The sequence below is a fragment of the Cytobacillus spartinae genome, from assembly GCF_042865285.1.
GTDB lineage: Bacteria > Bacillota > Bacilli > Bacillales > Cytobacillaceae > Robertmurraya_A > Robertmurraya_A spartinae.
The window spans coordinates 57,672-115,342 of the sequence record NZ_JBIACK010000005.1 but is presented as its reverse complement, the minus strand read 5'-3'; the positions used below and the strand labels follow the sequence as shown (position 1 = coordinate 115,342).

At 36.8% G+C, this 57,671-nt stretch carries 58 protein-coding genes, 1 pseudogene and 1 riboswitch (2 of these 60 cut by a window edge); of the genes and pseudogenes, 16 read left to right on the top strand and 43 right to left on the bottom strand.

The features are described 5' to 3' along the window. Both ACFYKX_RS12430 and ACFYKX_RS12425 read left to right on the top strand, forming a co-directional pair. Window positions 1–836, top strand: the 3' portion of a protein-coding gene (locus ACFYKX_RS12430; RefSeq protein ID WP_389361370.1) for an FAD-dependent oxidoreductase. It extends 691 nt beyond the left edge of the window; 836 of the gene's 1,527 nt are visible here — the last part of the coding sequence; its start codon lies off the left edge, out of view; the stop codon is at window positions 834–836. 439 nt (window positions 837–1,275) lie between these two features. Then, window positions 1,276–1,743: a hypothetical protein gene (locus ACFYKX_RS12425; RefSeq protein ID WP_389361369.1), complete on the top strand. Its 468-nt coding sequence runs from the start codon at window positions 1,276–1,278 to the stop codon at window positions 1,741–1,743. A gap of 107 nt (window positions 1,744–1,850) precedes the next feature. Here the strand turns inward: ACFYKX_RS12425 and phnE (ACFYKX_RS12420) are convergent, their stop codons facing one another. From phnE (ACFYKX_RS12420) to ACFYKX_RS12405, 4 genes are all read right to left on the bottom strand, one after another. Then, window positions 1,851–2,657 (bottom strand): phosphonate ABC transporter, permease protein PhnE, encoded by an 807-nt coding sequence (gene phnE / locus ACFYKX_RS12420; RefSeq protein ID WP_389361368.1) that lies wholly within the window; start codon window positions 2,655–2,657, stop codon window positions 1,851–1,853. After that, entirely contained in the window at window positions 2,654–3,448 is a 795-nt protein-coding gene (gene phnE / locus ACFYKX_RS12415) for a phosphonate ABC transporter, permease protein PhnE (RefSeq protein WP_389361367.1), read from the bottom strand. The genes phnE (ACFYKX_RS12420) and phnE (ACFYKX_RS12415) overlap by 4 nt, the downstream gene beginning before the upstream one ends. Continuing rightward, window positions 3,445–4,215, bottom strand: a complete 771-nt coding sequence (phnC, locus tag ACFYKX_RS12410; RefSeq protein WP_389361366.1) for a phosphonate ABC transporter ATP-binding protein — start codon at window positions 4,213–4,215, stop codon at window positions 3,445–3,447. The genes phnE (ACFYKX_RS12415) and phnC overlap by 4 nt, the downstream gene beginning before the upstream one ends. Window positions 4,216–4,457: 242 nt before the next feature. After that, entirely contained in the window at window positions 4,458–5,396 is a 939-nt protein-coding gene (locus tag ACFYKX_RS12405; RefSeq protein ID WP_389361365.1) for a phosphate/phosphite/phosphonate ABC transporter substrate-binding protein, read from the bottom strand. Window positions 5,397–5,676: 280 nt separating this feature from the next. Between ACFYKX_RS12405 and ACFYKX_RS12400 the strand changes: the two genes are divergently transcribed. After that, entirely contained in the window at window positions 5,677–7,263 is a 1,587-nt protein-coding gene (locus ACFYKX_RS12400; protein ID WP_389361364.1) for a bifunctional metallophosphatase/5'-nucleotidase, read from the top strand. Window positions 7,264–7,320: 57 nt separating this feature from the next. Here the strand turns inward: ACFYKX_RS12400 and ACFYKX_RS12395 are convergent, their stop codons facing one another. From ACFYKX_RS12395 to ACFYKX_RS12330, 14 genes are all read right to left on the bottom strand, one after another. Then, window positions 7,321–8,274 carry a DUF4097 family beta strand repeat-containing protein gene (locus ACFYKX_RS12395; RefSeq protein ID WP_389361363.1) on the bottom strand — a complete coding sequence of 318 codons (954 nt, stop codon included), beginning with the start codon at window positions 8,272–8,274 and terminating at the stop codon, window positions 7,321–7,323. Next, window positions 8,271–8,828 (bottom strand): DUF1700 domain-containing protein, encoded by a 558-nt coding sequence (locus ACFYKX_RS12390; protein WP_389361362.1) that lies wholly within the window; start codon window positions 8,826–8,828, stop codon window positions 8,271–8,273. Before ACFYKX_RS12390 ends, ACFYKX_RS12395 begins: the two co-directional genes overlap by 4 nt. Further along, entirely contained in the window at window positions 8,825–9,145 is a 321-nt protein-coding gene (locus ACFYKX_RS12385) for a PadR family transcriptional regulator (RefSeq protein ID WP_389361361.1), read from the bottom strand. The genes ACFYKX_RS12390 and ACFYKX_RS12385 overlap by 4 nt, the downstream gene beginning before the upstream one ends. A 225-nt stretch (window positions 9,146–9,370) precedes the next feature. Continuing rightward, on the bottom strand, window positions 9,371–10,249 hold the full coding sequence (locus tag ACFYKX_RS12380) for an amidase (protein WP_389361360.1): 879 nt from the start codon (window positions 10,247–10,249) through the stop codon (window positions 9,371–9,373). Window positions 10,250–10,288: 39 nt separating this feature from the next. Next, window positions 10,289–10,374, bottom strand: a riboswitch (cyclic di-GMP riboswitch). Window positions 10,375–10,464: 90 nt separating this feature from the next. After that, window positions 10,465–10,596 carry a hypothetical protein gene (locus tag ACFYKX_RS12375; RefSeq protein ID WP_389361359.1) on the bottom strand — a complete coding sequence of 44 codons (132 nt, stop codon included), beginning with the start codon at window positions 10,594–10,596 and terminating at the stop codon, window positions 10,465–10,467. A gap of 57 nt (window positions 10,597–10,653) precedes the next feature. Continuing rightward, window positions 10,654–12,135: an amidase family protein gene (locus ACFYKX_RS12370; RefSeq protein ID WP_389361358.1), complete on the bottom strand. Its 1,482-nt coding sequence runs from the start codon at window positions 12,133–12,135 to the stop codon at window positions 10,654–10,656. A gap of 165 nt (window positions 12,136–12,300) precedes the next feature. Further along, complete coding sequence (locus ACFYKX_RS12365; protein WP_389361357.1) at window positions 12,301–13,443, bottom strand: DEAD/DEAH box helicase; 1,143 nt, start codon at window positions 13,441–13,443, stop codon at window positions 12,301–12,303. Window positions 13,444–13,597: 154 nt separating this feature from the next. Further along, window positions 13,598–14,806 carry a Ger(x)C family spore germination protein gene (locus tag ACFYKX_RS12360; protein ID WP_389361356.1) on the bottom strand — a complete coding sequence of 403 codons (1,209 nt, stop codon included), beginning with the start codon at window positions 14,804–14,806 and terminating at the stop codon, window positions 13,598–13,600. Then, complete coding sequence (locus tag ACFYKX_RS12355) at window positions 14,803–16,395, bottom strand: spore germination protein (RefSeq protein WP_389361355.1); 1,593 nt, start codon at window positions 16,393–16,395, stop codon at window positions 14,803–14,805. Before ACFYKX_RS12355 ends, ACFYKX_RS12360 begins: the two co-directional genes overlap by 4 nt. Next, on the bottom strand, window positions 16,392–17,507 hold the full coding sequence (locus tag ACFYKX_RS12350; RefSeq protein WP_389361354.1) for a GerAB/ArcD/ProY family transporter: 1,116 nt from the start codon (window positions 17,505–17,507) through the stop codon (window positions 16,392–16,394). The genes ACFYKX_RS12355 and ACFYKX_RS12350 overlap by 4 nt, the downstream gene beginning before the upstream one ends. Then, window positions 17,497–17,733: a hypothetical protein gene (locus ACFYKX_RS12345; protein ID WP_389361353.1), complete on the bottom strand. Its 237-nt coding sequence runs from the start codon at window positions 17,731–17,733 to the stop codon at window positions 17,497–17,499. Before ACFYKX_RS12345 ends, ACFYKX_RS12350 begins: the two co-directional genes overlap by 11 nt. A 39-nt stretch (window positions 17,734–17,772) precedes the next feature. Further along, a complete protein-coding gene (gene ilvA / locus ACFYKX_RS12340) occupies window positions 17,773–18,978 on the bottom strand; it encodes a threonine ammonia-lyase (protein WP_389361352.1) in 1,206 nt (401 codons plus the stop codon). A 193-nt stretch (window positions 18,979–19,171) separates the two neighbouring features. Continuing rightward, window positions 19,172–20,482, bottom strand: coding sequence for a protoglobin domain-containing protein (locus ACFYKX_RS12335; protein ID WP_389361351.1), 1,311 nt, complete (start codon window positions 20,480–20,482; stop codon window positions 19,172–19,174). Between the two features lie 151 nt (window positions 20,483–20,633). Then, entirely contained in the window at window positions 20,634–21,908 is a 1,275-nt protein-coding gene (locus tag ACFYKX_RS12330) for an MFS transporter (protein ID WP_389361350.1), read from the bottom strand. 118 nt (window positions 21,909–22,026) lie between these two features. On the opposite strand from ACFYKX_RS12330, the gene ACFYKX_RS12325 reads away from it, so the two are divergent. After that, entirely contained in the window at window positions 22,027–22,845 is an 819-nt protein-coding gene (locus tag ACFYKX_RS12325) for an AraC family transcriptional regulator (RefSeq protein WP_389361349.1), read from the top strand. 92 nt (window positions 22,846–22,937) lie between these two features. Here the strand turns inward: ACFYKX_RS12325 and ACFYKX_RS12320 are convergent, their stop codons facing one another. The 4 genes from ACFYKX_RS12320 to ACFYKX_RS12305 form a co-directional block, all read right to left on the bottom strand. Continuing rightward, complete coding sequence (locus ACFYKX_RS12320) at window positions 22,938–23,099, bottom strand: DUF1540 domain-containing protein (protein WP_389361348.1); 162 nt, start codon at window positions 23,097–23,099, stop codon at window positions 22,938–22,940. A gap of 163 nt (window positions 23,100–23,262) precedes the next feature. Beyond that, window positions 23,263–23,706: a threonine/serine exporter family protein gene (locus ACFYKX_RS12315; RefSeq protein WP_389361347.1), complete on the bottom strand. Its 444-nt coding sequence runs from the start codon at window positions 23,704–23,706 to the stop codon at window positions 23,263–23,265. 283 nt (window positions 23,707–23,989) lie between these two features. Continuing rightward, complete coding sequence (locus ACFYKX_RS12310) at window positions 23,990–24,751, bottom strand: threonine/serine exporter family protein (RefSeq protein ID WP_389361346.1); 762 nt, start codon at window positions 24,749–24,751, stop codon at window positions 23,990–23,992. A 174-nt stretch (window positions 24,752–24,925) separates the two neighbouring features. After that, a complete protein-coding gene (locus ACFYKX_RS12305) occupies window positions 24,926–25,675 on the bottom strand; it encodes an alpha/beta hydrolase (protein WP_389361345.1) in 750 nt (249 codons plus the stop codon). Window positions 25,676–25,824: 149 nt separating this feature from the next. On the opposite strand from ACFYKX_RS12305, the gene ACFYKX_RS12300 reads away from it, so the two are divergent. The 3 genes from ACFYKX_RS12300 (at window position 25,825) to ACFYKX_RS12290 (ending at window position 27,892) form a co-directional block, all read left to right on the top strand. Continuing rightward, window positions 25,825–26,667 carry an HAD family hydrolase gene (locus ACFYKX_RS12300; protein ID WP_389361344.1) on the top strand — a complete coding sequence of 281 codons (843 nt, stop codon included), beginning with the start codon at window positions 25,825–25,827 and terminating at the stop codon, window positions 26,665–26,667. 268 nt (window positions 26,668–26,935) lie between these two features. After that, entirely contained in the window at window positions 26,936–27,139 is a 204-nt protein-coding gene (locus tag ACFYKX_RS12295) for a hypothetical protein (RefSeq protein WP_389361343.1), read from the top strand. A gap of 27 nt (window positions 27,140–27,166) precedes the next feature. After that, complete coding sequence (locus ACFYKX_RS12290) at window positions 27,167–27,892, top strand: nuclease-related domain-containing protein (RefSeq protein WP_389361515.1); 726 nt, start codon at window positions 27,167–27,169, stop codon at window positions 27,890–27,892. 69 nt (window positions 27,893–27,961) lie between these two features. On the opposite strand, the gene ACFYKX_RS12285 is transcribed toward ACFYKX_RS12290, so the two are convergent. The 3 genes from ACFYKX_RS12285 to ACFYKX_RS12275 form a co-directional block, all read right to left on the bottom strand. Beyond that, a complete protein-coding gene (locus ACFYKX_RS12285) occupies window positions 27,962–28,723 on the bottom strand; it encodes a class I SAM-dependent methyltransferase (RefSeq protein ID WP_389361342.1) in 762 nt (253 codons plus the stop codon). A 168-nt stretch (window positions 28,724–28,891) separates the two neighbouring features. After that, window positions 28,892–31,018, bottom strand: a complete 2,127-nt coding sequence (recQ, locus tag ACFYKX_RS12280) for a DNA helicase RecQ (RefSeq protein WP_389361341.1) — start codon at window positions 31,016–31,018, stop codon at window positions 28,892–28,894. 4 nt (window positions 31,019–31,022) lie between these two features. Next, entirely contained in the window at window positions 31,023–31,817 is a 795-nt protein-coding gene (locus ACFYKX_RS12275) for an HAD family hydrolase (protein WP_389361340.1), read from the bottom strand. Between the two features lie 372 nt (window positions 31,818–32,189). On the opposite strand from ACFYKX_RS12275, the gene ACFYKX_RS12270 reads away from it, so the two are divergent. Both ACFYKX_RS12270 and ACFYKX_RS12265 read left to right on the top strand, forming a co-directional pair. Beyond that, window positions 32,190–33,419 (top strand): MFS transporter, encoded by a 1,230-nt coding sequence (locus tag ACFYKX_RS12270; protein WP_389361339.1) that lies wholly within the window; start codon window positions 32,190–32,192, stop codon window positions 33,417–33,419. Window positions 33,420–33,435: 16 nt separating this feature from the next. After that, window positions 33,436–34,392, top strand: a complete 957-nt coding sequence (locus ACFYKX_RS12265; protein WP_389361338.1) for a D-2-hydroxyacid dehydrogenase — start codon at window positions 33,436–33,438, stop codon at window positions 34,390–34,392. Between the two features lie 37 nt (window positions 34,393–34,429). Here ACFYKX_RS12265 and ACFYKX_RS12260 read toward each other — a convergent pair. The 9 genes and pseudogenes from ACFYKX_RS12260 to ACFYKX_RS12220 all read right to left on the bottom strand — a co-directional run bounded on the left by ACFYKX_RS12260 (window position 34,430) and on the right by ACFYKX_RS12220 (window position 42,381). Continuing rightward, window positions 34,430–35,358, bottom strand: a pseudogene (locus ACFYKX_RS12260) (aldo/keto reductase). Between the two features lie 92 nt (window positions 35,359–35,450). Next, window positions 35,451–36,173: an amino acid ABC transporter ATP-binding protein gene (locus ACFYKX_RS12255; protein WP_389361337.1), complete on the bottom strand. Its 723-nt coding sequence runs from the start codon at window positions 36,171–36,173 to the stop codon at window positions 35,451–35,453. After that, a complete protein-coding gene (locus ACFYKX_RS12250) occupies window positions 36,170–36,826 on the bottom strand; it encodes an amino acid ABC transporter permease (RefSeq protein ID WP_389361335.1) in 657 nt (218 codons plus the stop codon). Before ACFYKX_RS12250 ends, ACFYKX_RS12255 begins: the two co-directional genes overlap by 4 nt. Before the next feature lie 108 nt (window positions 36,827–36,934). Then, window positions 36,935–37,741, bottom strand: a complete 807-nt coding sequence (locus tag ACFYKX_RS12245) for a basic amino acid ABC transporter substrate-binding protein (protein WP_389361333.1) — start codon at window positions 37,739–37,741, stop codon at window positions 36,935–36,937. 339 nt (window positions 37,742–38,080) lie between these two features. Beyond that, a complete protein-coding gene (locus ACFYKX_RS12240) occupies window positions 38,081–38,311 on the bottom strand; it encodes an excisionase family DNA-binding protein (RefSeq protein ID WP_389361331.1) in 231 nt (76 codons plus the stop codon). Between the two features lie 32 nt (window positions 38,312–38,343). After that, the gene (locus tag ACFYKX_RS12235; RefSeq protein ID WP_389361329.1) at window positions 38,344–38,967 is read right to left on the bottom strand and encodes a TetR/AcrR family transcriptional regulator; all 624 of its coding nucleotides are present in this window, start codon (window positions 38,965–38,967) and stop codon (window positions 38,344–38,346) included. Window positions 38,968–39,007: 40 nt separating this feature from the next. Continuing rightward, window positions 39,008–40,042, bottom strand: a complete 1,035-nt coding sequence (locus tag ACFYKX_RS12230; protein ID WP_389361327.1) for an alpha/beta fold hydrolase — start codon at window positions 40,040–40,042, stop codon at window positions 39,008–39,010. An 18-nt stretch (window positions 40,043–40,060) separates the two neighbouring features. Further along, a complete protein-coding gene (locus tag ACFYKX_RS12225; RefSeq protein ID WP_389361325.1) occupies window positions 40,061–41,071 on the bottom strand; it encodes a serine hydrolase domain-containing protein in 1,011 nt (336 codons plus the stop codon). A gap of 260 nt (window positions 41,072–41,331) precedes the next feature. Next, window positions 41,332–42,381 carry an NAD(P)/FAD-dependent oxidoreductase gene (locus tag ACFYKX_RS12220; protein ID WP_389361323.1) on the bottom strand — a complete coding sequence of 350 codons (1,050 nt, stop codon included), beginning with the start codon at window positions 42,379–42,381 and terminating at the stop codon, window positions 41,332–41,334. A 236-nt stretch (window positions 42,382–42,617) separates the two neighbouring features. Here ACFYKX_RS12220 and ACFYKX_RS12215 point away from each other — a divergent pair, with 236 nt between their 5' ends. From ACFYKX_RS12215 to ACFYKX_RS12205, 3 genes are all read left to right on the top strand, one after another. Beyond that, a complete protein-coding gene (locus ACFYKX_RS12215; protein WP_389361321.1) occupies window positions 42,618–43,949 on the top strand; it encodes a UDP-glucose dehydrogenase family protein in 1,332 nt (443 codons plus the stop codon). A gap of 17 nt (window positions 43,950–43,966) precedes the next feature. Further along, window positions 43,967–44,491: a phosphatase PAP2 family protein gene (locus ACFYKX_RS12210; protein ID WP_389361319.1), complete on the top strand. Its 525-nt coding sequence runs from the start codon at window positions 43,967–43,969 to the stop codon at window positions 44,489–44,491. An 84-nt stretch (window positions 44,492–44,575) separates the two neighbouring features. Next, window positions 44,576–45,718: a glycosyltransferase family 4 protein gene (locus ACFYKX_RS12205; protein WP_389361318.1), complete on the top strand. Its 1,143-nt coding sequence runs from the start codon at window positions 44,576–44,578 to the stop codon at window positions 45,716–45,718. A 15-nt stretch (window positions 45,719–45,733) separates the two neighbouring features. Here ACFYKX_RS12205 and ACFYKX_RS12200 read toward each other — a convergent pair whose 3' ends face one another. Together ACFYKX_RS12200 and ACFYKX_RS12195 are read right to left on the bottom strand one after the other, a co-directional pair. Further along, on the bottom strand, window positions 45,734–46,834 hold the full coding sequence (locus ACFYKX_RS12200; protein WP_389361316.1) for a threonine aldolase family protein: 1,101 nt from the start codon (window positions 46,832–46,834) through the stop codon (window positions 45,734–45,736). 14 nt (window positions 46,835–46,848) lie between these two features. Then, window positions 46,849–47,448 carry a methyltransferase gene (locus ACFYKX_RS12195; protein WP_389361314.1) on the bottom strand — a complete coding sequence of 200 codons (600 nt, stop codon included), beginning with the start codon at window positions 47,446–47,448 and terminating at the stop codon, window positions 46,849–46,851. A 101-nt stretch (window positions 47,449–47,549) separates the two neighbouring features. Here ACFYKX_RS12195 and ACFYKX_RS12190 point away from each other — a divergent pair, with 101 nt between their 5' ends. Then, on the top strand, window positions 47,550–48,404 hold the full coding sequence (locus ACFYKX_RS12190) for a phosphotransferase family protein (protein WP_389361312.1): 855 nt from the start codon (window positions 47,550–47,552) through the stop codon (window positions 48,402–48,404). 162 nt (window positions 48,405–48,566) lie between these two features. On the opposite strand, the gene nagE is transcribed toward ACFYKX_RS12190, so the two are convergent. The 5 genes from nagE to ACFYKX_RS12165 all read right to left on the bottom strand — a co-directional run bounded on the left by nagE (window position 48,567) and on the right by ACFYKX_RS12165 (window position 53,520). Next, on the bottom strand, window positions 48,567–50,009 hold the full coding sequence (nagE, locus tag ACFYKX_RS12185; protein ID WP_389361310.1) for an N-acetylglucosamine-specific PTS transporter subunit IIBC: 1,443 nt from the start codon (window positions 50,007–50,009) through the stop codon (window positions 48,567–48,569). 127 nt (window positions 50,010–50,136) lie between these two features. Beyond that, a complete protein-coding gene (locus ACFYKX_RS12180) occupies window positions 50,137–50,955 on the bottom strand; it encodes a PRD domain-containing protein (RefSeq protein WP_389361308.1) in 819 nt (272 codons plus the stop codon). Between the two features lie 25 nt (window positions 50,956–50,980). Beyond that, the gene (locus tag ACFYKX_RS12175; protein WP_389361306.1) at window positions 50,981–51,469 is read right to left on the bottom strand and encodes a PTS sugar transporter subunit IIA; all 489 of its coding nucleotides are present in this window, start codon (window positions 51,467–51,469) and stop codon (window positions 50,981–50,983) included. 283 nt (window positions 51,470–51,752) lie between these two features. Continuing rightward, window positions 51,753–52,766: an alpha/beta fold hydrolase gene (locus ACFYKX_RS12170; RefSeq protein WP_389361304.1), complete on the bottom strand. Its 1,014-nt coding sequence runs from the start codon at window positions 52,764–52,766 to the stop codon at window positions 51,753–51,755. 142 nt (window positions 52,767–52,908) lie between these two features. Next, a complete protein-coding gene (locus tag ACFYKX_RS12165) occupies window positions 52,909–53,520 on the bottom strand; it encodes a flavodoxin family protein (RefSeq protein WP_389361302.1) in 612 nt (203 codons plus the stop codon). A gap of 192 nt (window positions 53,521–53,712) precedes the next feature. Here ACFYKX_RS12165 and ACFYKX_RS12160 point away from each other — a divergent pair, with 192 nt between their 5' ends. The 3 genes from ACFYKX_RS12160 to ACFYKX_RS12150 are packed head-to-tail and all read left to right on the top strand — an operon-like array spanning window position 53,713 to window position 56,259. Further along, window positions 53,713–54,687, top strand: coding sequence for an ABC transporter ATP-binding protein (locus tag ACFYKX_RS12160; protein WP_389361300.1), 975 nt, complete (start codon window positions 53,713–53,715; stop codon window positions 54,685–54,687). Then, complete coding sequence (locus ACFYKX_RS12155; RefSeq protein ID WP_389361299.1) at window positions 54,688–55,338, top strand: ABC transporter permease; 651 nt, start codon at window positions 54,688–54,690, stop codon at window positions 55,336–55,338. A gap of 6 nt (window positions 55,339–55,344) precedes the next feature. After that, window positions 55,345–56,259: a glycine betaine ABC transporter substrate-binding protein gene (locus ACFYKX_RS12150; protein WP_389361297.1), complete on the top strand. Its 915-nt coding sequence runs from the start codon at window positions 55,345–55,347 to the stop codon at window positions 56,257–56,259. 140 nt (window positions 56,260–56,399) lie between these two features. Here the strand turns inward: ACFYKX_RS12150 and ACFYKX_RS12145 are convergent, their stop codons facing one another. After that, a complete protein-coding gene (locus ACFYKX_RS12145) occupies window positions 56,400–57,377 on the bottom strand; it encodes a zinc-dependent alcohol dehydrogenase family protein (protein ID WP_389361295.1) in 978 nt (325 codons plus the stop codon). A 62-nt stretch (window positions 57,378–57,439) separates the two neighbouring features. Continuing rightward, window positions 57,440–57,671, bottom strand: partial view of an NAD(P)H-dependent oxidoreductase gene (locus ACFYKX_RS12140; RefSeq protein WP_389361293.1) — the 3' portion only. 437 nt of this gene lie beyond the right edge of the window; the window shows 232 of its 669 coding nt (coding positions 438–669); its start codon lies beyond the right edge, outside the window — the gene reads right to left on this strand; its stop codon occupies window positions 57,440–57,442.

The window sequence follows — 57,671 nt, the reverse complement described above, 5'->3', positions numbered from 1 at the left end:
CCGCTTCACACTTCCCATTCTGCGATAAAAAAGGACTATATTTTGCAAGAATGTATGTTGAAAGATCCTACATACTAGGGATTACAACAGATAAGGAATATCCAGGTGGAATGTACATAAGTTCAGACAGTCCAACAAGATCACTTAGATCAACTCCCTTAGAAAATGGCGAACGATTAATTTTAGTATCAGGGGAAGGTCATAAAACCGGTCAAGGAATCGATACGATGAAACATTATACGGCCCTTGAACAATATGCTCAGGATATCTTCGGGATCAAAGAATATAAGTATCGCTGGTCTGCTCAGGATATGTATACGCTTGATAAGGTTCCTTATATCGGTCCGATTACTGAAAATCAACGTAATGTTTCGATTGCTACAGGCTATCATAAATGGGGCATGACAAATGGAACAGCTGCTGCCCTATTACTAGCAGATGATGTCCTTGAGAGGGATAATAAATATCGAGAGTTGTATCACCCGTCACGTTTCCACGCTGACCCGGATGTTAAGAAGTTTCTCAGTATCAATGCAGATGTAGCAAAGCATTTTGTTAAAGGGAAGCTTGAATTTATACCGAAAGAGCCGAGTGATCTTCAAAATGATGAGGGTGCTGTTGTGATGGTACACGGTCAGCGATGTGGCGCCTACAAAGATCAAGACGGTCAGCTTCACGTGGTTGATTCTACCTGTACTCACCTTGGCTGTGAGGTTGAGTGGAATCACGGAGATCGGACATGGGATTGTCCTTGCCATGGGTCAAGATTCTCCTATAAAGGAGAGGTAGTCGACGGACCGGCTGTTAATCCTCTTAAAAAAGTAGATCTTGATTAAGAGATTTGTGGTTTACTTGTGAAAAAGCTGCTCGGATACAAAGTTGTGCACAAGTTTTAGATTCTTTGAAATTTTTATAATCTAAAAAACTGTGCATAAGTCAACAAATGAATGATTTAAAGAAGATTTTGTGTATAACAACAGGAATATGTGTATAAACCAATTAAACTCTCTATCGATTTAGTTCGAGGGGAGTTTTTTCTTTGGGGATAACTAATATTGGACTGATAAGTTTATACTAACTTCTCGTATGATCACCTTTAGCACGTCATCTATCCACAAACACCGCCTCCCTCATACACTTGGTCTTCAGGCTGTTTGTTTGGTCAGGAACTCTTTTAGATTTGTGACCATTTTTCACTATCATGGTATCTTTGTCCATACTCTCTCTATTTAAATGAATATGATGTAAGTATAAATAGCAAAGGAGGTGAGAAGATTGGGAAATAATTTACCTTGTTGTCCAGATCTACAACCACCAGCTAGTTTTTTTGATGTTACATGTATCGAAGGTAGAGAGGGATTCGATGAAGAATATCGTGTTGCACTGATCAGTGTAGAAAACCCAACTGATGATACAACTGAAGTAACTTACCAGGTTTGTAGATGTGCAGGCGATATTAGCCATGTAACTTTTGAAGTTTGTGGAGCAGGCCCAACACCGATTGCGATGGGAGAATCTCCTAACGTCCTACCACCTAATACTGAACCTGATAACTTACCGTATACTTCAGCAAAGTTTGAGTGGACGTTTGGTGACGATGATTGTGCAGAATTAGTTTTAACATACGACACAGCATTTCAATTCGAAGAAGGTGTAACTTTTAGAGAAATTGAAGTTTCTATCTTCCAAGCCGGAGAACTATTTACAAGTACAATCCTAGGTCCATGTTTCGGTGAAGCATAATGGACTAAGACAGGTATATCTTCTATATTGAAATGGGACAATCCTATCGATAAGTAGAAAAAAGGACATTACAAAAAATGTAATGTCCTTTTCTAGTTTTATCAATATTATACAATTCTCTTACGAATCGCACCCGAGATAATATCAATAATGGTTACCATTACGATAATTCCAAGGAGGATAACCCCAACTCGGTCCCAGTCCCTTGAACTAAGTGCAAATATTAACGGTGTACCAATACCACCCGCTCCAATAATCCCAAGGATTGAAGCAGAACGTATGTTAATTTCAAAACGGTACAATGTATACGATAAGAAACCTGGCAATACTTGTGGGATAACTGCAAACCATAGTACTTGCAGACGACTAGCTCCTGTTGCTGTAAGAGCTTCTGTTGGACCAAGATCCATGTTCTCAATTTCTTCTGAGAACAATTTACCTAGCATCCCAATTGAACCTAATCCTAATGCTAATACCCCTGCAAAAGAACCAGGACCTACTGCTTTAATGAACAAAATAGCCATTACAATATCAGGGAATGTACGTATAAAGCCAAGCATGAATTTACCTGAACTTGGAATGGCTCTCCCTTTGCTCATATTATTAGCTGCCCAAAAGGCAAATGGAATACATAGGATTGCAGAAATAAATGTACCTAGTATGGCAATTGCTAATGTATCTAACAAACCTCTTAATAAGTCTTCTCCTTCAGGCATGTACACATAACCCCAGTCAGGATTAAACATTCCAGAGAAGATCGCTTTAGATATTTGAGCTGCAGTTTCCTTGATTTCTGGTACGTCTGTACCCGCAAAAGCCCATATATAGATAAGTGCTAATGTGATATAAATACTCCAAAGGCGAACACGATTTTTCTTCGGCTTAACGATATTTTTTCTAGTTGTTTGGCTCATAATAACTTCTCCCGTAATTTAGTACTGATGTAGTCTATTAATAACACCACAACTAAGGTAAATAGGATAATTGTGCTTGTTTTATCATACTCAAGGAATCCAAGTGTACGGTCGTAATAAAGTCCGATACCACCGGCTCCAACTAGACCTAATACAGCAGCCCCACGGACATTTACTTCAAATGTATAAAGTACATAAGAAGCGTAATGAGCCAATACTTGTGGAATTACACCAAAAACAATCCATTGAATTTTATTCGCACCTACTGAGGTCATAGCTTCTAATGGGCCTGGATCAATCGCTTCTATCGCCTCGTAAGTTAACTTAGCTACTAGCCCAATAGAAAAGATCGTTAAAGCTAAGATACCTGGTAACGGTCCTAGTCCAAAAATCGAAACGAAAATAGCTGCTAAAAGAAGGTCAGGTACCGTACGTACTAGATTTAATATAAAACGCGCTGGCTGGTAGATCCATGAATTTTGAAAGATATTGCTAGCTGCAAAAATAGCAACTGGTATCGCAATAATGGCCCCAAAAGTCGTACCAATTACAGCCATTCGAATGGTCTCAAGCATCGCTGCAGTAATATTGTCAAAATACGCCCAGTTAGGTGGGAACATCTGATATAGGAGATCCAGCATATTCGGTAAACCGATAATTAGTTCCCCCATTGTGGCATCCGTTTGAATGGCACTTCCCCAAAGCAGTAATAAAATCAAAGTACCAGTAAGGTAATGCTTTACCTTACTAGGAGGTTGAGGTATAGCCTTTTTTTCAGGTTGACTCATCATAGATCCTCTCCTAAAAGTTCATCAGCCTGAATAGGACGTCCGTAGATTTCAGAGAACTTCTCATCGGTTGCTTCTTCTACAGGTCCATCAAAAACAACCTCTCCAGCACGTAAACCAATAATTCTAGTAGCATATTCTCTAGCTAGATCAATGAAATGCAGGTTCACTATCGTTGTAATCCCTAAATCTTGATTAATTCTTTGTAAGTCGTCCATTACTTGCTTAGTAGTAAGGGGGTCTAACGAAGCCACTGGCTCGTCTGCTAAAATAATTTTAGCTTCTTGTGCTAATGCACGCGCAATCGATACACGCTGCTGTTGTCCACCTGATAATTCATCCGCACGTGAGTAAGCTTTTTCGATGATGTTTACGCGATCTAATGCATCTAAAGCAAGCTCTATATCTTCTTTAGGGAATAAGCCTAATACTGTTCTAAGTGTTGAATGGTATCCCACTCTTCCTGAAAGAACATTCCTTAGCACCGATGAACGTTTAACTAGATTAAAGCTCTGGAAAATCATACCGATATCACGGCGAATTCTTCTTAACTCTGCTCCATTAGCTTTAGTGATTGATTTTCCATCGATCACGATTTCCCCTTCACTAATTTCATGAAGTCTATTTACAGAGCGTAGAAGTGTGGACTTTCCTGCACCAGATAGACCAACAATAACTACAAACTCACCTTTTTCAATTGTTAAATTAATGTTATTTAAACCTTTAACACCGTTTGGGTATGTCTTTGAGACATTCTTAAATTCAATCACTTAAATACCAACTTTCCGTATTTTTTCATGGTAGGGTTTCTTACTATTTTCTCAAAAAACGATGGTATTCTATTCATTCGGCTTAATAGCTTGGCCAAAATGTTAGTTATAGATATGATACTCAGCTATATCTTTTAAATATTTTCAGAAAACTGTGTGAAGTCGCCTATACGTAAAAAAAGCCAAGCCAGTTGAACTGCTTTAACTGGCTGGCATTTTGTAAAGTCTAACTATATTTAAGACTATTCAGTTCTTACTTTTTCACCATACTCACGAACGATATCAAATACTTTATCTTCTGATGGAGTATAACCTTCATGAGAGTAGATTTCTTTAACAATTGCACGTCCTTCTTCATCTTGACCGATTGCTACGAATGCATCTTGAATTTTCTTAACCCAATCAGCATCCATGTCAGAACGAACAGAAATTGTGTCATTTGGAATACCTTCTGTGAAGTGAATTACTTTAGTATCTTCAAAAACAGTTGGGTAATCACCTTTAACGATGTTACGAGCATCTTGGAATACAACCCCAGCATCCACGTCACCATTTAATACAGAGATAACAGCTTGGTCATGACCTTTAACAGTAACACCTTCAACATCTTCAATTGGATCAATACCAGCATCCATTAAAGAAGCTGCAGGCCAAACATATCCAGCAGATGAAGTTACATCTTGGAATGCAATCTTTTTACCTTTTAAGTCTTCAATGCTGTTAATTCCAGAGTCAGCTTTAACAACAAACATTGATTTGTAGAAGTCTACTAATTCTTCAGTTGGAGCACCAGTCTCATCATCTACACCATAACGTTGTGCTTGAAGAATTACATTAGCAGCACCTTTGTCATGAGCTAAAACATATGCAGTTGGAGGTAAGAAACCAACGTCTACTTTTTTAGAAGCCATTGCTTCGATAATTGTATTGTAGTTAGTTGAAACGCTTACTTCTACAGGAATTCCAAGTTCAGCACTTAGTAAATCCTCTAACGGCTTTGCTTTTGCTTCTAAAGTATCAGCATTTTGAGAAGGAACGAATTGAACAGTTAATGTTTCAGGAACATAACCTTCTTTTCCACCTTCTGCATTAGAACCTTCTTCATTGTTTGCTCCGCATGCAGCCAAAACACCTGTAGCTAGAGCCAAAGACATACCGATTGTTGCTAACTTTTTAAACATCAGTAAACCTCCAAAATTTGTTTTATAGGTATTATTTGTTATTACGAAATGAATTATATCACAAACTTTTCAGTTTAAAGTAAATTTTTTGTAAAAAAATTAATAAAATTGTCACATTTTGTTTTAAGGGTATTGTAAGCTGTATAATATCTATAAAAATGCTCTTTTATAGTGCATTTGTCTTAAAAAGCATTACAAATCTTGTAAATTTCTCTATGAAATAAAGCGATATTATATTAAAAGGAATAAAGAGTCTTTTTTAACTGGAGGAAGTGTCTGAATGGTTGATAACAAAGAAATGTGTGAATTAGTCATTCTTGAAACGAGTGATGTTCACGGGAATGTTCTACCTATTAATTATGGAAATAATTTAGAAATGCATAAAGGTCTGGCTAAACTGGCTCATCTAATTAATCTTGAAAAAGAGAAGCATCCTTATTCATTATTAATTGATAATGGAGATGTTATTCAAGGAACTCCGCTTACTTATCATTATGCAAAGTTTCTTAGTGATCAAAGAAACCCTATCATATCGATCTTAAATGAGCTCAACTTTGACGCTGCAGTGATAGGAAACCACGAGTTTAACTATGGGCTAGAACTATTAGAAAGATCAGTAAAGGAATCTTTATTCCCTTGGCTATCTGCTAACATCCTAAATGAAAAAACGAAAGAACCGTTATTTGGTAAACCTTATCTAATCAGGGAGTTTGATAATGGACTTCGAGTTGCTATATTAGGTCTAACTACACACTATATTCCTAACTGGGAAAACCCGAATCATATAAAAGGGATCGTCTTTGAAGACGCATTAGAATCAGCTAAGCGATGGGTAAACCATTTACGAGAAAATGAGAACTATGATTTATTAGTTATTTCCTATCACGGAGGATTCGAAAGAGATATTAAGACTGGAGAGCCGACTGAAACATTAACCGGAGAAAATCAAGGCTATCAAATGTGCATGGATGTAGAAGGAATCGACATTTTATTAACTGGACATCAGCACCGGACACTTGCGGATGAAATAAATGGTGTCACAATTTTACAACCAAGTTTTAACGGGCATATGCTAGGCAAAGTTAAGGTCCAATTTGAGCAAAAAGATGGCAAGTGGATGGTGAACAAGAAATCACCACAATTAATAGATGTTTCTGATACAACATTAGTAGATGAAAAGGTTGTAGGAATTATTGAGGATTATGAAGTGAAAACTCAAGAATGGTTAGACCAGCCAATGGGCGCTATTATTGGTGATATGACGATTACGGATGTTATGGAAATCCGCTTAAAAGATCACCCAATGATTGAGTTTATTAATAAAGTTCAAATGGATGCAGGAGACGTAGAGATTTCAAATACCGCTCTATTCCATAATGAATCGCCTGGATTCCCAAATGATGTTACGATGAGAGACATCGTCTCCAATTATATCTACCCTAACACGTTAAAGGTGATTAGAATCACTGGACAAGATATGAAGGATGCGCTTGAAAAATGTGCCACGTATTTTAAGTTAGATGAAAACAATGAGATATCAGTTAATCCAGAGTTTATCGAACCAAAACCTCAGCATTACAATTATGATATGTGGGAAGGAATCCAGTACGAATTAGACATACGTAAACCTTCTGGACAAAGAGTTGTAAAGCTTGAGCGTAATGGCGTACCGATAGAATTAAATGGAGAATACGACGTTGTCATGAACAACTATCGCGCAGGTGGTGGAGGGGATTACCACATGTATAAAGATAAACCTGTTATTAAAGATATCCAAATCGATATGACAGAATTAATTGCTGACTATATTTTAAAAAGAAAAACAATTGAAGCTACATGTAACGATAACTGGAAGGTTATATTTTAAATAAAAGGATCCTCTCATCTTCCAGAGGATCCTTTTCGTTATTAATAGTAGTGTTTCTTAACGGAGGTTAAAATCCCCTGAGTTTGTGTTAACCGTTAACTCATACTCTCCAGAACCAATCTCTCCAACAATTTTATTTTCTGATTTCTCTTCATACTTTACATTTTTAAAATCAATTTCACCTTTTCCAGAGCTCCCATTAAATCTAATAGCTAATGAATCTGGTTCGTTATTAAACTCAACATCTACATCTCCACTTGATGCCCTAGCATCAATATGACCTGTAACTTCATCATTATCAATCATAATACTACCTGAAGATGCCTCTATTTCTAGTTCACCAATAGCATTCGTTAAGTTGATATCACCAGATGATGTGTTAAAAATAGATTTTTTCGCGGTTTGATTATCAACAATTAAGTCGCCACTATTTGCCTTTAATTCGAACTTTTCAGCACGGTTGTTATTTGAATGGATTTCACCGCTCGAAGCCATCATCGTAAAATCATTGTCTGACACTATATCATCTGCAAAAATACTACCTGAATTCGTCTCTAACATAATCTCTTTTGCTTTATGATCAGCTATTTCAATATCTCCAGAAGATGCACTTATTCTAATAGACTCATATAATTTTTCAGGTAATCTTATTTCTAAGTTGGTATCTACAATAAGTACCCCTATATTAAACTTAATTTGGTCTTCTCCTGCTATTGAAATCTTAAGAGAATCCCCTTTCTCCTTTACATCCAGTTTAATTTCATCTTCATATTTCCTACTTATTTTCCCATTAAGATTAATCGTAATATCACTGTCATTTGTTGAAATCACCTTTAAGTCAGTTGCAGATATATCAACCTCAATATGATCAATATTCTTTCCATTTACTACTTCTGTATCTTCTAAGCTGTATGTGTCAAATGAAAAGCCACCGGAAGCACTTACTGATACAATGGTTCCTGCAATCCCAATGATTAATAGTGTTAATAATCCGTATACTAATTTTTTCATGCCGCTTTTTCTCCTTTAATGATTCTAATATTAAATCTTATATACTTAAGAACTAGGTTGTAGAAAAACTTTCCTACATAAATCATTCCGATACTCATTAACATCCCTAAACTAAACAACGTTATGGAAGCAAAGATATTTACTGCGAAACTTTCATAACTAAATCCCCACATTGAAGACGTAATCAGTACCACTGGTGAAATCGTTAATACTAGTGCCACAGCACATAAAGCCACATATGCACCAAATAGCCCTGCAATCGGTCCGACTATAAAAACTAAATTAAAGAAACTAACACTGATTGTTGCAAGAATGGCACGAAATATATTGGGTACGGATTGCTCCTTTTCCGCTTTTACAATTCTATATTCCGCTAGCAAATCTCTTGCAATTACATGTGGATCTCCGAGCTCAGCCATAAGTTCGTTTTCATTTTTTCCATTCGCAAGCCCAATTTGAAAATGTTCTTCATAGTCATACATCATTTCTCTTCTATCATGTTCCGGTACTTTCTGTAATAAAGTCTCCAGCTTAATTAAAAATTCATTTCTCATTTCCCCATACCCTCCTCAATAAATTCATTTACTGCATTTGAAAACTGCATCCATTCTTTGATTAACTCATTCATATACAAGCTACCTTTATCTGAAAGCGAATAATATTTCCTCGGTGGCCCTTCGGTTGACTCAGCCAAATACGTAGTTAAGTAATCTTCCTTTGTCAGCCGTCGTAGTAATGGATAAAGGGTCCCTTCTGCGACTGTAATTTTATTCGATATATTTTGAGCTAGCTCATAACCATATTGATCCTTTTTAGATATTAAAATGAGTACACATAATTCCAGCACACCCTTTTTAAATTGAACATTCAAGTAATCACCTTCCTACTGTCTTAAACTCACTACTGATTAAAGTACAGTAGTTGAACAACATTTGTTAGTAATTATTACCACATTTAGTATAATATAACACACTACTGAATAATGCAAGGTACTGATTAATATTTTTTTATAAAAATTTACATTTATGGGTAAACTCTACCTAAATTCCTTACAAAAGAAAAAGATTCCACCAAAACATTGGTGAAATCTCATTTATTAATACTCCATCCTCATCCAGCTTTGTAGATGGTGAATAGCATAAGTCACGTTACCATTATAGTTTGCCTGAACTTGTTTCAATTGTTTGAACATGTATGCTTCTCCCTCTTCATGAAAAGAAACATAGTCCGCTTCCTCTGATTTACCTGTTTCGACACCAATTATAATCGGTTTTCCTATTTTTTGAGCTAATTGTACTTCAAACTTTATTAACTCAATGATCCCATTTGGGCCTTCTACTCGATCCCGATATGCCATTAAAGTGGCTGAATCGGCTTTTCGAATAACCCAACTAGCAAGATCCCCTTTTCCATACTTATTTTGAAATTTAATCTCGTCAAACCAAAATGGAATATCTATCCCTATAGGTAACCCTAAACGATTGGATTGTTTTTTCGCTTCTATAAGTAGAGTTTGGTATTGCATAACCGCATTCGCTTGATTCCTGTTCCATTGTTCATGTAAATATGGTTCAACATCTATATGCACACCCGAAAATTTTTCATTTGGGACCGCCTGTTGCTGATAGGTTCTTAACCAGCCAAACATGTTATCCATCTTGCCTTTTGATTTTCCCCAATCAGGAGCACCGTCCAAAGCATGTATTTCAATATTATGGCTCCTTGCTTGGCGAATGAAATGTTCATATGTTTCAAATGGTATATCTTGATTAATTTGTAAAAACACTGTGTTAACATGCTTTGTTATTAAAAACTTTAAGACTTCATCCTTATTTGTGTGAATTGCTTCGGTATCCCAGAGCCAAGTGGAAACGGGGACAAATTCATTCGCATGCACTGTTTTCGGATTTTGAGGGTATTCCATTGTAAGAAACCCCAATGCAACCATCACCCACATCATTACTAGTCTTTTCATATTTACTTCCTCCCTTGAGTGCCGACACCCTAAAAGGAGTCTGGCAGCCTGGCAACCATACGAATTTTACGCTTAGGCCCATAGCTTTGCGTCCTTGCTTTTCAACAAGTTTGCCCTTATCAGTTTATAACGTTACTATAACGTTTAATTTTGAATTTGAATACCATTCGGTTGAAAACGTAACAAAACCTCCCTAATTTGGGAGGTTTCTATCATTATTCGTTTATTGGACGATTCGGTTTTAGTTCTTCTTTAGGAGTAAACTCAACTAGCTCTGAGCTAGTTTTGCCTCTTTTTTTATTATTATTTCGCTGAGCATTGCCATTTCCTAACTTTTGTCTACCCAACTACCACCATCTCCTTTTAAAATCATTCAATGGTAGTATGACTTTATTGTGTTGTCCTTATTCTAGATTAAGGTTGGGTGCTTTTCTTACTTTCGTCCCCTGCTCATAACTATAACCTAGCTTTATAAGAGTAGGTTCTGTGTAAGCTGTACTTGTGAAAGTAATTCCAACTGGCTCTCCCTCTTGTGTATACCCTGCTGGAACTGTGATGGAAGGATAACCAGCTTTTGCAGGAATACCCGCGCCAAAATTATTCGGGAAAACAATAGCATCTAATTGATGCTCTTTTAGTACAGAATCGATTCCTTGCTCAGTTGATAAGTGGATATCCTTTTCTAGTGCAGATATATATTGTTCCTCAGTTAATGTTCCTGAAGTTTTTTCCGCTTCTTCAAGGATCTTTTGTCCATATTTTAACGTTTTTTCACTGTGTTCATTATTAAACTCAATCACATCAGCTAGTGAACGAACTCTTGAGTCGACAGGAAGACCTTGTAAATAGGCGTTTAAATCCGATTTAAATTCATACGTTAAAACATCATAGCTCCACTTTGCCTTTGTTGATGGGATCACAATGTTTTCGACTACTTCTGCCCCTAGTTCTTTAAGCTTTTCAACAGCTTCATTCATTACTTTAAGCTTATCCTTGGATAGATAGTCGAAATATACCTCTCTACATATTCCGATACGGGCACCTTTTAGCCCATCTTCTTGTAGGTACTCAGTAAAATCAGCTCCTACAAGTGTGGTATTAGTACGTGTGATAGGATCCTTATCGTCGAGCTCTGTCAGTGCATTTAAAAGGTATGCAGCGTCTTTAACTGTTCTTGTCATCGGTCCTGCAGTATCTTGACTATGTGCAATCGGAATGATTCCTCTTCGACTGATTAATCCTACAGTAGGTTTGATCCCAACAAGAGAATTTTGGCTTGCAGGGCTTAGAATGGAACCTGATGTTTCTGTTCCAACTGCTACTGCCGCAAAGTTAGCTGCGATGGATGCCCCGGATCCTGCACTAGAACCACCAACATCAAATTTACCTGGACCATAGGGATTTAAAACCTGGCCACCTCTTGAACTATAGCCACTTGGCATTCCTTCCGTCATGAAGTTTGCCCATTCCGTCATATTCGTTTTCCCCAGGATTATAGCACCTGCTTCTCTTAAAGAAGCTGCTACTTGTGAATCTTCTGTAGCATAAGAGTTTTCTAAAGCTAATGATCCTGCACTTGTATGCATTTTATCACTTGTGTCGATATTGTCTTTTATTAGTACTGGAATTCCATGTAGCGGACCGCGTGGACCTTTTTGTTTACGTTCTGAATCTAAAGCTGCAGCTATATGTAAAGCTTCAGGGTTTACCTCTAATACTGAATTTACCGCAACTCCCTGCTTGTCATACGTACTAATTCGATATAGGTACATGAGGACTAACTCTTTTGAAGTTAATTCTCCATTATTCAATTTTTCCTGCATATCATCAATAGTAGCTTCTACAAGCCACTCATCATGTAATTGTTTCAAACGAGGATTTTCCATTTATTTTAGTCCTTTCGGGTATATTTTTCGGGTGTCTAAATAATACGGTATAGTTCTATTTATAAAATATTCTATCTATTTCGTCAACTTAATTGGATTATGAAAAATCCTCCAAAAAAAAAGACTACGCTCACCACTAACATGAACATAGCCTCATCAACTAATTTATTTTTCTGCCTTCACACCATCCGCAACTTGACCTTTATAAAATACTTTCTTCTCAACCTCTACATTTAATTCTTTACAGAACTTCTTTAATTCCCGTTCCTCTCGTTCTGTGACAATAGCCATAACCGTGCCTTCTGCTCCAAACCTTCCTGTTCTTCCAGAACGGTGGACATACTGCTCTATATCTTTCGGGAAATCAAAATGGACGACATGGGTAATCCCTTTAACATCTAAGCCTCTCGCAGCAACATCTGTAGCAAGTAGCATATTTGTTTTTCCTGTTCGGAAGTCCTTAAGGGCATTCTTACGTTTGTCTTTATTTAAGTCACTATGAAGAATCGCCGTTTTTATATCCTTGAAAGTAAGTTTTTCTGAAATAACGGTTAAGTTTCCAATATCCCTGACAAACACTAATACTTTAGCATCTTCTAGCCTTGCTATTTTTTCAAGTAACTTTATTTTATCTCTTGGTTCTGCACTAAAATAGATGTGATCAACGTTTCCTGATTGGATCGTTTCATCCTTTTTAATCCTTATGATCTCTGCGTCTCTAGTTAAATCTTTAGCAAGCTTTTCTGTATGTTCCGGAAGAGTTGCTGAAAAAAGAACTACCTGACGATCCGCCAATGACGACTTAACAATATGGTCTACTGTTGACAGGTGCTCACTCGTTAAAAGTTGGTCCCCCTCATCGAGAACAATTGTTTTCACTTCATGCATTTTGATTTTCTTTTGTTTAATTAACTCTAATGTTCTCCCTGGTGTTCCGAGGATGACGTGTGGGTTCTTTTTTAATTTTTCCAACTGTCTTTTCACGTTTGCACCACCAATAAAGGATGCAGCTCGAATGCCACTACCCTCACTCCAAGTTTGGACCTCCTGAAGAATTTGCATGACTAATTCTTGTGAAGAAGCCAAAATCACCACTTGGATAGACTTTTTTTCCGGATCAATTCCATTTAGGACCGGTAATAAATAAGCTAAAGTCTTCCCTGTTCCAGTCGGTGATTCAGCAATAACATCCTTTCCCTCTACTATAGCCGGAATAGCAGAAGCTTGTACCGTTGTTAATTGTTGAAAGCCTGCTTTTTCCCACGCAGCATTTACAAATGGCTTCATATTCATTAAAATATCGCTCATTATTTTCTCCTTTAATATGTAGACTCCTCTAAACCTTTCCTACGGCCTAGTTCTACTTCGTTCTTGAATGTCACAAATTGTTGTAATTACTATATTACCTTATTAAAAGGATTCATGGTTTATCAAGCTTTTGTTTGAAATAATTTTTCCACATCTATTCAACCGCTGGTTCGCTTACTAAGAAACTCTTACTTTTAATTCCACTTCTAATGAGGTGGTACTTTACATCAACTTCAAAATTTGCCCGTGAAAACTCTTCGTTCCACTTACCCTCTACCTCTTTATATTTTTTATAGTGCTGTCTATTCATGACCTCTCCAAATCCAAAGATGTCTAAACCAAAATCCTTTTGCACTTTATTTAATGTACCTTCAATTTCATTCTTCACATGGGCGTTAATTAATTTCTCCATTTCTTTAAAAGAGTCTAACTTAGTTAAATCATTCGCACAATGACTTCCTGCTAAAGATGTCTCACCATCAATTTTAACACTCAATATCGGTTGATTATTTTGATAGCGAGCATGTAGCTTTGTTGATGAAGTGTTAACACGAACATTGAAATATTTAGGCTCATCCTTTGTTGACTCTTTACAAGGGACGCTTAAACTGGTTTGATCTAAATCCTGTGTCCACACAAAGTTTCTTGTATCTTTTAACGATAAGTACCCTTTTAATCGATCTCCCTCGAACAAAGCTATCCCTTCCATTGTAACCAATGCATCTACACTGAGAGATTTATTGTTCTCTACTTTTTCTCCTTTTTCTGCATCCCCTTTTACACTAATGGCACTTGCTACAGGTGACCTTCCCTTAGAAGTCATAGAGGAAATGAAATCTGTTAATCGAACCCTAGGGTCTCCTCCCCATTCATCTCCAAATGATTCAATTTGTTTGTGTATTTTAAGAGATGGAACCTTTTGGAGTGGGTAGGTAATCCTTGTAAAGTCCGCTGCTTTCATCCCTTTGGTAATCAATATATTGAAATCGTTTCGAAACTCTCCACTTCTTTCTAAAAAGTCTAGAAATCCGACAACTCCCTCTTTAGCTATTTCCTCACTAATAAACAGCACCCTTGTATGTGAGAATATTAGTTTTCTTGTCATACCGACGTTCATTTTATCCGTTAACTCAGATATGGTATCCCCTTCTAAAGAAAAGGTTGTAACTGGTGCATCATCTCCACCCTTTTGCTTTGAAAATTGTGTAGGATTGACCGCTTCAACTGTTAACATATACTTCTGGTCTTCCCCCCGATCAACCGCTAAACCCGTCACGATGGAAACATCGTTCATCTCTATTCGGTCCCAACATCCCGTTAAACACAATGTGATAATCATTAGTAAAGGATAGATTCTATTCATGTCGTATTATCACCACTTTTACTAGTCGGTGGAGAAGGAGTATAATTTCCGCTTTTTTTAACAGGTGCTTTTGAATATAAATAAGATGGGCGACTTTTATTTGCCCATATAGGGAGTCTAACAAATACATCATCGTGATCACTAGGAAAAAATGGAGCTACCGGAGCCAGATAAGGAACTCCGAATGACCTTAGACTTACCAAATGAATAACCATTAAAATGAGGAAAGTTAGAACCCCGTATAACCCAAGAATGGAAGACATTAATATCAGAATAAAACGCAGTAACCTAGTTGTGATGGAGAAGTTATAAATTGGCGAAACAAAACTAGCAATCGCCGTGAACGCCACGACAATAACAAGAACATTCGAGACGAGTCCAGCTTCAACTGCTGCTTGACCAATAACTAAAGCTCCGACAATGGAGACCGTTTGTCCTACAGCACGAGGCATTCTAATCCCCGCCTCTCTTAATACCTCAAAGGTTAGCTCCATTAAAATAATCTCGATTACGGCTGGAAAGGGCACCCCTTCTCTTTGCGCTTGAATACTGATTAATAGCTGAGTAGGCAATAGCTCATGGTGGAAAGTGGATACTGCTACATATAAAGAAGGCAGCAATAAAGCAACCATAAATGACACATAACGAATCATTCTAATGAAGCTAGCCATTAGGAACGGTTGATAATAATCCTCTGTTGCCTGAAAGAAATCAATTAACAAGCTAGGTACCGATAAAACAAACGGGCTCCCGTCCACTATGATAGCAACTTTTCCTTCTAATAAATGTGCGGATATGCTATCTGGTCTTTCTGTATTGAATAGAAGTGGAAAGGGCGTAATACTTTTATCAGTAATAAATTCTTCTATATTTCCTGAATCTAATATAGCACTTGCATCAATTTTTTTGACACGAATTCTTACTTCATCTAATATATCTTGGTTTGTTATGTTATCTATAAAACCGATTGCAACCGTTGTTTTTGAATCTCGTCCAACTTGAAGCTTCTCAAATTTTATATGTGGATTTTTAATTCTTCTTCTAATCAGACTAATGTTTGTATTTAAATCTTCTACAAATCCATCCTTTGGACCCCTAATGATTGTCTGAGTACTAGGCTCCGTAATGGATCGATTCTCAGTCCTTCCAATTTCCAATGACAATGCTTGTTGAATTCCATCAATAAGGATAACAGCATGCCCATTCAATACATGCCAAATCACTTTATGAAAATTTTCGTCATACTCATAAGCCACTGTCGGAAAATAGGTGTTTCTAATCGACTCAATATTCAGTAATACCTTGTCTTCGATTGAACCTTGAGCAGCGTTTAATACTTTATTGGTTAATTCATTTTTATCTAGCATCGTTTCCAAATAACAAACACAAGCAAAGTGATTCCCTATTTTAATATCATCCATTTTAAAATCAAAGGACTGTTGAAATAGCTGTTGAAGTTGCTTTTTATTCTCACTAAGACTGATAAAGTATGCCTTTGGAAGTTCCTCTTTACTAAACAATTCTTCCTCCGTAGTAATAGAGGAATTTTTATTCTTTTTTCTTTTAAAAAAGGAATTAAGCAGCTTCATTGGCTTTTCTCCTTTTGTTGTTTTTTTACTTTCCAATAAAGGATGGGGAAAACTAGCATAGGGATTATGATCTGAAATGGAACATGAAAATACATAGGCACTACCTCTAACCCTTCCTGAATATGTTCAGCAAAATTATGGCTCACCTCAATGGAAAAGAAAGCAATTAAAGTTCCAATAGGGACAATCATTGCTCTATATGACCGATTAAAGATTAATTCTAACCCCTTCAAACCACCGTAAAAAAATACCCCGACCTTGACAATGATTCCATACATCACAATAAACACAATAATTAAATCTACTCTCTCAATAAATTCCAAAAGAGAGATTTCTCTTGCAGCAGAAAGCAGTGGAAAATTGGATCTCTCCTTCATTTCCGGACCAAGAGTGGCAATTTGAACAATGGAGTTATATATAAGGACTAGCCCGCTTACTAAAACAGCAAGGATTCCGACTGGGAGCACCTTTTTCCTTTTTGTAATAGCAGGAAAAAGAATTGTAAACGCAATAAGCTCTCCAAAAGGAAAGGTCAAGATGCTAGGAAAAACGGCTTTAAATACTGGTCCCAATCCTTCAGGAAGTACCGGTAGTAAATTAGTGAATTCCATTTCTCCTGAAAATAAAATAAAGATCCCAATAATAATAATGAATGAAAATAAATAAGGAATGAAAATTTCGCTCGCTCTTCCTAGAACTTCTAGTCCAAGATACAGCATGTATGAGACAACGAGAATCATTGAAATGGCTATGACCTCAATCGGAGTTTCTTCAAAAATGGAAGACGCAATAAGTTCGCAGAAGTCTCTCAATACCCTCGCTGCAATATAGAAGAAATAGATGACATACATGAGAGAGATTAGCTTTCCTAACCATTTACCAAAACAAAAGCAAAATACTTCGAACAGATTTTTTCCAGGAACCATTGATAGTAAGATGATATAAAAAGCTACTAATCCAATTCCAAGGACAGTTGCAACTGCGATAGCAATCCAAGCATCCTGCTTTGCTTCTCCCCCTATTCCAACTACCGCTGCACTACCGAGTTCAAAAATAAAGATGACAATAAATAGCTGCCACAGTGATAAATTTTCAACTAATTTATTGTTCATTTCGAGATAATTTCTTTCTGTTTTTTTTTAACCGATAGTCCACTCCGGCACTATATAAAAGTCCTAAAAACACGGTCACATATATCATCCACTCATTTGTTCCCGGTACTATCCTAAACATCGTTGAAATGACTAAAAGAAAGTCTTCCTTGTATAGATACATATCTATTAAAGCAATGACAGATTGCAAAAATATAAAAACAACTAAAAAAGCTAGAGTAACCACTTTTATCATCCTAATTAAAGATTTTCTAATCTTCCTTGTTTACTTATCCCTTAGCTTGTAACCTTTTCTTAATAACTCGTTTTCAATCTTCTCGATATGTGCCGAATCCTTTGTTTCTATTGACATGATTAGTCTTGCATGACCAGGAAACACATCTACCCCCATGTGTTGTAAGTTTAAATCTAAAATATTCCCTTCTAGTTCACTTACGATTTGTAGCAAGCGTTCAAGTTCTCCTGGCTTATCTTTTATCACAGTTTCAATTTGGATATAGCGTCCCGCTTCAACCATTCCATACTGAATGATTCTCGATATAAAATTGACATCCACATTGCCACCGCTTAAAACAGCAACTACTTTCTTGTTTTGTAGGGGTAGCTTCTCATATAGTAATGCAGCTAACGAACTTGCACCGGACCCTTCAACTAAAAGCTTATTTCGTTCTAATAGCATAAGCATGGACCGAGCAATTTCCATTTCGTCAACACAGAAAACATCATCAACGTATTTCTGAATGAGTTCAAAAGTAAGATTTCCTGGTCTTTTAACTGCAATTCCATCCGCCATGGTTGGCATGGCTTCCACCGTCATGGGTTTCTTGGCGTCAAGAGAGGATTTCATACTCGAGCAGGCCAAAGCCTCAACTCCGTATACTTTTACAGCAGGATTCATTTCCTTAATGGCCATTCCAACACCAGCAATTAAGCCCCCTCCACCAACTGGACAAATAACAGCCTCAACATCGGAGAGTTGTTCAAGGACCTCCAGCCCCACGGTTCCTTGACCTGCAATCACCGCTTCATCATCAAAAGCATGAATAAAGGCTGCTCCCGTTTCATCTTTAAGTCTCTTTGAAAACTCTAGAGCTTCGTCAAACACCTTTCCATATAACTCTACTTTTGCACCATATCGCTTTGTAGCTTGAATTTTGCTTAATGGTGCACCCTTCGGCATGACAATGGTGCAAGGAATATCTAAAATTCGGCTAGAGTAGGCAACCCCTTGCGCATGGTTCCCTGCTGAGGCAGCTATAACTCCTTTATCTAGCTCACTTTTTGGAATTGATATTAATTTATTGTAGGAACCTCTTACTTTGAACGAACCTGTCTTTTGTAGATTTTCAAGCTTTAAGTAGACCTCATTTTTCGCGATATCACTGAAAGTTTTTGACGAGTCTAGCGGAGTAGTATGAACTACCCCTTTCATGTTCTCTCGTGCCTGTATAATATCTGTTAAAGAAATCAAGGATGAGGCCTCCTTTTATAAATTCCAAATTGAATTGAAGCTTTTTCTTATTTTTAGCTGAATTTCCAACTTTATGCTTGTATTAGGAAATCTGTGGTAGATTAAAACTTGTCCACTTACAAAAATAAAAAGTGCTCTACTTTTAGTAGAACACCCGTTTTTACGTATTATTGCTTTTTTTTAATCTCCTTACTTACCTAATAACCTCAGCTTCTGCTTTTTCAAGAAGTTCATTTGCTAGAATCGACAGGTTTACCGCTGTTTGATTTATTTCGCGAATGGATGACACGATAGCATCTAAGTCGGTCGTATTTCTATCAAACAACTGTAGGTACTGCTCCATTTCCATTTTTACAGTCACTAACCCGCTTTTCACATCGTGAATCTTCACTTGAGATTGCTCTGTAGAGTGGTTCATTGAATTCAGTAACTCAATCAAACTAGAAATCTGGTTATCACTTTGGTTAATCATATCTTTAATCTGGTTACTCATATCTTTTGTGTTCTCTGCTAATTTTCTAACTTCACTGGCAACAACCGCAAACCCTTTTCCACCCTCCCCAGCTCTTGCTGCTTCTATAGAAGCATTTAACGCTAACAGATTGGTTTGATCCGCGATATCCTCTATTCCACTAGTCATTTTAATAATTTTCTCTGAAATGGATTTCAACTTTCCGATGCCATCCTTGGTTTGATTAACTTCTTCAAGAACACCGTTAAATGCATGAACCATATCATCCATTTGGTTTTGATTCATGTTTGTTAAATTTAATAGATTATTACTGCTCTTTTTGGTTGTTTCTATTTCACTACGAATTTGGTCTGCTCTTGTACTTGTTACATTGATGGACGCTTCCGTTTGCTGAACAGACGCCGCTACCTCTTGGCTAATACTATTTAACTCTCTTTGAAGAGCTTCATTCGCTTCATTCAGTTCATTTAACTTTTTGATTCTAGCCTGTAGATAATTATCAACAATTAACTGAGAATCTAAGTTGAGTACATGTGTTACAGCAACTAATACCGTCGATAGCTTGTGAGGGTCCTTTTGTAAAATCTCAACCACTTTAGGAATGAGTAAACTATTAATACTAGAATAGGTAGCTAAAAACCATTCAATTGGTAGCCCTGCACCCATGTGCGTCCCACCGATCTGGTTCCTCATTTTAAAATAATCGTCATTGAGCTCCCCACTTAGTAAGCTTTGAAAATAACGGACAAAAACGTTATACAGCCGTTCCCGACCTGAATGGTTCGTTGCAATATATTTCAACTCCGAGAAAGTATATAAATGATCCAGAACCTTATTTAGAATTTCATCTAGCAATGGCAAGACCACTGGCTTTACCTCTTGCAGTGCTAATAAATGCTCATTTGAAAAACCCATATATTGAAGGCGAGTGGCCACCTCCTCATTCGCTATTCGGATGCGACTTTCTTCAGAAGGAAATTTCATATCAGCTTGAAACTGTATCAGTTCTTTTTTCTTAAAAGGAAACAGCATGTTGTTCCACCTCATAGTTTTTATGTTTTGTATAACTTTTGTATTAATTATGTACAATATTTACTATTTTTGCAACTTTTTACTCTCATTTTTTTTAAAAAAATAAGCCAAAAAGCCTATAGTTAGTTCAAGGCTTCTTGGCGTGTTCATTTTAGATTGCTTTCGTTTCTAATGAATTGGATTTTTGATACTTCTTATCGACCATCATAAATGGAATATGCACAATAGCTTTCAACACCATTCCAATTCCCAGCACGATAATTGATATGGTTAACGAATAATGGTCAAGTAAGTAGCCAAATAGTTGAAAGCCTAGGATCTGTCCCAATGCAAAAAAGATGGACATTACTGAAAAAAATCTTCCAAGTTTGTTTTGTTCTACATTTTGTTGATAAAAGGCTACAAAGAATGCGCCATAAAACCCTCTTACCCAAAACATTCCGAACGTGACGATTGAAAAATAAAATAGATGCCTTAATGAATGATCCTGTAGCCAGTTCAAGAAACTACTATTCCCTAAGAGGAAAAGGGGTAGAACTGTTACAATCATCCCAAAAATCCCATACAGAATTCCAGTTGCAACCGTAATTTTATTTTTCATATAAGCAACCCCTAAAACACTTGTAACAATTCCTACTGTTGCAAAGCTTTCTATCATTCCAATGTCTAGATTCGAACCATTAAAGACCTCTTTGATGATAAACGGAAAGCCCATTTGAAATATGGCCGTTAGAAATAGATGAGTTAAAAACCCATTAATCACTAATGAGGTTAAACGGCTATCGCGGAATACGAGAAAACCTTCTTTTAAATCCTTAAGGACAGGCTGTTTGGAACTCATCTCCACGTTCTGCTCAATTTTCAGAGTTTTAATAAATAGTGCTGATATGACAAAAAGTAAACCTGCAAGAATGATAACAACCTCAACGCCAAATGCGGTGTAGAGGAACGCACCGATAATGGGTGCAGCTATTTTAGTTCCCTCTAACACGGTATTTTTTATGGAGTTCCCTTCTACAAAATCATCTTTTTTCAAAATGGCGGGTAAAATGGTGACAAACGCCGGTGTAAAAAAGACATTGCATGTACCTAAAAAAAGAAGCAAAGCAAATATGATGAGTTGATTTAACTCAGCCACTAATGAATACCCAAATGTCGCTAGCAATAATATTGCTCGAAGTAAATCGATGGTGATTAATAGTCGTTTTCGATTCACCTTATCAACTAGGACCCCCGCCATTACACCAAACACTAGTGTAGGTGCTGTGTTGATGATAAAAGCAGATGCAAACATGGCCGCAGACTTCGTAATATCTAATAAGTAAAGTGATATCGCTATTTGCAAAGCATAATAACCAAATAAAGCCACACTTTCCCCTAATAGAAACCTTCTAAAATTTAGATTTTTCATGATTTGAAGTGCCAATGATATTCCCCCTCGCATATTCATTATAAAAATGAAAAGGGGCGCTTTCTCTGCACTATATAACAATTGTTTTTGGTATAATTTGCTTAAAGAACATCTCCGTTTGTGAGGGAAGTATATGAAAATTTTATCTGCTAACCTGCCTCATTCTTCTGTAACGATCTATCAGCTCAATGAAAAAAGCTCAGATGAGTTCCACGATCACGGGTCTTTTTATCAAATAAGTATTCCGATATTAGGTGATCCTTATATGGAGTTCCATGGGGAAACTAAAAAGTTAGGGCATCGTGCTGTCACGATGATTGGGGAAGAACATCGGAATTTTACAAATCATGCACCCATTCGATTAATGCTTATTAGTTTAGACCAGCAGCTATTAAAGGGGGTATTAGCCGACCAAACAGGCATAGAACTTCCAAACATGATTGAATTCAATAAATGGGGCAACAATTCATCGGAGCAGTTAAAGCGATTAGGAAAAAAAGCCATAAAGCTAATAACAGATGGAAGTATGTCCGATGGGGATATTCATGAAATTGAATGGGAAATGGCTGCTTTACTTCTGAATATACAACCTGGCTCTCATTCTAAACTTTTGGAAAGAAGCCCAAAAGTACTTGGGAACCCAGCCTTACAAAACATTCTGTCATTTATTGAAAAACATCACCCGGATAAGCTATCTAATAAAGATATTTCGACTACATTTCAAATTAGTCAAATGCAGCTCTACCGAATGTTCCAAGATCATTTAGGAGTGACACCAAACCAATATGTAAAAGATATTAGGCTCCAAACGGCAAGAGACCTTTTAATAAAAAGTAAAAAGGACATAACCACCATTTCTTATGATGCTGGATTTGGTAGTTTGAGTTCTTTTGAAAGGGTATTTAAGAAGAAATTCGGCGTGACTCCTACTGAGTTTAGGAAGAAACTTTAAAATTTTTTACCTAAAATATGAATAATAATGATAATTATTATCAATACTTTTAATAAGAGAAGACAACCTCCCAAGGGTTGCCTTCTTAATCATTAAAGATCTGCAGGTTCAAAAGTTTTACAATCCGTTTCACCGCTGTTAGAAGCGTTTTTGTCCCTGTGGTTTACTACATAGATTTGAGTAGCTCCACATTTGTTTTCATTGCTAATGTTATGAACACAGCTTGATACTTCACATAAGATGTCTTGTGCCATCGTTTAACACCTCCCTTACCTTTATGTTTAACAACTTTTAAGAAATTAAACTTGTTTTAGTGGAAAAGCTTATGTATAAAAAAATCAGCCCTTTTTGAGAGCTGACTTTTTTTGATTACATGGAATAAATCATTGCGGATTAACAAAACTAAATTGAACACATTTACAGTTTTGCCGACAGTTTCGCTTTTCTAATGACTTGGTTAATGACCTCTGAGAAGACAAGACCCATTGCAATCGAACCTGATATCATAAACGCCTTAGCTGCTAGGTTAATGGCAGTATTATAATCGTTCTCAACAAAATTTCTCATTGCATCATACGCTAGGCCACCTGGCACCAGTGGGATGATCCCCGCAACAATAAAAATGATAACCGGCGTTTTATACATTCGTGAAAATACCTGACTGGTTACGGCAACAAATATAGAAGCACATAAAGTAGCCACTACACTATCAATCCCAAACTCAGTCATGACGATATATATGATCCAACCAAACATCCCAACAAGCCCGCACTTAAATAAGGATGCTCTAGGCGCATTAAAAATGATTCCGAATGCTGCAGCTGCAAAAAAACTTGTTATGAGTTGTTCAAAAATCATCATCTTTATGCCCTCCTATTCATACAAACGAAAGTACGATGTTTAAACATAGGGATCTGCACTGATACATCGATACAATTATATAAATGAAAGTACGATTACAATCCCTGGTAGTACAAAGGGATTTGTACCAATACACCGAAACAATCACAAAAATGAAAGGTACGATGGCAATCCCTGATAGTACAAAGGGATTTATACTGATACATCGATACAATTATAAAAATGAAAGTACGATTACAATCCCTGGTAATACAAAGGGATTTGTACCAATACACCGAAACAATCACAAAAATGAAAGCACAATGGCAATCCCTGATCCAATTGCAAAAGCCGTTAACAGAGCTTCTGCCCCTTTGGAAATTCCGGAAACCAAATGTCCTGCCATTAAATCCCTAACAGCATTCGTCAGTAGGAGCCCCGGTACTAAAGGCATTACAGAACCAATAATGATTTTATCCAGCTCATGCCCAACCCCTATTTTTACAAACAAAAAAGAGAGAATCCCGATGATTAAAGAGGCCACAAACTCCGAAAAAAACTTAATGGGAACTAAACGATGAAAGTAGATTAGACTCCATAAACCTGCACCTCCGGCAATAAAAGCGGACAGAAAATCGGCCCATTCACCTTGGAACATAATCAGGAAACATCCACTAGAGATGGCAGCAGCCAAAATTTGTGTCGTCATTTTAAAAGTTAACTTTGACTCTTCAACTTCCTTTAACTCATGATAAGCCTTTTCTAATGTCATTTCCCCACTACTTATATTTCTAGAAATACTATTAACGAGCGTAACTTTATGTAAATCCGTTGTACGTTCCGTAATTCGAATTAGTTTGGTTTTGGTTGGCTCTTCACTTTCGACTGAAAAAATAATGCCTGTTGGTGTTACAAAGCTATGGGATTCTTTTACCCCGAAGGAATGGGCAATTCGTGACATCGTATCCTCTACCCGATAAGTCTCAGCTCCACTTTGAAGCATAATTTTACCCGCGAGCAAACAAACTTCCATTATGTCATATGTATGGGTTACTTCTTTCTCCATTACAACCTCTCCAATTTTAAAAAGTGACCATAGAAAGTCGCATGAGATACTAACATTAAGGGCAATTATATCTTTTCATAGCTGTGATATCAATTCAAAAGAAGTGATTTTAGTGGATTTTGGTGGAGTATGTTAAGGAAAGAACCCACAAAGGAGGGCTCTCCCCTTAAAAACTCATTTTGACAGGATTTCCTTAATAAACTGTAGTGTTTTTTCTATAATGATAGGCTGATCATGATCTAGCGTGGCAACATGATAGCTTTCATTTAAAGTGATTAATTGTTTTTGATCAGAAGCAATGTTTTCATAGATGAGATTTGAGTTACTTGGAGGCACTACATGGTCCTCTTCGGAAACAAAAATAAGGGTTGGACAAGTTACTTTATGAAGGTTCCCCTTAACTTTTTCCATTAATTGTACTAGTTCTCCTACCGATTTTACCGGTGTCTTTTCATAGGCTAGCTCTTTTATTTCAGGGTTTTTAATGTCTGAACCAATTGCATCTAGAAATCTCACCCCATCTAGGTTTTGAACGGCTGCTAAATCCGGAAGCTCCACTGCAGCATTTATAGGAATAATCCCTTTGATGCTCTCGTACTTTTCTGCCATGTATAACGTTAGCGTTCCACCCATGGATAGCCCTGTAACAAAAATAATGTCACAACGTTCTTTTAGCCATTGGTATCCCTCTTCTACAGAGACAATCCAATCCTCGTGAGTAGTCTGCTCCATATCTTCATAGTGAGTTCCATGACCTTTAAGGCGTGGTCCGCAAACGGTATATCCAGCTTTTGCATAAGCTTCCCCTAGAGGCCTCATACTTTGGGTAGAACCAGTAAATCCATGCGATACTAGAATTCCTATTTTGTTCCCTTCGAAGTAAAATGGCTCTGCACCTTCTAAAATTGCGTATTGGTTAGACATCTATATCCCTCCAACTATGAATTTCTGTTTCTATTAAAGTATTCTTTTTCAGGGTGGAAATTCCTTTTTTTAGGACAATCTAGTACAGTTATCTTTTAAATAATGATATGATAGGTGCTATGTTGTTTTGGATATGGAGGTTGGTATATATGGATTTGTCTCATGTAAAAGTAATTGTTTTTGATTTGGACGGTACTTTGTATGAGGACACTCATCACTTTAACTATTATGCAGATCGTTTAAAAGAGAAGCTGCCTACTGATAAGGCTATGCTATTTGAACAAGATTATGTTGACGCTTCTCATAATCATCACACATTACGAATCGGCAGAGTCTATGATGTTGAAAAGGACCTAATTTTAGTTCAATTAGATGGGGTTGTTCAAGAGGTTTTTAAATGGGATGGTCGTGCGCTTTCTAAGGTAGAAATTGAGGAGCTTTACCCTCAAGAAATTGTTTTTGATTTTGAAAAGATCTTGAATATCGGTGATCCTTGGTGGATTCCTGTATCGATTGCACGCCATTATGGACTAAGCGCTGAACAAGCTTATTATTCGTTTATGGAAACTAGAAAGTATATGATGGGACCCGAATTTGAGATGGAAATCATCACCGACTTTAAAGAAACACTTGAAAAAGTCGGAACGGTTAGGAAACTCGTCTTATTAACAAACAGTCCTGAACCCGATAGTTCTGCGATTATTAAGAAGCTTGGATTTAGCGAAGTATTTGATTTGAAGATTTTTGATGGGAAGAAACCGGTCGAGACGCTGGCTCAGTTTGAGAAAATCAAAGATCACTTCGGAGTACGTTACGATGAGATTCTCAGCATCGGAGACAATTGGATCAATGAAATACGTCTCGCACAAAGTATGGGCTGTTCCACGATTTTTATAGATCCTTATCAATTAGGAAATGTGTCCTCCGCAGATCTCGTTGTGAGGAGTATTAAGGATGTTATCCCGATTTTGGGCAAGTCAGTTCCGGTATAGGGACTGGCTTTTTGTTCTCTTCTCGGTACATAGAGCTCATTTGTGACATCGATGTGACAACTAAACGTATATTGCTTCAGTTTGTAAATATCTACTTAATTTCTGCAAATATGTTCTTAAACTTTGCAAAAAAAAGAGCAAAACGTGCAAATATCTCTGTTCTCCTACTAAGATAGCAATATGATTTCTAAAAATCGTCTTAAGAATAAAGGAATAATCGTGATACCTACAGAAAATTAATATATCTATACGAAGGAGTGATGTAATTTTGATTGTAAAAGAGAGAAAAGTGCCCATTAAAGTTGAGGTAAATAAAGCATTACTAAGGCGACTAGCTTCTACCCACCCTAAAAGAAAGAAAATTGAAACAGACTTAGGAAAGAATTTAGCTGGCTACAACGGTGAGCAATCACTAGATTATCATTTGAGCTTTCTCCCAAATGACGAATTCTTCATTTTACATGATCTTTGATTAAAAAATGGTGAATACTTTTTTCAGATTGATACCCTTATCCTATCCCCTTACTTCCTTCTAATATTAGAAATCAAAAACATTTCAGGCACGGTATTATTTGATAACTATTTCCAGCAGATGTTACGCACCATAAATGGAATAGAAGAAGGGTTTCCTGATCCCTTACTACAAGCAAAGAGACAGAAAATCCAATTGGCCCATTGGTTAACAAATCAACATTTTGCGGATATCCCTATTGAATATTTAATCGTTTTTAGTAATCCCTCTACCATTCTAAAGACTAATCCGAATAATAAAGTCCCTCTTCAAAGAGTATGTCACGCAGCCCATTTGACTGAAAAAATAGAGCACTTTTCCAACTTGTATAGAGAAGAGAAATTTTCGCAGAAGACCTTAAAAAAATTTACGCGAACGCTTTTAAAGAACCACACCGTAGCTGCCCCAAACACTTATGAGGTGTCCAGTTCCGATATCATATCAGGAGTTGAATGTCCCACATGTAACTATATTCCAATGAGTTATTATAGAGGCAATTGGCTCTGCCCTTTATGTAAAACGAAGTCAAATACCGCTCAACACCAAGCTGTCTTGGACTACTTTTTACTAATAGAACCCACTATAACTAATCAACAGTTACGTAAGTTCATCAACCTCCCTTCCCCTTTTATCTGTTCAAGGATACTCAGTTCTATGAAGCTGAAATATAGCGGCAACGGAAAAGGAAGAGTGTATCACTCTCCCTACAAGTAAAACCAACTGATCCCTTTATCCACCAAAATGATGAAAGGAGTCTTCCTCTTAAGAGAAAGACTCCTTTCATCACTTTGCAACTGCTTTAATCATAAACCGATGCTGTTTCACATCGAAATAGCCTTTTGTTTGAATCATTTGGTGTATTTTATATAGTTTCCCAAGATAGCGGTCCACATCAAAATCAGGGACTTGCCAGGGGATTGCATTTAAGTAATAGACTAACGCACCAATGTCGTAGAACCTTTGAACAGGAAATTCCTCTTTTTCCAAAGTAATGTTAAAATCATGTTGTTTAAGTTCATTTACAGCCCAATCTAACTTCCAATGAGCAAACTCTTGATTGCTTGGAGCACCAAGTTGCTCGTTGATCTCAACACAATCTAATCCCCCTACCTGTTGGGTGATAAAGATGCCTTCCCTCGTTAAAAGTCTTCTTACTTCACTAGGAGAATACGCCTCGTGTCGATTGATGATTAAATCAAATTGCCCAGTATCGAATGGAAGTTTGTTATCTTCTTCGATTTCAATGACTTTTACCCCTAGTGGTTCAAGCCTTTTCCTAGCAATTGGAACATTAGGTTTGTATGCTTCCGTAGCACAGATAGAGTTCGTAAATGGTGCAAGCTTACTTATAAATTCTCCACCACCTGTTCCCATATCCAACACCGATTGGGCCTTACTTACATGAGGAATGACAATACTCCCGTAGGACCAAGTTAACAACTGCTCCTGAATGCGCCCGGTTCCGGTTACATAAGAAAAATCCCATCCCGTAAAAGACTGTTCAGCCGCTTTTATATAATTTAAAAAATCTTTATCATCTAACATACTATTTCCCTCCTATTTTTTTATCTAAAAAGAAATCTCTATAAGGAGGTCCACGTATGCGTTTTTATATTTCATGCTCTAAAGTTCTCATTGCTTTCTAGACTCCATTTTTTCCTATTATTATACTATATTATAAAAAAAACACCCAACTTCTGGATGTTGGGTGGTCTAAACAGTTCTTTGCCGGTAAATATGCAGAAAGGCCTTAATCATAAAATAGGTAACCTCATCTGGTAGAGTTTCTTTAATTGGTTTAAGTTTTTCCATTCCGACTTGCTCAACGGCTTCTTCAAGTAAAGTTCTGTACTCACTAGGAATTACAGAAGTTAAGTCAATTGGAAGGTCATCTTGAGCACAAGTTATAAGGTGATTTTCGATTGTTGTTAATGATAGCTCTCTCTTTTTAGAGATTTCCTTTAATGTCAGCCCCTGATTAAACAATTCAAACGTAATTAAGTGCGAATCCTTTTCCTTTTTAACAACCTTTTTCTCAACAGCAGTTTCTGCTAAGATCGGTTGACGTTCTGGATTTTCATCAAGAAACTCCATTATGGTTTTAATAAACATCTCACCGTATTGGTTAAGTTTCCTTTCCCCTACCCCATTTACATTTAAAAACTCGTCTTTGGTCAGAGGTAATTTTGCACACATGTCTTTAAGCGTTGTATCCGAGAAAATAACGAAAGGAGGTACCTTCTCTTTTTCAGCTACGATTTTTCTTAACGCTCTTAGCTCCTCAAATAATGGGTCATTGTTTGAAACAACCTTAACTTGGGCTACTTCTTTTCTATAAATCTCTTCTTTTCCTAGCAATAAATCCTTTCCATTGGCACTTACATATAAGGTTGGGAAGTTACCGTGCTGTACCCCAATGAGTTCATGTGAGATTAAAAACTCGATAAAGTCTGATATTTCCTTTGCACTCTTGTCTTTCATAATTCCGTAAGTCGGTAGTCGATGGAAGCCAAACTCAATCATTTTTTTATTTTTTGACCCCGTTAATACTTGAGCAACAGCTGTCTTCCCAAAGCGTTGACCCATTCGTATAATACAGGATAGCACCATTTGGGCTTCCTTCGTCACATCTATACTAGAACGAGTGTCTGTGCAATTCCCACAGCGACCACACGGCGTTACCTCTTGTTCACCGAAATATTCAAGAATGGCCCCTTGTAAACAGCTTTCTGTATGACAGTAATCCACCATAAGCTGAAGCTTTTCCAGTTCAAACGCAATCCTCGTTTCATCAATCGATTGATTAATTAAAAAGCGTTGAACTTGTACATCCTGAGGCGAATATAGCACCAAACACTCACTTTGTAATCCATCTCGACCCGCACGACCAGCTTCTTGATAATAGCTTTCCATATTTTTAGGTAGCTGGAAGTGGACAACGTATCTTATATTGGACTTGTCGATCCCCATTCCAAATGCGGATGTAGCAATCATGACACTCGTTTTATCTAGTAAGAACTTGTCCTGCTCTTCCATTCGGTCAGTGTCACTCATACCGGCATGATAGCGACCAACACTTACATTTTCTTTTTGAAAAAGTTCATACAGTTGATCAACCGTTTTCCTTGTCGCAGCATATATAATGCCTGATTCTTTACTGTTATTTTTAATGTAATCCTTTAAATATCTTAGTCGATCCTGACCTTTCACGACTGAGAAAGACAAATTTTCTCGTTCGAAGCCAGTCATTACTGTGTTGTCTCCATTAATGCCTAGGGTTCGGCATATATCTGCTCTGACTTGAGGTGTAGCTGTTGCTGTTAAAGCAAGGACGACAGGTTGATAAGGAAGATTTTTTATCATTCTTTGAATTTGAAGATAACTTGGTCTGAAATCATGTCCCCATTGTGAAATACAATGAGCCTCGTCAATTGCGACAAGCGGAATCTGCATTTCTTTTAAATCTTCTACAAAGTCCCTCGATTCTAACCGTTCAGGTGCAACATATAACAGCTTGTAGATTCCGTTCTTCGCATCACTTATTCTTGCATTTGCTTCACTAGTAGATATAGAACTATTAATATAGGTGGCTGGTATACCTGCTTGTAATAGCGCATCCACTTGATCTTTCATTAAAGAAATAAGTGGAGAAACTACAATCGTAACGCCATCAAATACTAGAGCCGGGATTTGATAACAAATTGATTTCCCACCGCCAGTTGGCATGACACATAGAGAGCTTTCTTCGTTTAATACGGCGCTTATCGCTTGTGCTTGTCCCGTTCTAAACTCGGAATAGCCAAAATAGGATTGCAAATACTGCTGTGCTTTTTCAAACAAACGATCAACTCCTCTTATTCAAGGAATCTATTATAGGAAACAATTCCTCTAAATGTTTAATTTCATAGGTAGGTATAACTTCATTTCTTTCTTTATTATGACGGTTAATCCAAACAGACTTGATGCCAACACGGGAGGCTCCTAGAATATCTGTCATTAAATTATCCCCGACCATTAGGACTTCGTCTTTGTGTAATGCTAGTTGATTAAGTGCATGTTCAAAAATAGATGGGTCTGGTTTTCCTATTCCAAATGCACCTGAAATAAGGATGTGATCAAAGTACGGAACAAGTTCAGGTGTAATGTCTAATTTTGTATTTTGCAAGTCGGGTGACCCATTTGTGAGAAGTAAAAGCTTATACTTCCCCTTTAATGCATCAAGCACCTTAAACGTTTCTTCATATACAAACGGAAGATTGCGACGTTCTTGCGGGAACCTTTCTGCTAGCTCGTGACCAAATTCAAGATCATCTATCCCGGCCGCCTTTAACCCTCTTGTCCAAGCTTCTTTTCTATATAATGGTACGATATCTTTCATTTTTCGGAAGTTGTCATCATCATCTAAGAAGTTTCCCCATAGACCTTCAAACGGATTAATTCCGATCAGCTGTGTAAATGGATAGGTTTCATAAGAGGAATAGAGTTCAGTCGCTTCCTTCCGAACAGCTTCTTCAAGTAAATCAGGATTAACTCCGTACTTTTCCTTTGCAGCTAAACAGGTTGCCACAAAGGCTTCCTTCACGCTCTTTTGATCCCAAAGCAATGTATCATCAAGGTCAAAAAAGATTGCATTAATCATGAAATCATTCCTCTTTTCGTATATTTATATTTATCATACAGGTTACAAGGAAAAGGAAGATAAGTAAATAAGATTAGAAAAATTCATTCTATCGTTTGTTACTACGTTTTAGGGGCTTCGTTTCTCTGCTTTTTATTTAATCAATCGTTTGATTAACAAGGCTTTTAGTTAAGAGCCACTTGTCTTTTTAAGGGTTTAATCAATCGTTTGATTAAGAAAAATTAATCCTATCTACAATGGTTTCTTTTAGCCAAATTCATCAAAGAAACAAACAAATTAGTTAAAAAGTGTTTAAATTTTCACAAAAGTTCAATATACTTATATTTAGGGAGACGAAATAATCCACATTAGAAAGAAGTGTTTGCATTCAAAATGGACCAACACCAAAACGCTAAACGTAACTTAAGAATCATGTGGTTTGCGAATTTCTTTATTGCAGGTAGCATGACAATGGTATTACCCTTTATATCGCTTTATATAGAATCACTTGGAGATTTTTCCGATAAGTATGTACAATACTGGTCTGGTCTAACATTTGGAGTTACCTTCGTAACGGCTTTTCTATTCTCACCTATTTGGGGACGGGTTGGGGATCGCTTTGGTAGAAAAAGAATCCTCATTTTCTCTGCATTCGGGATGGGTGTATCCATCTTTTTGTTAGGATTTGTAGATTCTGTACTGGAGCTTTTCCTTTTAAGAATGTTTATGGGAATCTTCGCAGGCTTTATCTCGATGTCTCAAGCCTTTATCTCCACCCAAACACCTCAAGAAATTGCAGGACGCGTTCTAGGCACACTTCAAACAGGAAGTATTACCGGAACTTTAATCGGGCCCTTACTCGGAGGGGTCTTAGCTGACTCTCTTGGGTATTCGAGCACATTCCAGTGGACTTCCATTGCGATCTTTATTTCAGCATTTTTAGTGATCCTTACGAAAGAGTACAAAATAAAGGATAAAAAAGGAACGAAAACGAACTATTCTAGACGTGAAGTCATAAAGCATATCGCAACAAATCCCGTTCTTTTAACCGTCATGATTATCTCCATTTTTATTCAAATTGCTCACTTTAGTATTCAACCGATTTTATCGTTGTACGTAAGTGATCTACACGGCGAAGAGAACCTAGCATTCTATTCAGGAATTGCTTTTTCGGCTGCAGGGGTTGGGAATCTTTTAATGGCAAGGCAATGGGGAAAAATTGCGGATAAAATTGGATATACTAAAATTCTCGTTATTCTCCTAATCATTGCAGCCGTTGTGTACCTCCCTGGCGGCTTTGTTACAAACTTTTGGCAGTTAGTCATTATCCGGTTTATTTTAGGAGTAGCAATTGGAGGAATCATTCCTGTTAGGGTTGCCTATATTCGTCAAGAAGCACCGATTGCTATTCAAGGTGAAGTTCTTGGCTATAATACAAGTCTTCGCTTCTTAGGGAATGTCGTTGGCCCAGTTATGGGAGGAATCATTGCAGGTTCATTTGGGTTTTCAGCAGTTTTTGTTATTACAAGTGGTTTACTGCTAATTAGTGGACTTGTCCTACTCTCAGCTATGCAACGCCACTCTAAAGCTGTCCAGCATTCTATCGAAAGAAAACAAGCTTAAATGGAGGATATTTAAGATGAAAAAATTAATCATTACACATGACCTTGATCAAAATTATCATAAACAAATAAAAGACATCGTTCCACAGTGGGAAGTTTTTATTGGAAAAGAAAGCTCGGTTTGGCAGGAACACTTAAAGGAAGCAGAAATTGTAGCGGGCTGGAAAAAAGGAATTGAAGAAGAGATTTTACAAGAAGATTCCAAGCTCAAATGGCTTCAAGTATGGAGTGCCGGTGTCAATAGTTTACCATTAGATCGGTTACAGTCCAATGAAGTATTTGTGACAAGTGCCAATGGGGTTCATGCTTACCCTATTTCGGAGACAATTTTGGGACTAATGCTTGCATTAACTCGAAAAATTCATACCTATGTAAGAAATCAATCTTCAAAGACATGGCATCATTCAAACCTGTCCCTTGAAATGCACGAAAAAACTATCGGGATTATTGGGGTCGGTGCTATCGGAAAAGAAACCGCAAAGATTGCCAAAGCATTTGGAATGACAGTCTTAGGAGTACGGCAGTCTGGTGCTCCAGAGGAATTTGTGGACGAAATGTATACTCAAGATCAGCTAGATGTGATTTTACCTAAATGTGATTACGTGGTTGTTACGCTGCCTCTAACTAGTGAAACCAATGGAATGTTTGGCAAAAAACAGTTTGAGCTAATGAAGTCATCTTCATTTTTTATTAATATTGGACGCGGGGAGATTGTGAGTGAAGAAGATCTCGTAGAGGCGCTACAAAATAGCCAAATTGCAGGTGCTGGGTTAGATGTGTTTGTAAAGGAGCCTTTGCAAGAGGATAGCCCGCTATGGGATTTAGAAAATGTGATTATCACCCCTCATACTTCCGGTTCAACAGAGCATTACAACAAGAGAGTCATTGAAGAGATATTTATCCCTAATTTAAAAGATTACGTCTCGGGAAAAGAGCCTTCAATCAATTTATTAGATTATAAAAAAGGTTATTAATCGTAAGCCCCCTTTTCAGTGAAGGGGGCTTTTATTGTTACCAGCCTTGTGGATGTTCGTTGCTTACTATATATCTAAGCTTGCTGCATTGGCATTCGATTCAACCTGTTCTACATTTTTACAGCCAGGAATTACACATGTTACAGCAGGATGTTGCAAGCACCAAGCCAATGCCCACTGGGCCATATTCACTCCCTCAGGTACCTCATTTTCTTTAATTTCTTCTACGAGTTTGAGTTTCCTTGCAATATCAAATTCATCATGTTTTTTACGAACATCCTTTTCTCCAAAAACAACACCAGGCTTATACTTTCCGCTTAAGAACCCACTCGCTAAAGGTACTCTTGCTAATACACCAAGATTTTGACGTTCACAAGATGGGAAAACATGCTCTTCTGGGGTTCGGTCCAGTCTGTTATATAAAACTTGTACGACTTCAGCATTTACATCCGATGCTGCTTCCGCTTGAACACGGGGATCAATATTCTGATGTATAGAGATTCCTAAGTGACGGACTTTACCAGCCTGAACCTGTTTATCTAACGCGGTCCATAAATCATCATTCTTAAATACTTCATTTTTCCCAGAGTGAAATTGATATATATCAACATAGTCTGTTTTTAGTGTCTTTAAAGAATAATCTAATTGTCTTATTACCTCTTCTGCAGACCAATGTTCCGTTCTGCTTTCGGTTTCCTTGTGAAACTGATGACCGAACTTAGTAGCAACAACCCAATCTTCACGGTTGTCACTTTGAAGATAATTTCCAATCAATTCCTCAGATAAATGATCGCCATAACACTCAGCTGTATCTATGAAATTAATACCTAATTCCTTCGCCCTCGATAATATGGCATCTACCTCTTGTTGAGTAAAATCCTTCCCCCACTCTCCTCCAAACTGCCATGTTCCAACACCAATGACAGATACGTTCAGATTGGTTTTTCCTAGTTTTCGGTATTTCATGGTTAGCCTCCGTTATAAACAATATTTATACTTAGTTTTCCTATCAAATAAAAAAGCAAACCCCAAAAATATAATCGGGTTTGCTCTCTGTATTATAGTACTTTACTTAAAAACGCTTTTGTTCGCTCATGTTGTGGATTTTCAAATATTTCTTGTGGAACATTTTCTTCTACAATAAAGCCTCCGTCCATAAAGATAACTCGATCGCCTACTTCACGAGCAAATCCCATCTCATGTGTGACGACGACCATCGTCATTCCCTCTTTGGCAAGCTGCTTCATTACTTCTAGTACCTCACCGACCATCTCAGGGTCTAAAGCAGATGTAGGTTCATCGAAAAGCATGATTTTTGGTTCCATTGCTAATGCTCTTGCGATTGCAACACGTTGCTTTTGTCCACCAGATAGAGAATCTGGATATACATTAGCCTTTTCTTCTAGCCCAACTTTTCTTAAAAGTTTTAAGGCGGTCTCTTTTGCCTTTTCAACTGATTCTTTCTTTACTTTTAACGGAGACAACATGATATTTTCGAGAACGGTTTTATGCGGAAATAGATTAAATTGCTGAAACACCATTCCTACTTCTTCTCTAATCTTATTGATATTTGTCTTTTTATCCGTGACATCTTTTCCTTCAATATAGACATGGCCGTCCGTAATCGTTTCCAACAGATTGATACATCGTAGGAAAGTAGATTTCCCTGAACCAGATGGCCCGATGACTACTACTACTTCTTGAGGAGCAATGTTCACATTTATATCTTTTAGTACTTCATTGTCTCCAAACGACTTCTTTAACTTCTCTACTTTTATCATTCTGTCGCTAACCTCTTTTCTAAACGATCTAATAAAAAGCTAAGTGAAAGAGTTAAAACAAAGTAAATAAGAGCGGCCGTTAAATAAGGTTCCCAAACTTTGTAGTATTGTCCTTGGAATGCTCGTCCCCAATACATAATTTCCGGAACAGCAATCAACGAAACTAGTGAGGATTCTTTTAAAAGTACAATAAATTCATTGCCTAGTGGTGGAATCATTCTCTTAAATGCTTGTGGCAAAATAACGTACCTCATGGCTTGGACGTGATTCATTCCCAATGAACGTGCAGCTTCCATCTGTCCTTTGTCAATCGATTGGATACCTGCTCTAAAGATTTCAGCTATATATGCTGCAGCATTTAGTGATAAGGCGATGATCGCAGCAGCAATTCCATTTGTTGTTCCAAGGAATGCAGGAACTACCCCAAAGTGAATAATATAGATTTGAACAAAGAAAGGAGTTCCTCTAAAAAATGCTATATATGCAACAAACGGAAAGGCAAGAACCTTTCTTCTCATCATTTTTCCTAAGCCAATTAAAAGTCCTAAAATCGTACCAATTAAAATACCCGCAATCGATAGTCCGATTGTTATTAATGTTCCCCTTATGAAATAAGGAGAATAGTCCATAATTAAATCAAAACGAAAATCCATATACAAACCTCTCTCTCTTAAAGGTTCTTTTTTATAAAAAGTAATATTTTGAAATAAAAATTGCGTAACACTATTATATGTTACGCAATTAGGTGCAATTTATTGCTCTTATTGCTGTGCTTTTAAGTTCTCTACGTCTGGATCTGAACCGAACCACTCTTTATAAATTTCTGCGTATTTTCCACTTTCAAATACTTTGTTAATTGCTGCATCGAATTCAGCCTTTAGCTCGCTGCCTTTAGGGAACATAAGACCATAGTATTCAGATTCAAAAGCGTCTGTATCTTCAACAACTACTAGCTTTTCATTCGGATTATTTTTCGCATATTCTTCAACAACTGTATTATCAGCTACCACAGCATCTGCTCCACCGCTTAGAAGCTCCATAATTGCTAAGTTGTTGTTTTCAAACTTCTTAATATTAGAGCTGTTTGTTCCTAGTAAACCTTCTACTGCTTCTTGACCAGTAGTACCATTTTGAACTGCAACTACTTTGTCAGTTAAGTCAGCTGCACCTTTAATATCACTATTTTCAGGAACTAAGATTTTGTTCGTTGATAAAAAGTAAGGCACTGAGAAATCATATGTTTGTTTTCTATCATCATTGATTGTGATAGCTGAAATCGCTACATCTGCAATTTCATCTTCAATTTCCACGAATAATGGATCCCAACCAGTATTCACAATATTAAGCTCATAGCCAGCTTCTTCTGCGACAGCATTGATAAAATCAATATCAAACCCTACAATTTTATCGCCTTCTAAGTATTCAAATGGTGCATAAGCTGCATCCGTAACCACTTTAAGCGTTTTCTTTCCCTCACCGTTAGCATCGTCACCATTACCGCTAGTTCCGCAAGCTGCTAGAATTAAGCTGAAAATTAGGACAAAAGATAATAACGAAAATTTCTTCATTTGTTCTCCCCCTATTAATTATTATTACTATAATAGTATTGAATTATCTGTTAATTTAGACATTTTACATTATATCGTGGTTTGGATTTTTATGCAACAACAAAATCCTTTATCACACTACTTTGCTAATATAATAAAATATGGAAATTCATTATTTTTAAAAAACTAAATTTCTCATAAAATAGGCTAATCATCATATTTATATGTTCCTATTTTTAAAAGTATTCACCCAATAGATTCTCTATTTTTATAAAAAAAGAGCTAACTGTTGAACAACTAGTTAACTCTTCTAAAAATTCTTCATGCATGATACATACAAATAAGGAGATTCAGAATCCTTTAATCTTCATCCTTAATATCTTTATCTTCAGGAATAGGTTCATTAAGGATCTCCTCTACTAACGCTTTGTATTTCTCCATCTGTTTTAAATGGGTATTAAATTGTTCTTTGTTAATTAAATACTGTTCCCCGTCAAAGATAGTACGTATTTGTTTCTGACTAATTAATTTTTCTACAGTTGATTCTGGTAGTTCTAAAAACTCGGCTGTTTCTTTTACAGTTAGATACATTTCATCATCTCTTCCTTAAACCATTGCATGGGTTATAACTTTACTGTGCTAATAAAAAAATGGATATGATCCTTCATTTTTCTTTCTATATCACTTGTATCTTTTTGATCAAAACGAAGCATATTATATTCTGCTAGCATGGAGAACATGGGATATTGGTATTCTGATGCAAGCAGGTTTGGGGTCATTTTTTTTATTTTACCTAATGCGATAAGTTTTTCAAAAACGATTTCTAAGAAATCTAATGTTGATTTTATAATATCATATAAGAAAATTTCTCTCGCCATAGGATCCCGATATTGTTCAATAAAAAGGATTCGCCAAAACTTTTCATTTTTAGGTTGATTAATATGTTCCTTAAAGTTCTGAAACCCTCGCTCAAAAAATCCTTCGAGTGTAGATGAAGCTAAAATATCATCTAGCACGGTTATTGGAGGAAGTGTCTTCGCAAACTCTTGTCTAAACAGGTTGAAAATGGTTTCTAGAATTTCATCTTTGTTTTGAAAGTGATTATATAAAGAACTCTCTTTTATTCCAACCTCTCTGGTGATTTCTCTTACAGACACCCCCATATACCCCTTTTGAGAAAATAGATCTAGTGCTACATCTAAGATTTTATCTTTAGTAGAAATTTTTGATTTATCTGTTTGTTTCAAGGTTTACTCTCCTTCTTTCATTCCATCTAATCTCTAAGAGTTAGACAATCTTATATTCTAGTTGACTATGGTTGGGTAAAACTTGAAGAATCATTAGCTCATTAAACTTATCTTTTTCTTCAAATAAGGCATAATGACCCGACTCTTCAAAAATATACAATTCCTTAAAAGGAGCTTTTACGTACTTAAAATAGTCTTCGATTTCTTCCAAAGCTACTATACGGTCATGTCTCCCAGCAACTATATAGATTGGGACTTTTACTTCTGGAACCAGCTCAAAGAAATTTAAAGAAGTAAGTTCATTCCACATATTAGTGGCAGTAAAGCTTAGCCCTTTCATAAATGTCAATTTTTCTTTCATTGTAAGGTGAGAACTCAGGAGATATTGCATATTCACCAAATTGGCATTCATTTTATACGTTACACCATTAAATTTAGTTAGCCATGTACGCTGTGTAACCATATCATTAATATCCTTGTAGACTCCATTTTCAGGAAATCCAATTCTCTTCAAATCTTCTATCGCTTTTTTATGATTTTTCTTTACGGCTGTTTCAAATGTAAACTGGTATGATTTTATTTCTTCTTGCATACGGTTGACAGGTTGATTGACTCCAATGAATGCTTCTACGACTTCAGGGTATTTTTTGATAAATAATAACCCTAAAGCAGCTCCAACCGATTGCCCCATTAAGAATACTTTCTTCTGATTAAATTTTTTGGCGATGTATTGTACGACCTCATATGCATCAGAAAGAAGTTGTTCAATATTCATTGTAGCAGAAGAAATTGCTGGATTATAGGATGTTCCTGATCCTCGTTGGTCCCAGTTCACCACAATAAAATGCTCTTCTAACTCACTATTAAATTTTCGTTGGGCTCCCGTTTGAGAGCAACCTGGACCACCATGGAGAAAGAATAAAATGGGTAGGTTATTGCTTTTTCCTCTCATCGTTATTCCTTGCTCCACTCCACCGACTGTTATTTTTTCAATGCGAGAAACACTATTCGGCACTATTTTTCCATTATGGTCTTTAAAAGCAGGCATATACCCACCTATAATACGTTTGATCATTTTTTAAATCCCCTACAATCAGATGATTTTTTGATAGAATTGAAGCTTATCTTCAAACACAATCGAAGCTATTTCCCTATTAATTAATGTTCCACCTAAATCCTTGATGGATAGTTTTGAGTAGGATGTTAAGTGGTTGCTTAACACAATAATGGTAATATCCTCATCAATATATCTTTCCAAGTGGGACGTATACCCTCCAGGATGTGATCCACCGTGACAAATACTTTTTCGTTCAAATAAATTCTTTATTACCCAACCAGTTCCCATCGTCACAAATCTCCCAGTGTATGATGGTTCTTCCATAAGTTGTCGAGTCTCTTTGCTTACCAGTAAACCTTGCTTAAACGCTCGATCAAAACGAAGTGCATCTTCTACTGTAGAAACTACTTCCCCACAAGCAAAAAGGAGCGTCGGACTTAGATGAAATCCTCTCTTATGATTAATATAATTCGTGGCAACTCCATCTAACCCATCACGTATAAAACCAGTATTCATCATACCCGCTGGTTCTAACACATGTTCTCTTACGTACTGTTCGTATTTCATTCCTGTAATTGCTTCAATTATCATTCCTAGCATTAAATAATTCGTATTGCTGTAGCTAGACTTTTTGCCTGGTGTAAATTTTACTTTTTCCTGTTCCACTACTTCCATAATTTGTTGTGGCGTAAAGTCTTGGTCCCACTTTATTTTCTTCCTTAGGAATAAATAATTTTCAATTCCAGATGTATGATTTAACAAGTGATGGATGGTTATACTGGTTCCTGTGTAATGAGGGAAGAATGTTTCGATTGGATCACTTAATTTTAAATGCCCCTTTTCCATTAGCTGCATAATACAAACGGCTGTAAAAGGTTTTCCCAGCATGGATCCCACGCAATACTTGGTCTGAGTATCATTCTTTACTCCGTTTTCCTTATCAGCCCAACCAAACGCTTCTTGGTACTCAATTTTCCCTTCTCGTGAGACTAACACTGCCCCAGAAAATCCTGGCCGCCCGTTTAAATAATCTTGAATGGCTTTCATCTTTAAAACTCCTCATATGTGATTTTTATTTCAAAAGATCTTTGTATGCTTTAGTTCAGTTTGAATATATACTAACGTTCGTTAGTTATTTTATAATAGATATATTTTACAATCAATACTTTTTTTACCTAATTTTAGAAAAATTTTTATTCATGCTTATTACGCTCTAAACCTTACGTAAATTAGGTACTTTTCACAAAGCATTTATTCAAAAAAATGACAGTTGGATGATCTTCTCCAACTGTCATTTTAATATCCTATTACTTCATCATTTGTTTGACTAACTCTCTATTTCGCTTTTTAAATACTTCATTATGAGAAGATACCATTGCAACCTTATTCGCATCAGGCTTAATAAATTGCTTTGCTTTGTTTACTGCGTTTGCAGCATCCTGGAATGCACCTGAGATGAGGTTTAACTTCCCATCGTGCTTCAAAATATCTCCAGCAGCATATAATCCTGGAACCGAAGACTCACTATTGGCATTTCCATGTATGTAAAAATTATCTGCCATAGCAATGTCTAATTCACTATTATTTAACAGTGAAGTGTCAATTTCATATCCATGATTAATAATGACTTCGTCTATTTGAATATATGAAATCTCCCCTGTTTCATGATTGGTTAACTCGATGCGCTCAATCTCCTCTTGATTCTTACTCGCAATCAGCTTTGTAATAGAAGAATTCAATATACAAACAGCAGAGCTGTTCATTAGCTGCGTTACTTGTGCTTCATGTCCAGTTAATGCTTCTTTTCTGTATGTTAAATATACCTTCTTGGCAATAGGCTCTAATTCATTTGCCCAATCAATAGCCGTGTTTCCCCCACCAGAGATAATTACAGTCCTATCTTTAAACCTTTTTAGAGATTTGACGGTATAATTTAAATTAGAAATCTCAAATCTCTCTGCACCTTCGATTTCTAACTTTTGAGGGTTAAGGATACCGCTCCCGACCGCTACTATTACCGTTTTCGAAAGATGTCTTTGTCCTGACGATCCTGTCAAAACAAAATACCCTTCCTCGTTTCTTGCAATTGATTCTACTTTTTCGTTTAGAACAACAGTTGGATCAAATGTTAATCCTTGTTGTACAAGCTGTTCGATTAATTTTGCTCCTGGAGTGGGTGTGAGCCCTCCAACGTCCCAAATCATTTTTTCCGGATACACATGGATTTTCCCACCTAATTGTGGTTGATACTCAATTAGCTTAGTTTTCATTTCTCTAAGTCCACTATAAAATGCTGAATATAATCCAGCAGGTCCTCCACCAATGATTGTTACATCAAAAAGTTCTTGCTGTTCCACTTTCCGTTCACTCCTTGTTAACTAAATAAAATTGATTATCATTCTCATTTAAATATAACCCCTTTTGTCTATTTTTACAACACCATTGTTATCTAACGGGGTTGCTCTCAATATGAACAGATTCATAAATCTCTTAATAGGCCCTAACAATTATTTACATTACTTTTACATTCGCAAAAGTTAGGCTTAAGATACGTTTGCTAAACTGGAATTAACATTAATTCTGGAGGGATAGAATGAGGATTGCAGTTGCAGGATCAGGATATGTTGGACTGGTGACAGGAGTTTGTCTAGCTGAATTAGGGTATCAAGTAATATGTATTGACGTTAACGCAGATAAAATAAAGATGCTTCAATCTGGTCGTTCTCCCATTTATGAACCCGGCTTAGAGCCCCTTTTACAAAGAAACGTAATAAGTGAAAGGCTTCATTTTACAACAAATCCAGAATATGCATATACAAATGCTGATATTATTTTTATTGCTGTAGGAACACCTGAACTTAAAGATGGAGCAACAAATCTTAAATATGTTGAAGCCGTTTCTAAAACGATTGCTGAATTCATAAAAGATGATGTAATTGTCTGTACAAAGAGTACTGTTCCTGTAGGTACAAACGACAAAATTAAAGAGATCATTAACAACCTTAAGCCCCAAGAACTCCATGTTGAAGTAGTTTCTAATCCCGAATTTCTTCGAGAAGGTTCAGCCCTCATCGATTTCTTTCATGGAGACAGAATTGTCATCGGATCAAATAACCATCAAGCAGCTACTCTTATTGAACAGATCTATCTACCTTTAAATATTCCCATTATGAAAACAGACATAAAGAGTGCCGAAATGATTAAGTATGCATCTAATGCATTCTTAGCAACAAAAATTAGTTTTATTAATGAAATTGCTACCCTTTGTGAAAGAGTAGGAGCCAATATTGAAGAAGTTGCAAACGGAATTGGTAAAGATCATCGTATAGGACCGTACTTTTTACAAGCAGGTATTGGTTATGGTGGTTCGTGTTTTCCAAAAGATACGAAAGCACTTGTTCAGCTTGCCGGAAATGTTCAGCATCCTTTTGAGCTTCTAAAGGCAGTTATTGAAGTGAATAAACTTCAGCAATCCATACCGGTTGTTAAAGCGAAACAACTATTAGGTTCGTTAAAAGGAAAAAGTGTCGCAGTACTCGGTTTAGCTTTTAAACCCAACACCGATGATATTCGTGAAGCAGCCTCTCTAGTTATCATTCAAGAATTATTAGCCGAAGGAGCCGAGATTGCTGCATATGATCCGGTTGCTGTTCCAAATGCAGCGAGAGTTCTAGAAAAAGGGGTAACGTTCACTAAAAACATTAAAAGTGCCCTATATGGAGCAGACATTGCTATTATTGCTACAGAATGGGAAGAAATTAAGAGCTTACCTTTAGACGTGTACAGCACCTATATGAATACCCCTATTATTGTTGACGGCAGAAATTGCTATTCCCTTGAAGATGTTAGAGATCATCCGATTACCTATGTGTCAGTTGGAAGACCAGCCATAATAAAAGAGCAATCAAAAATTTTAATTCATTAATTTAAAGGAGCGAAATAATGAGAGTATTGCTTACTATCTATGATTTCGAATGCCGGCTATTTCAACTGGTGAATAACCATTTTGAGAATAAACATCTTAATTTATTATTTAGAAACATCACTCACATGGGTGGAGCTACATTTACCATTTTAACCGTTTTATCTCTTATTATTTTTTCATCAAATGATGCTAGAATAGTAGCTCTTGCATGTGCCCTTTCTTTATCTATTAGCCATTTACCCGTTTTTTTGATTAAAAAGTTCTATCCAAGAAAAAGACCGTATTTAGCTCTGAAGAGTGTGAGATTTCCATCTAACCCATTAAGGGATCATTCTTTCCCTTCAGGTCACACAACAGCCATTTTTTCCATCTTAATTCCGTATATCCTTTATTTACCTTCCCTTTCACTCGTACTAATCCCAATTGGGTTACTTGTCGGGATATCTAGAGTCTACCTAGGACTACATTACCCATCAGATGTCATGGCTGGTGGACTACTTGGATCTATGGTTGGGGGAGTGTGTTTTACGTTATTAATGTGATTTTAAACAAACCACTTGTTAACTTCGAAGAATACTCTTACGAAACTAACCATTAGAAGATAGAGAACTTTGAGGGGGATTAGGATGAAAATTGCATTTTTCACAGATACGTATGACCCGGATATAAATGGTGTAGCAAGAACTCTGAAAAGGTTTACTGATTATTTAAAAAATCAGGATATCTCATTTAAGGTGTTTGCACCTAAAACGGATTCGAGTGACTATGTGACCAATCATATTCATCGCTTTAATAGCCTTTCGTTTTTCTTATATCCGGAATGCCGTTTGGCATTTCCAAACCTCCCACAAATTAAGTCAGAATTAGAGGATTTTGCTCCAGATTTAATACATGTGGCAACACCTTTTAATATAGGTCTATGTGGGGTCTATTTTGCAAAAAAGTTGAACATCCCACTAGTGGGCTCTTATCATACTGATTTTGATCATTACTTACAATTCTATAATCTTAAATTTCTATCAAACATATTATGGGGCTATATGAATTGGTTTCACAAGCCATTTAAAAAGGTTTTTGTGCCATCTATGGATACCTTAGAGACTCTGAAACGCCATGGTTTTACCAATCTAGAAATTTGGGGAAGAGGCGTTGATTGCGAGCTATACCACCCATACTATGATAAGTTAAAAGTTTTTAAAGAATATGGAGTTCGAAAAAAGTATCTTCTAACCTATGTAGGGAGGCTAGCTCCTGAGAAGGATGTTCATACTCTCCTTTCTATTGCGAAGTCTCTTCCTCCTGAAATAAACGAACAAATTCAATGGTTAATCGTAGGTGATGGTCCCTCCCGTGAAGAACTTGAAAAGGAAGCCCCAAACAACATGATTTTCACGGGGTATTTAAGTGGTAATTCTTTAGCTGAAGTTTATTCGACATCTGATTTGTTTGTATTCCCTTCCCCTACAGAAACATTTGGAAATGTAGTACTAGAATCTTTGGCAAGCGGTACACCAGTTATCGGTGCTAATTCCGGCGGAGTAAAAAATATCGTTCAAATTGGAAAGACTGGTTACTTATGCACGCCCGGTGATACCCAAGAATTTAGAGACAGGATCCTTCACCTTTTAGCTAATGATTCTAAAAGAAAGCAAATGAGCCTAGAAGGTAGAAACTATGCTTTATCTCAAAAGTGGGATCGAATATTTGATGATTTACTTTGGCAGTACTCTAGTGTAATGGAGGAACCAAAGCAACAAAAATTCGCATAGAAATAGAGGTTAGCCTTATTGGCTAACCTCTTCCTTCATCTTCTCACTTAACTTTTGAAATGCTATTTTAAGATTTTCTTTTGGAATAGTAGCATACCGATCTCCTATACTTACTTCATAATAACAGGATTCCTCACCGGTTTCTCGAACATAATGGGTAAAACCTATTCCAGTTTCTTCATAAATTTTAACTAATATTGACTCTATCGTCTCTTTTGATAACTGAAAATGAACATGAAACATGTTTGAAACAGGCTCTAACGGTAGAGTAGATACTCCTTCACACTCATTAAACAAAGTTGCGAGTTCTTTTGATCCCTCATAGTATTCAGCCATGTTTTGAGACCGCTTATTAAAATAGTAATCGGCACTAACTATGTAAGGATATAGACTAATCAGATCTCCACCGTGTCGTTTTTTCCAAACTCTTGATTCCTCTGTAAAGTCTCTTTCTCCAGCAAGGATCGCTCCGGCAACTCCGCCGATCCCCTTATAAAAAGAAACATAAACACTATCAAATAGGCTGCAAATTTCTGCCGCCGTTTTTTGATAATATGGAGTAATTTCGTAAAGCCTTGCACCATCTAAATGCAGCTTTATTCCTTTTTCTCGGCAATAAACAGAGATCGCTTCAAGTGTTTCATAACTTGGTAGTTGACCACCAATTTCTCGTTGGGGTAGCTCTAACAATATACAGGACACATCCTCGGTCATTCCCACTATATCTTCTAATTCTATAACCCTATTCTTATCTGCTAGCAAAATAGGTTCGATGTTATGCAATTCCTTTATCCCATCTTCTTCATGAATCTCTAAGTGACACAATGGGTGGTATGCTACTTTCTTTAATTCCTTTCTGTCACACCAAATTCTTAATGCAATTTGCTGTGCCATTGTTCCACTTGGAAAAAACACAGCAGATTCTTTTCCTAAGAAAGCTGCCATCTTGCTTTGAAATTCTTCAATAAGGTTTCCAGTTCCGTACATATCACTTTCCTGTTCCCCATCCATATGTTCAAAAGCCTCTTTTAACACTTGTAAATTTCTATTTCCATGGCCAACTAACTGATACTTAGTTTGTTTAAACGCTTCTAATAAAGGAATATTCGTACTCATTGGAAAGTCCCCTTTCAATATTTAGATCTATAAATCAAGAAACGCTCATTTTGATCGCGTTTATTTAGAGATATCTCTTCGAATAACTCAAATGGTGTCTGATATTCTAGGAAGTAAATATAATCTTCTGACGGGTAATATAGAATGAGGTCAACCTCTCTTGGCGAATTCTCCATAGAAATTAGAATATTTTTAACGACACTCATAAATATTGGGATTGAAAATGGGTTAAAGAAGTAAAACCGATTATCCAGGTTATCGACCTTATAATCCTGTGCTAAGCAACAAAAGAAGTTAATTTTACTAGCAATATCTTTATGTATTTTGAGATACTCACTCCTGTTTTTTATTGCTTTTTCAAAGAAAATCTCATTCATTTCAATTCCTGTAACAGTTGCTTGAAATCGATGATGAAGAAAAAAATTTAATCTTCCTTTCCCACATCCAAAATCCACAAGATGATCCGACTTTTTCAGTTGGTAATTATTAAATAGCTGCTCTAGAGCAGAATAGGGTGTTACCTCATAACGATGGTAATGAAGAGAATCGTTAAATCCAGCCTGTTCTCCTGTTGTTTGGATATTTAGTAATTTATCATAGTATTGCTCTCTCATCTCATTACTCCTAATAAGAATTACATAAGTTTATATATAATATTAAAGATTCATATATACTTAATAAAGTAAGAACTAACGAATATTGGGAGGAACTTTTCTTGATTGAACAAGCACTCCAATTATTAAAAAATCAATATGGTGAGTTTACACCTATCCGTTTAACTGGTGGTTATACAAATGAAACATTTTTATTAAAAGGGACAGCCCCTTCTCTTGTAGCTAAAGTATCTAGCTTGTACAACCAAGATGTCCAGAATGAAATACATTGCTTGAACCTCACAAAGGAAACAGGTATAACACCAAAGGTTCATAAATTCATTCAGACAAAGTCATCGCAAGTAACCATTATGGAGTATCTTGATGGAATAAATGGCCAGTCCATTATTGATCGTAACGATATAGAGGGAACAAAGAAATTATACAAAAGTTTGGGAAGAACACTTGCTAAGAGCATTCACTCACAACCATATCAGCCTAACACTAATAGAATCAAGGAGTGTAACTTAAACAAGTTAAGCTTAGATTTAGACTTTGTACCCGAGCACTTAAGAAAAGATTCTAAAAAGCTCTTACAAGGAATTAACGATTTGCAAGAGAATTGGGTTCTAACACATGGTGATTATGGAGTCCACAATGTTTTATATTCTGAACATCTGCTAACCGTCTTAGATTGGGAATGGTCTGAATGGGCGAATCCTCTTACTGACATAGGTTGGGTATGTTGGTTTACCAAGCTTCACTATCCAAAACTAGCTAGTTCTTTAAATTCTTTGTTTTTAAATGAATACTTAACACACCGCCCTGTTCATCTTTCTCCAGATGTATTAAAAGCCTACTGTGTATATAAAGTTTGGAAGGTTTTACATCGCGTTATGAAAGCCCCTGTTGAGGTTCAGAAGGAATGGGTTAGGCGTCTAGAATGGACACTCGAAACAGAGCTTTTAGATATCTAATTAGTATTCAGATGCGGGAAAAGCTCTAGTTGAGGATGCAACCGATTTAGCTGAATTTCTTCAAAGTCCTCCTATTATAACGATTACAGATTAACCTTTAAATTTAAACTTATTCTGAAATAGAAGAGACACTTGGAACCCAAGTGTCTCTTCTTACGTACATTATTTTCGTATTTTCTCTATTTCATCTGCAACAAACTGAACTTGTGTTCCAACAATTACTTGGATACTAGTTGGTCCCATTACTTTAATTCCAGGGACACCTGTTTCCTTAATCTTCTTTTGATCAACCGCATCCATATTCTTAACTTCTACTCGTAGACGTGTAACACAGTTGTCAACCGACGTTACATTAGCGTCTCCGCCTAAGCCTTCATAAATCTTGGCTGCCATTGTTGCAAAGCGATCCTTAGATGAAGTAATTGTACCAACTTCACCTTCCTCTGTATCTTCTTCACGACCTGGAGTCATTAAGTTTAGCTTCGTAATTAAGAAGCGGAACAAGAAATAGTAGATGACAGCAAAGATTAAACCTTGAACCAATAGCATGTAAGGTGAGTTAGCTAGTGGTAATCTTGAACTTAGAACAAAGTCGACTAATCCAGCGCTGAACCCGAATCCTGCAGTCCATTGGAATGTAGCCGCGATTGCTAATGAGATACCTGTTAAAGCTGCGTGAACTACATAAAGCATTGGTGCAACGAACATGAAAGCAAACTCTAGAGGTTCTGTTACCCCTGTAAAGAATGAAGCAAAACCAGCTGCTAACATTAGAGAAGCAACTTGCTTCTTTCTTTTTGTTTTAGCTGTATGATACATAGCTAAACCTGCTGCTGGTAAACCAAACATCATGATTGGGAAGAAACCAGCTTGATACATACCTGTAATACCTTTTTCTCCTTCACCAGACCAGAACTTACCAATATCATTGATTCCTGCTACATCAAACCAGAATACTGAGTTCAATGCATGGTGTAGACCAGTTGGAATTAATAATCTATTAAAGAATCCATATAACCCTGCACCTGCAGCGCCTAATTCACTAATTGCTGTTCCGAAAGAAACCAATCCTGTAAAGATAACTGGCCATACGAAGAATAAAATTCCTGAAACTACTAACATGGAAACTGCTGTCATGATTGGAACTAGTCGTTTTCCACTAAAGAAAGCTAATGCATCTGGTAGCTTCACATGACTAAATCGATTATACATGGATGCTGCAATTAACCCCGAAAGAATACCTACAAAAGCATTTCCGATTTTTCCGAAAGCCGCATCTACTTCAGCCACATCAATTCCTTGAAGCATCGCAACTGATCCAGAGGATAGTAGGGTCGTCGTTACAAGATAAGCCACTAAACCACTTAGTGCCGCCGATCCGTCTTTATCCTTTGCCATTCCGAGTGCAACACCCACTGCGAAAAGAATTGGGATATTGTCAATAATGGAAGCACCAGCTTTAATTAAAAATGCAGCAACCGGGCTTCCCGCACCCCATCCAGAAGGGTCAATCCAGTAACCAATCCCCATTAGTATTGCTGCTGCTGGTAATACCGCAACAGGTAGCATTAATGAGCGACCAATTTTTTGCAAGTATTTCATCATCTCGAATCACTCCTATCAAATGTTATAAATCTCAAAAACTATAAGTTTGAATATTCAGAATAATAAACGATAAAAAAGTTCTTACTTATAAAATATAATTTTGTAAATAAAATAATTATGGCATTTCCTACTGTTTTCTAAGTCTTTCAATATGAAGGGTAATATAGCCTAGCTCATGACTAGGTAAACTCACTCCATGTGCATCTAACAGTTCCTTAGCAACCTCAGTTGCACATCGATACGATAGAGAAAACTTCTTTTGAATCATCTCTAACATTTCGTCATCCATTGTGTGGTGCTCATAAGAATTCGTTCTTGTTAAAGCAAACCTTAAATGTGTAACAAGACGTTGGTAAGAAAGATCATCTTCTTTAACCTTGATTCCTAAAAACTCCATAATCATCTGAACCATATCTCTAACAATCGTGGTTTGTCTTACTGTTTCGCGGACATCACCTCCCTGAAGCTTCATTGTATGAATATGAAGGGCTATAAAAGCTGCTTCATCCACAGGCATTTCAACATCGCATTGCTTTTTAATATGCTCTACAGCCCATAACCCAACTTCATACTCCTTTCTATAAAGGATTTTAATTTCGTGTAACAGTTTATTTTTTAACTGTATACCATCTCTTTCTCTTTCAATCGCAAAAGAAAGGTGATCAGCTAGAACGATATGGATACGTTCATTAAGCTTAGTCCCTATATATTCTTCTGCATATGAAATGATTTCTTCCGATATAGTAAAATGTTCTTCCGGAATTCTGCTCAGCAGTTGTTCAAGCTTGTCATTTTCTTTCGTTACAAATAACTTTTCAATCTTGTGCGGATTAACGATATCATTTCGCTTTTTGTTAAAAGCAATTCCTGCACCAACTGCGATTTTTTCTTCTTCTCCATCCTTTACAACCACAGCATTATTATTTAGGATTTTCGTAATTTTCACCGGAAGACATCTCCTTGTTTGCTCATTATTTACCGGAAGTTGTCAAAATAACGGTTTTACCCGATATAGCATTCTTCTCATCTGTAATCGTATACTGTTTACTATCTTCATGACTATTCGTTATGACGATTGGTATGACAGAGCTTTTTGCTTTTGATTTAACAATGTCCCAGTCAACCTCCATTAAAAGGCTTCCCACTGAAACCTTCTCTCCAACTTCAACAGCAACCTGAAAGCCCTCACCCTTTAAAGCAACTGTTTCTAATCCTACATGAATTAATATTTCCGAGCCATCTTTAGCAGAGATTCCAATTGCATGTTTCGTAGGTGCAACTTGAATAATTGTTCCATCTACAGGAGCATATACATTTCCCTCAGTCGGCATGACTGCTACGCCTTCCCCCATCATTTTTTCACTAAAAACAGGGTCTGGAACTTGCTCTAGTGGAATGACTTCACCATTAACCGGAGAATATATTTCTAATTTTGCTTTTTTAAATAAATTAAATACCATTTTTGACTACTCCTTTTATAAAAGCTCCTTAAAGATAAACGAGCCTTACTTAATCATAAGTTTATTGAGTGTGAATTATACTAAACTGTAAAATATTTATTTGGAAGATTTCCGATGTAGAAAAAACTAAGCAAAAAAGGCATGGGGGTATCAATAGAAGGTTTAAACACCTAATATTTTTACCACCATGCCTGATCGTATCAGTAACATGTGATCTATATTTAATTATTAAGCTAATAATAACATCCGCACAGTAGAATGTAAACGGTTCCAAACCTTAAATTTATTTTATTTTTCCAACCATCTCTTTTATCTCATTAATGACTAGCTCTGGTTCATCATGAATAATAAAGTGACCGCTATTTTCAGCAACAATCAATTCACTATTGGTTGATAAGTTCAGCATTTGCTTTTGTTGCTCCTGCCAAATTTCCTCCATTTTATCACTGTTTTCTTTCGAAATCCCAAATGGGGTTGAGTCGATTGGTATACCATGTGTCATAATAGTCAAAGGAATATCTCCTAAAGAGTGATTTCGGATACTGTCTTCTACCTGATCAATATTCCTTAGCTCATCTTCCCTTGCATGAAAGAATTTTGAGCGCCCTTCAATGTTCATGGTTATCTGCTCTTCCCTTGTATCGGATTCTCCTAATAGACGAACAACTCCTGTTACCTTTAATAGATTAATAAGAGTTTTAGATGGCATACCCATCAAAGCTGGATCATGCCCTGCAGCTTCAATAATTGGGTTCGTTTCCTTTGAATAGTCCTCATGCCTGCTGTCTACTAAAACAACTCCTGCCACTTCTTCTTTATAGGTTTGAGCAAACAATCTTGCATACATCCCCCCTAAAGAGTGACCAACAACGATATATGGACCTTCAATTTCTTCTTCCTTTAATGCGGTATAAAGTTCATTTACAATATTTTCACCAGTTCGCTCTGTCGTTGCCTTTTCACTCCAAGCATATCCGCCACGGTCATAAGTTACAACTGTTCCAATCTCTGATAATTCCTCTGGTATGTCTTTCCAAATAGTACTTGATGCCCCACTTGCTGCTTCCAATATGATGGTTGGTTTTCCTTCACCCATCTTATTGATATGAAGCTTAAAGTCACCAACATCTACTAACTTTCCTTCCGCTGGATATTTTTTAATTCCTTGATAACTTGCAATCGCCTCATATGAAATTCCGAAAGCAAGTACTAATAAAATGATACTAACAAAACCAATGAATATCTTTTTCCATATAGGTTTCTTTTTCTTAACAATAGACTTAGTCTTTAATTCCACTTTTAAATCCTCCCCTTATTTCCTGTTGAGATAATCATAAAAAATGTTAGTCATATTACGTAAGTGACTGTAATCATCGAATAGGTCATTAAGGGAGTCATGAAATCATAAAGCTCCAATCAAGGAGACATGAAACTATGCTTTATAATAAATTTCCTTCTGCAGGGATGGGATGGTCTGCCAACAATTTAGCAAAATGAACAATATTATAAGAAAGGGTTTTAGTACTATTTTGTGTGAATTTATTTTCTTTTCCCTCATCTAAGTAGGAAGGCCCTGGTCCAGCTTCCCCCACCCAATAGGCATCTACATTTGGAGGAATTGTAAAACCGATATGCTGAAGTCCGTAGAGAAGAGATTTTGCAGATTCCTTTGCTCCATCTTCGTTTCCTGTAACAAGGGCTGCTCCAACCTTGTTATAATAGAGAGATTGTCCTTTTTCATTCGTTTCTGAGCTAGATGCATAAAGCCGCTCCATCACTAACGTTGCAAGACTACTCTTTTCCCCAAGCCATATAGGAGTTCCAATCACAACAATATCTGCTTCCTTCACTTTTTGGAAAATATCTGGCCAATCATCACCTTTACCCATATAAGGTTCCATTCCAAAGGCGATATTGTAATCTGCTATTCTTAACTCTTCCGTCTCAATTCCATTTTCCTCTACCCAATTACATGACTCATTTATGAGCGCACTTGTGTTTGACTCTTGATCACTCTTTTTTAAAGATGTATTTAAATATAATGCTTTCATTTCTCACTTTCTCCTTCCATAACTTTGAATTAAACTTGTCCTCTTCTTCTCTCATTCCACACCTCTCTATATATAAAACTCAAATTTTTAGAAAGCCTTAGGTAACCCTAAATCTTTGACTCTCAATCAGACTATTTATAAAATAAGTGTACTTAGCCATTACTTTTGGAAATTTTTTAGGAGGTGAGAAGGTTGATTACATTTAATAATGTTACCAAGACCTTTGAGGATGGAACGGTCGCGGTTGACAATGTTTCATTTACCGTTAAAACGGGAAACTTAGTTACATTAATTGGTCCAAGTGGATGTGGTAAAACAACTACTATGAAAATGATAAATAAGCTTATCCCTCTTTCTTCTGGTGAAATAACGATTAATGGGAATAACATTTCTAATGAAAATGCAGTCGAGCTGAGGCGAAATATTGGTTATGTTATCCAACGAATTGGATTACTTCCACATATGACCATAGAAGAGAATGTTTCGTTAGTTCCAAAATTAAAAGGTTGGAAGAAGGAAGATTACGAGAAAAAAGTAGATGATTTATTAGATATGGTAGGTCTAGATCCACATATTTTTAAAAAAAGATATCCTTTAGAGCTTAGTGGAGGACAACAACAACGGATTGGGGTTATAAGAGCATTGGCCGGCGATCCTCCGATTATCTTAATGGATGAACCTTTTAGTGCCCTCGATCCCATTAGTAGAGAACAGCTCCAAGATGAATTGAAGCTTATCCAAAAAAACATACATAAAACCATCGTATTCGTAACCCATGACATGGATGAAGCCCTTAAAATTGCTGACGAGCTTATTGTGATGAAAGCTGGAAGTATTGAGCAAATTGCCTCTCCTCGTACACTACTTGAAAATCCAGTAAATGATTTTGTTCGCTCCTTCATTGGTGAGGATAGAGTTCGACAGACTCTAATAAACAAAGAAGAACTTCAAGCCTCAGCGATTATGCAACCATTTTTTGATGAGGATTCAAACAATCTTTTTCCTACTCTATTTTATCAGTCATCTTTACAGAAAGTAGCACATACTATGCTGTTGAAAGAAGCAGAAACCATCATTATGGTCGACGAGAATGGTCTTCCAAAAGGAAAGATAGAGAAAAATCAGTTACTACAAGAGCTTGCAGGTTTAAAAAGGATGGTGGAGTAGATGAAGGCTCTACAAGTATTTTGGGACACGGTCGTTTCTAGGCAGGACCTAATTCTCGAAAGTGCCATTGAACATCTTTTCATATCTTTTCTAGCAATCCTCATCGCTGTCTGTATTTCCTTACCTCTAGGAATCTATATATCTAGAAAGAGAAAAGTTGCTGAGTTGTACATAGGAATCACGGCTGTTTTACAAACCATCCCTAGTCTTGCTCTCTTCGGCTTTCTTGTCCCCCTATTAGGAATTGGAACAGTTACGGCTTTAGTTGCACTCATTATATACGCTCTCCTTCCTATTCTCAGAAACACGTATACAGGAATCACAGGGGTGGAGGAAGGAATTATTGAAGCAGGCGAAGGAATGGGAATGACTTCACGCCAAATTCTTTGGAAGATTCAACTGCCCCTTTCTCTTCCATACATGATGGCCGGAATAAGAACAGCAACGGTTTTAACAGTTGGTGTTGCTACCCTAGCCACTTTTGTAGGAGCCGGAGGACTTGGAGATGTCATTTGGAGAGGCTTGCAATCTTGGAATAATAGTCTTGTTTTAGCAGGCGCTATCCCTGTTGCATTACTCGCGTTATTTTTAGATTTTATTTTAAAATTAATAGAAAAAAAGGTTACACCTAAAGGAATTAAATCGAATTGAGGAGGAATGAAGTTGAGGAACAAAAAATTCTACGTAGCTATTTTGATCGTTGTGACACTTTTATTAACTGCCTGCAATGCTAAGCAAGCTGGAGAAACAGCAAAAGATCCAATCGTGGTTTCAGGTAAAAACTGGACAGAGCAATATATCCTTTCACAGCTGCTTGCTATACATATTGAAGAAAACACAGACTATGATGTTGACCTTCAAGACGGATTAGGTGAAGTATCTATTTTGACTCCAGCACTTGAAAATGAAGAGATTGATATGTATGTAGAATATACAGGAACAGGTTTGGAAGCCGTATTAGGTGAACAAGCTGAAGAAGGAGAATCTAGTGAGAGCATATTTAACCGAGTAAAAGAAGGCTATGAAGAACGCTATCAATCTACTTGGCTAAAACCGCTAGGATTTGAAAACAACTATACTCTAGCTTATACAGAAGATGCTGATTTTGATGCTGAAACATACTCTGATATTGCTGCGTTATCTGAAAATCTTTCTTTCGGAGCACCTCATGCATTTTACGAGCGTCAAGGTGATGGATATGATGCTTTTAAGGAAGCTTATTCGTTTAATTTTTCAAAAACAGATAGTTTTGATCCAAATGTCATGTACCAAGCGTTGATTCAAGGAGATGTGGATGTTATCCCGGCCTTTACAACAGATGGCCGAATTGAACGATCCAATCTTCAAACAACAGTAGATGATCTTGGTTTCTTCCCTCGTTATGATGCAGCTATTGTCATTAGACAGGAAGTACTAGATCAATATCCTGATCTTGAGGAAACATTAAACGGCTTAGCAGGACAAATTACCGAAAAAGACATGCAGCAAATGAACGCAAGGGTAGATATCGATGGTGAAGATTATGAAGTGGTAGCAAGAGAATTTCTTACTTCTAAAGGGTTAATAAAATAATCTTGTTTGTGGGTTACAGAGAGCCGATTAAACAGGCAAGTGCCATTCCAAAAGCTCATGAAGTTCCTGCGACAGAACATAAAAACAGCTACTTTTTAGTAGCTGTTTTTATGTTGTTGAAATCAATTATGTTCTTTCCTTTATTCTGAAATACGTATTACGATCTTCCCAAACTGCCTTGCTTCTTCAAGCTCAATGTATGCTTCCTTGTATTCTTCAAAACGGTATATGCTCTTAGACAAAATAGGTCTTAGTTTGTGCTCTGCATAAAACGTGAGGGCTTCTTCTAAATCTGTTTGTGGTACCATTCCTGTTTCTACAAAGAAATCTTTATTTTTCAATTCATTCCAATCGATGCCACCCGTTGTAGATCCAAATACAAGTAATCTACCGTTCTTTGCTAGAGATTTTATACTACTCGGAATAGAATTCTTCCCACTGCTATCAACGACTACGTCAACTCCACGTCCATCTGTGAACTCTATTACTTTTTCAGCAATGTTTTCCGATTTGTAATTGAAACCAGCTATAGCTCCCAGTTCCATTGCTCGTTGAATTTTCTCATCAGACCCTGATGTTACAATTACTTTTGCACCTTTTATAAGGGCTAACTGAAGGATAAACAACGCTACTCCCCCACCAATTCCTTGGATAAGTACAGTTTCGCCCGATTTAATTTTTCCTTGCGTGACAACTGTCCCCCATGCTGTACTTAGAGCTAGAGGGACGGGAGCTGCTTCTTCAAAGCTTAGATAATCTGGTTTTCTTAAAATGTGGTCAGCTGAAAATTTCACATATTCTGCAAAAGTACCATCTGTTGGTCCTCCAAGAAATAGGTCATTTTTCATGTCATAAGGATTAAGCATCACTTCATCACCTTCTGACCAACCCTGTACTTCACTTCCAACTTTAGCGATTACCCCAGCCCCATCTCCACCTGCAATTAATTTCTCAATATCCTTTAATGCACGCCACTCATTGTTCACGTATATATCACGGTGATTTAGAGCCGCTGTTTTCACTTTTATTAAAACCTCATTTGGACCAATTTTAGGCATTGGCATCTCTTCAAGGTTTATGGAACCTTTTAATTTTGGATTTACGGTGATTGCTAACATGATTCATTCTCCTTTATATGTAAACTTTTGAGCCCATACTTATTTAGTAATTGCTTTTTCCATTATGATACGGTTGCTTCCTCTTTCTTAGTAAGATTACCATTTTCGTAATCTTCTAGAGCAGGGAACGGAATCATTGGGACTCTTTCTAGATGTGTCATTCTCTCTTTTATAAGTTCAATGAATTCTTTTCTCTTTTCTTCACTAACACCACTCGGGACAATAAACGGTTCAAGTACTGTCATACCCGTAAAATACAGAATTTCATGGTGGATGTTAAATAACCTCTCGTCC

What these genes read in the sequence shown, in the direction of transcription:
- ACFYKX_RS12400 (WP_389361364.1), top strand. Translation starts at nt 5,677, where the DNA reads ATGGTTGATAACAAAGAAATGTGTGAATTAGTCATTCTTGAAACGAGT.
- ACFYKX_RS12145 (WP_389361295.1), bottom strand. Translation starts at nt 57,377, where the DNA reads ATGTTAGCAATCACCGTAAATCCAAAATTAAAAGGTTCCATAAACCTT.
- phnE (WP_389361368.1), bottom strand. Translation starts at nt 2,657, where the DNA reads ATGAGCCAAACAACTAGAAAAAATATCGTTAAGCCGAAGAAAAATCGT.
- ACFYKX_RS12195 (WP_389361314.1), bottom strand. Translation starts at nt 47,448, where the DNA reads ATGAGAGAGCAATACTATGATAAATTACTAAATATCCAAACAACAGGA.
- ACFYKX_RS12225 (WP_389361325.1), bottom strand. Translation starts at nt 41,071, where the DNA reads ATGAAAGCCATTCAAGATTATTTAAACGGGCGGCCAGGATTTTCTGGG.
- phnE (WP_389361367.1), bottom strand. Translation starts at nt 3,448, where the DNA reads ATGATGAGTCAACCTGAAAAAAAGGCTATACCTCAACCTCCTAGTAAG.
- ACFYKX_RS12205 (WP_389361318.1), top strand. Translation starts at nt 44,576, where the DNA reads ATGAAAATTGCATTTTTCACAGATACGTATGACCCGGATATAAATGGT.
- ACFYKX_RS12255 (WP_389361337.1), bottom strand. Translation starts at nt 36,173, where the DNA reads ATGATAAAAGTAGAGAAGTTAAAGAAGTCGTTTGGAGACAATGAAGTA.
- ACFYKX_RS12325 (WP_389361349.1), top strand. Translation starts at nt 22,027, where the DNA reads ATGAAAATTTTATCTGCTAACCTGCCTCATTCTTCTGTAACGATCTAT.
- ACFYKX_RS12270 (WP_389361339.1), top strand. Translation starts at nt 32,190, where the DNA reads ATGGACCAACACCAAAACGCTAAACGTAACTTAAGAATCATGTGGTTT.
- ACFYKX_RS12395 (WP_389361363.1), bottom strand. Translation starts at nt 8,274, where the DNA reads ATGAAAAAATTAGTATACGGATTATTAACACTATTAATCATTGGGATT.
- ACFYKX_RS12390 (WP_389361362.1), bottom strand. Translation starts at nt 8,828, where the DNA reads ATGAGAAATGAATTTTTAATTAAGCTGGAGACTTTATTACAGAAAGTA.
- ACFYKX_RS12380 (WP_389361360.1), bottom strand. Translation starts at nt 10,249, where the DNA reads ATGAAAAGACTAGTAATGATGTGGGTGATGGTTGCATTGGGGTTTCTT.
- ACFYKX_RS12355 (WP_389361355.1), bottom strand. Translation starts at nt 16,395, where the DNA reads ATGAAGCTGCTTAATTCCTTTTTTAAAAGAAAAAAGAATAAAAATTCC.
- ACFYKX_RS12240 (WP_389361331.1), bottom strand. Translation starts at nt 38,311, where the DNA reads ATGTATCTAACTGTAAAAGAAACAGCCGAGTTTTTAGAACTACCAGAA.
- ACFYKX_RS12210 (WP_389361319.1), top strand. Translation starts at nt 43,967, where the DNA reads ATGAGAGTATTGCTTACTATCTATGATTTCGAATGCCGGCTATTTCAA.
- ACFYKX_RS12215 (WP_389361321.1), top strand. Translation starts at nt 42,618, where the DNA reads ATGAGGATTGCAGTTGCAGGATCAGGATATGTTGGACTGGTGACAGGA.
- ACFYKX_RS12165 (WP_389361302.1), bottom strand. Translation starts at nt 53,520, where the DNA reads ATGAAAGCATTATATTTAAATACATCTTTAAAAAAGAGTGATCAAGAG.
- ACFYKX_RS12305 (WP_389361345.1), bottom strand. Translation starts at nt 25,675, where the DNA reads ATGTCTAACCAATACGCAATTTTAGAAGGTGCAGAGCCATTTTACTTC.
- ACFYKX_RS12200 (WP_389361316.1), bottom strand. Translation starts at nt 46,834, where the DNA reads ATGAGTACGAATATTCCTTTATTAGAAGCGTTTAAACAAACTAAGTAT.
- ACFYKX_RS12310 (WP_389361346.1), bottom strand. Translation starts at nt 24,751, where the DNA reads ATGGAGAAAGAAGTAACCCATACATATGACATAATGGAAGTTTGTTTG.
- ACFYKX_RS12405 (WP_389361365.1), bottom strand. Translation starts at nt 5,396, where the DNA reads ATGTTTAAAAAGTTAGCAACAATCGGTATGTCTTTGGCTCTAGCTACA.
- ACFYKX_RS12300 (WP_389361344.1), top strand. Translation starts at nt 25,825, where the DNA reads ATGGATTTGTCTCATGTAAAAGTAATTGTTTTTGATTTGGACGGTACT.
- ACFYKX_RS12155 (WP_389361299.1), top strand. Translation starts at nt 54,688, where the DNA reads ATGAAGGCTCTACAAGTATTTTGGGACACGGTCGTTTCTAGGCAGGAC.
- ACFYKX_RS12250 (WP_389361335.1), bottom strand. Translation starts at nt 36,826, where the DNA reads ATGGATTTTCGTTTTGATTTAATTATGGACTATTCTCCTTATTTCATA.
- ACFYKX_RS12320 (WP_389361348.1), bottom strand. Translation starts at nt 23,099, where the DNA reads ATGGCACAAGACATCTTATGTGAAGTATCAAGCTGTGTTCATAACATT.
- ACFYKX_RS12230 (WP_389361327.1), bottom strand. Translation starts at nt 40,042, where the DNA reads ATGATCAAACGTATTATAGGTGGGTATATGCCTGCTTTTAAAGACCAT.
- ACFYKX_RS12245 (WP_389361333.1), bottom strand. Translation starts at nt 37,741, where the DNA reads ATGAAGAAATTTTCGTTATTATCTTTTGTCCTAATTTTCAGCTTAATT.
- ACFYKX_RS12175 (WP_389361306.1), bottom strand. Translation starts at nt 51,469, where the DNA reads ATGGTATTTAATTTATTTAAAAAAGCAAAATTAGAAATATATTCTCCG.
- ACFYKX_RS12360 (WP_389361356.1), bottom strand. Translation starts at nt 14,806, where the DNA reads ATGAATAGAATCTATCCTTTACTAATGATTATCACATTGTGTTTAACG.
- ACFYKX_RS12315 (WP_389361347.1), bottom strand. Translation starts at nt 23,706, where the DNA reads ATGATGATTTTTGAACAACTCATAACAAGTTTTTTTGCAGCTGCAGCA.
- ACFYKX_RS12370 (WP_389361358.1), bottom strand. Translation starts at nt 12,135, where the DNA reads ATGGAAAATCCTCGTTTGAAACAATTACATGATGAGTGGCTTGTAGAA.
- ACFYKX_RS12265 (WP_389361338.1), top strand. Translation starts at nt 33,436, where the DNA reads ATGAAAAAATTAATCATTACACATGACCTTGATCAAAATTATCATAAA.
- ACFYKX_RS12335 (WP_389361351.1), bottom strand. Translation starts at nt 20,482, where the DNA reads ATGCTGTTTCCTTTTAAGAAAAAAGAACTGATACAGTTTCAAGCTGAT.
- ACFYKX_RS12150 (WP_389361297.1), top strand. Translation starts at nt 55,345, where the DNA reads ATGAAGTTGAGGAACAAAAAATTCTACGTAGCTATTTTGATCGTTGTG.
- ACFYKX_RS12275 (WP_389361340.1), bottom strand. Translation starts at nt 31,817, where the DNA reads ATGATTAATGCAATCTTTTTTGACCTTGATGATACATTGCTTTGGGAT.
- nagE (WP_389361310.1), bottom strand. Translation starts at nt 50,009, where the DNA reads ATGATGAAATACTTGCAAAAAATTGGTCGCTCATTAATGCTACCTGTT.
- ACFYKX_RS12285 (WP_389361342.1), bottom strand. Translation starts at nt 28,723, where the DNA reads ATGTTAGATGATAAAGATTTTTTAAATTATATAAAAGCGGCTGAACAG.
- ACFYKX_RS12350 (WP_389361354.1), bottom strand. Translation starts at nt 17,507, where the DNA reads ATGAACAATAAATTAGTTGAAAATTTATCACTGTGGCAGCTATTTATT.
- ACFYKX_RS12365 (WP_389361357.1), bottom strand. Translation starts at nt 13,443, where the DNA reads ATGAGCGATATTTTAATGAATATGAAGCCATTTGTAAATGCTGCGTGG.